Raw genomic sequence first — 56,241 nt, 5'->3', positions numbered from 1 at the left:
GACCGCCTTCGACCACGCCGAACGACACGCCTTCGCCTGTGGAGAACCTCGCTATACGCACCCGACAAGGCTATCGCCGCCGCCGGAGGAGTCCGCCCATCTGCGGTTCCGCCACCAGGCAGAGGCCAGGATTCGCCGTCGAATACCCCAAAAATCCGTTTTGACGGGTATCCGTCGTGCGCTGGGGGTTAGCTGCTCCTGATAGCGACACATCGGAGGGTGACGAGATGGACACGATGTCCAACACAGAGACGGGCGCGGTGCCACGGGCACGAACGCCGGAGGGTGGCCCGGCCACCTCGCTGGTCACCGACAAGGGCACCACGAGCATCGACGACGGCGTGGTCGCCAAGATCGCGGGTCTGGCGGCGCGCGAGGTGTCCGGCGTGCACGCCATGGGCGCGGGCGCGGCACGGGCCCTCGGCAGCATCAAGGGCGTCGTCGGCGGGGACACGAGCGTCTCCCAGGGCGTGTCGGTCGAGGTGGGCGAGCGGCAGGCCGCCGTGGACATGGACCTGGTCGCCGAGTACGGCACCGCGATCCCCGACCTGGCCGCGGCCGTACGGCGCAACGTCATCGCGGCGATCGAACGGATGTGCGGGCTGGAGGTGACCGAGGTCAACATCCGCGTCGACGACGTACACCTGCCCGGCCAGGAGCGGGGCAAGGACCGGGACACGGGCGACCAACGGGACGCGGAGCAGGAACCCAGGGTCCAATGACCACACCGGAGGACGAAAGACCGGGCTTCGTGACCACGTCAGGCCCCGGTGACGACCGTGCCGACGCCGCGCCCGGAGACCCCGGGGACAAGGCCCCGACCGGCGCCCCGACCGGCGCCGAGCCTGAACGCGGAGACACGGCCGGACGCGGAGACACGGCCGCCGCAGAGCCCGGACGCGGGGACACGGCCGGACACGGAAACGCGGCCGGGCGCGGGGAGGCGGCCGGCGACGGAGCGGGGGACGGCGCGGCGCGGGTGATCGCCGAGCGGGTGCGGGCGTGTCCTGGGGTGGCCGGGCTGTCCGGGGGGCCGTTCGGGACGGTGGCCACGTACATGCCGGGCGAGCGGCTCCTGGGGGTGGCGGTGAACGAGCGCGAGGTGCGGATCGCCGTCGTCGCCAGGATGGACCGCCCGCTGCCGGACACCGCCGACGAGGTACGGCGGGCCGTGACGGACCTCGCGGGCGACCGCCGGGTCGACGTGCGCATCGACGACATCGTGGAGGGACCATGAACAACGCCCACTGGCCGACGCTGATCGGCCTGGCCGTCGGCATCATCCTCGGTCTCACGGCGGCGTTCGGCGGGCTGACCGCGTTCCTGCTCGTCCTCGTGCTGGGCGCGGCCGGCTTCGTCGTCGGGCGGATCGTCGAGACGGGCGAGGTGAACCTGTCGAGCCTGTCCACGAGGCGGAGATGACCGACGTCACGCCCGCCGAGGGCGCGGCCACCGTGACGGTGCCCGCGCAGCGCCGCCCTCCGCGGCCGCCGCCGGAGGGGCGGGGCCGTACCGAGGTGGCGGACCAGGTGGTGCTGAAGGTCGCGTGTGTCGCGGCCGAGGAGCTTCCCGAGGTGCACGAGGTACGGGTCAGGTCCGCGCCGTGGAACCGCTCACCGGGTGCGGGGTCGCGGGGCCGTACGTCCGGCGGCCTGGCCCCGGGCCGTTCGTCGGGCGCTGAGGTCCGGGGCGGCAGGGCCACCATCCGCCTGCACGTCGTCGTCGCCTATCCCGCGCCACTGCGCGCCGTGGCGGCCCGGCTGCGCGAGCACGTGAGCCGCCGCGTCGCCGGCCAGACCGGGCTGGAGGTCACCCGCCTCGACGTGATCGTGACGGGCCTCGGCGGCGGTGGGCCCCGATGAGGACCACGCACAACGACGGACCTGGGCGGTGAGCCGGGATGAGCACGCAGGAGATGTGCACCGTACCTCCCGATGACGAGGGAGGCGCGCACCGGGCCGCACCACCGCAGCAGGCCCGCACAGCCGACAGAGCAGCAAACAGGGCCGCCGACAGGGCGGCGGTGCGGGCGTTCCGGCCGCGGCGCAGGATTCCCGCCGTCGTGGCGGGAATCCTGCTCACGGTGCTCGGCCTGCTCGTCGCCGCAGAGACGATCTCCGGGCTGGCCGGCCGTCCGCTGCACCTCGTGCCGTACGACGGGATGCTCGCGTGGGCGTCGGCGACGCTGTGGTCGAACCCGCTGTTCCTGCTCTCCTCGGCCGTGGTGACGGTGCTCGGGCTGGCCCTGCTGGTCACGGCGCTGGTGCCGGGGCGGCCGAGCATGGTGCCCGCGCGCAGCGGCTACCCCGGGCTGATCATCGGGTTGCGGACCAGGACCGTCACCAGGGCCCTCGCGCACGCCGCCGAGGAGGTGCCGGGCGTGCACGCGGCGCGCGCCAGGATGCGCGGGAGCACGGTCGTCGTCACGGCGGCCACGTCCGGGTGGGACCAGGAACGGTTCGGCACGGAGGTGCGCGACGCCGTGCTGACCCGGCTCGCGGCGATGGAGCCCGTGGAGCCGTACCGGGTGGTCGTGAACGTCAAGGAGACCAGGTGAGCGAGAAGATCGGCCGGGGCAACCGGTGGGGGCTGGCGCTGGTGGGGCTGGTGCTGACGGTGCTGGGCGGTCTCGCGCTGGCCCGTGGCCTGGGCGCGTTCGGACCGGCCGGCGAGCCGGTCGTGGACGGCGGCGTGCGCGACTTCTTCGTCCGTACCGGTCCGTGGATCTGGTGGGTGGTCGCGCTCGTGGCGCTCGCCGTCGCGCTGGTGGGGCTGTGGTGGCTGCTCGCGCAGGCGCGCGCGCAGCCGCGCGGCCCGCTGCGCGTCGAGTCGGGGCCGAACGGAGTGACCGAGGTGGCGCCCGGCGCGATGGCGCAGGCGGTGGCCGACGACGTCGCGTCGGGCCCGGCCGTGCTGAGCGCCCACGCCGACGTCGTGGACGAGCGCGACGGCCCCTCCGTACGGCTGCGCGTGGTCGCCGACGAGTCGGCCCCGCTGCGCGACCTCAGCCGGCACCTGTCCACGGTCGTGCTGCGGCACGTACGCGACGCGCTGGAGCGGGATCAGGTGCCGGCGATCGCCCGCGTTAGCCTTGAGCCCTCACCTTCGCCGCACCGGGTGGTGCGCTGACGAGAGGGGTTCTGTGGTGTCCGTCGTGAAGATCAACGTGCTGACCGTGCCCGCCGACATGCGCGCCGAGCTGGAGCAGCGGTTCTCGAAGCGGGCCGGGATGGTGGAGTCGGCCGACGGGTTCGAGTGGTTCGAGCTGCTCAGGCCGGTGGAGGGCACCGAACGTTACCTCGTCTACACCCGCTGGCGCAGCGAGGAGGACTTCCAGAACTGGCAGCAGAGCCAGGCGTTCCAGCGCGGCCACGCCCAGGCGGCGCAGGGGCACGGCCACGGCCAGGGCACCGCGGCGACCGGGTCGGAAGTGTGGTCGTTCGAGGTGGCGGAGAGCACCGGCCCCAAAGGCTGAACGCTCAGGTGTCGAGCGGGTTGCGCGCGATGCGGTCGACGATGCCGTCGCGCACGAACCCGCCGGCGAAGCTCGACGGCTTGCGCGCGCCCTGGTCGGCGATGCACGCGCTGAACTCCTTGGCGATCTCCAGCCGCGGATGGCGTTCGAGCGCCTCGGCGCGCACCCCTTCGGGGATCTCGTCGGTACGCCTGCCCGAGATGTCCATGCCGGTCGAGAGCTCCAGCAGATGCCCCTCGGGGTCGTCCTCCACCGGCACCTCGGCCCACATGTGCCGGATGATCACCTCGGCCGCGCGTTCCCTGCGCTCCGGCGACCAGCCGGCTCCGGCGCAGAAGGCCCAGGCGACGTGCCCGCCCGCCTCCTCGTACGGCACCGTGTGGCTGTCGTACTCGGCGACCAGGCCGATGTCGTGCAGCATGGCCGCCACGTAGAGCAGCTCAGCGTCGAAGGCGATGGAATGCGCCTGCCCGTAGGCGGCGGCGAACAGGTAGGCCCGGATGGAGTGGTTGAGCAGCGAGGGCGTGTGGTAGCGGGTGGCCACTTCGAGCGCGCCACGGCAGGCGGGCGTGTCGGGGATCATCAGGTCGTCGATTCTCACGGCACCAGCATCCCCTGCCCCGGGCCCGGCTCGCCAGCCGGGGCACCGGCGCCACATCGAGCGGCTAACGAATCGGACACTCGGCTTGACCCGGTGATCGACGGAGCGAAAGCATGTGCCGCCCTCGTTGTTATGTCCCGAAAGGACCTGGCGTGCGCCGGTTTGCGTTACCTCTTGCCCTCATGCTCACGGTCAGCGGGTTGACCGGCCCCGCCCGGGCCGCCGACTCCAGCGCCGACTCCAGCGCCGACTCCAGCGCCGACTCCAGCGCCGACTCCAGGGCCGACAAAGTGGCTCGCACGGCCGAGTGCCAAGGCGACTGGCTGCCCGGCACCCCCACGGCCGGCGACGTCATGAAGGGCGAGATCTCGCTGGTCGGCCTGCCGCCGTACAAGCTCGGCAAGAAGATCAACTGGTCGGCCAGCCCGTACCGGAACCGCTCGTGGGAGTACGTGTTCCAGTCGCTGCGCTGGATGGGGACGCTGGTCGTCGAGTACGAGAACACCGGCGAGCGGCACTACCTGGACCGTGCCACCGAGATCACCAAGGACTGGGTGGCGAAGAACAAACGAGGGGCGCGCGGCACGAAGCCGTACGTGTGGAAGGACCACCCGGTCTCCCTGCGCACGCAGCCGCTGCTCTGCCTCAGCCGGCACGTCAGCGCCCGCTGGCTGAAGGACAGCCTGACCGAGCACGCCAAGCTCCTGTCCGACCCCCGGCTGTACAAGAAAGGCCACAACCACGGCATCGACCAGGACATCGCGCTCCTGGGGATCGGCTGCAGGTACGGCCGTACGGACTGGGCGAACCTGGCCTCCCGCCGGCTGACCGGCACCGTGAAGCTCGACGTCGACAGCCAGGGCGCGCTCATGGAGCAGGCCCCCCGCTACGCCGTCTACGTGTACGGCAGGCTGCAGGTCGCGATGACCGGCATGAAGGACTGCAAGCGCAAGGTGCCCGGTGAGATCACCCGGCGGGCCGAGGCGCTGAAGGACTTCATCGCCCACTCGACCATGCCCAACGGCTACATGGTCCCCATCGGCGACGGCAGCGCCGACACCGAGCCGAAGATGGACGCGGGCACGCCGAAGCAGGAGGTGCGGACCTACCGCGCCGGCTACGTGTTCGGCCGCACGGCCTGGGGCGAGAAGGAGTCGGCGTACTACTCGATCCGGTTCGGTCCGGGCATGAAGTTCCACGGCCACGAGGACCACCTGGGCGTGACGTACTACGCGAAGGGGCGCGACATCCTGGTGGACGGCGGCTTCCACTCCTACGAGAAGAGCGCCTACCGCTACTGGACCCTCTCCCCCGAGGCGCACAACGTGCCCACGGTGGCCGGCGGCAAGTTCCGGCCGCGCACGCCGAGCAAGCTCGTCAAGACGTCGTACGGCAAGGGCCGGCAGGCGTTCAGGCTGACCGACAAGGCGTACGGCGCCAGCCGCACCAGGTCGGTGCTCGTGAACCACGGCGATGACCTGATGGCGGTGCTCGACACCGCCTCCGGCGGCAAGAAGGTCAGGAACGTGTGGCGTTTCGACCCGTCGCTGAAGCTGGTCTCGAAGGGCGGCGGCAAGGTGGTGCTGGGCGACGGCGACTTCAAGGTCACGCTGCTGCAGTTGTCGTCGTGCGGCCGGGTCGGCGGGCAGAAGGTGCAGCGTGGGGGCAAGCTGGGCTGGGTGTCGCCGACGTACCTGTCGAAGAAGCGCACGAACGTCGTCGTGTCGCCGTCGGCCAGATCGCTGCTGACGGTGATCGTGCCGGGCACCGACTCGCCGAAGGTGTCGTGTTCCGGCGGCAAGGTCACGGTCGAGGGCGTGTCGTTCCGCTCCGGCCTGCTCTAGCGGCTCGCGCAGGGGGCTTGGCGGCCCCCTACGCCCGTCAGGCCGTCAGCTCGGTCAGCCCGTCAGCTCTCAGGAGGCTTCCCTGCCCGCGCGGAGCAGGCCGTACGTCACCGCCTGCTCCAGTGCCTGCCACGAGGCGTCGATGATGTTCTCCGCCACTCCGACCGTGGCCCACTCGGAGGTCTCGTCGCTGGAGGTGATGAGGACCCGGGTGATGGCGTCGGTGCCGTGGGTGCCTTCGAGGATGCGGACCTTGTAGTCGACCAGCTCCAGCTTCGCCAGCTCGGGGTAGAGCTGCTCCAGGCCCAGGCGCACCGCCTTGTCGAGGGCGTTGACGGGGCCGTTGCCCTCGCCGGTGGCGACGATGCGCTCGCCCTTGGCGTGCAGCTTGACGGTGGCCTCGCTGACCAGCTCGCCGCCCTTCGTGCGCTCGACGATGACGCGCCAGGACTCGACCTCGAAGTGCCGCCTGCGCGAGCCGTGCAGGGTGTCGCGCAGCAGCAGCTCGAACGAGGCGTCGGCGGCCTCGAACGTGAAGCCCTGGGACTCGAGCTCCTTGACCCGTTCGACGAGCGTCTTGGTGGTGTCGGGGGTCAGCTCGTAGCCCAGCTCCCTGCCCTTGAGCTCGACCGAGGCCCGGCCCGCCATGTCGGAGACGAGCATGCGCATGTCGTTGCCGACGGCGGCGGGATCGATGTGCTGGTAGAGGTTGGGGTCGACCTTGATGGCGCTGGCGTGCAGGCCGGCCTTGTGGGCGAAGGCGGACATGCCGACGTAGGGGGCGTGGGAGTTGGGTGTGACGTTGGTGACCTCGGTGATCGCGTGGGCGATGCGGGTCATGTCGGCCAGCGCCTCCCGCGGCACCAGGTCGAAGCCGCGTTTGAGCTGGAGGTTGGCCACCACCGTGAAGAGGTTGGCGTTGCCGGAGCGTTCGCCGTAGCCGTTGGCGCAGCCCTGCACGTGGGTGGCTCCGGCCTTGACCGCGGCCAGGGTGTTGGCGACGGCGCAGCCCGTGTCGTCGTGGCAGTGGATGCCGACGCGGGCGCTGGTCTGGACGGCGTCGTGGACGATCTCGGCCAGCTCGTCGGGGAGCATGCCGCCGTTGGTGTCGCACAGGGCGATGACGTCGGCCCCGGCCTCGGCGGCGGTCCTGATGACCTCCAGCGCGTAGGCTGGATTGGACGTGTAACCGTCGAAAAAGTGCTCGGCGTCGAGGAAGACTCGCTGTCCCTCCGCACGAAGGTGAGAGACCGTGTCGCGGATCATCGCGAGGTTCTCCTGGAGAGTCGTGCGGAGGGCCAGCTCCACGTGCCGGTCGTGGCTCTTGGCGACAAGGGTCACGACCGGCGCGGCGGATTCGCGCAAAGCGGCCACCAAAGGGTCGTCGGCTGCCTTCACACCGGCCCGGCGGGTCGCGCCGAACGCGGCGAGTTGCGCGTGCTTCAGGTCGAGCTCTGTTCGAGCCTGCCTGAAGAACTCTGTGTCCTTGGGGTTGGCGCCCGGCCAGCCCCCTTCGATGAAGCCCACGCCCAGGCCGTCCAGGTGCCGCGCGACGGCGATCTTGTCGGCGACGGTGAGGTTGAGCCCCTCCTGTTGCGCGCCGTCACGCAGCGTCGTGTCGTATACGTGGAAGCGGTCGTCGGCCATGGGTGTTCTCTTCTCTCCGGAAGGCTCGCGCTGGGATGTGGTCTTTCTGGAAAACAAAAAGACCCCTCACGGACGTGAGAGGTCTGCGCGCTGGCGGTGTCCTTAGTCAGCCAGCGCGCCTGCCGATAATGAGCAGACCGTAGAACATGATGCTCACCAGTCTGCCATACGCATTCACCATCCGGCACGCGGGTCTCACCGACTGGACACCCCGTGTCGCTCGGAGGGTCGCTCGGAGGGTCGCTCGGAGGGTCGCTCGGAGGGTCGCTCGGAGGGTCGCTCGGAGGGTCGCTCGGAGGGTCGCTCGGAGGGTCACACGACGACGCCGTCACCGCCGGTGATGGCCCGTTCGAGCGCGGTCGCGTCGAACACCTCGTCGCCCAGCATCCGCCCGTCGAGCAGCACGGTCGGCGTGCCCTGGATGCGCGTTCGCGCCGTCTGCTCCAGGTGTGCCTGCGCGTACGCCTGCGACGTGACGCACTCGTCCACCGCCGCACCCGCCTTCCTGGCCGCCCCGGCCAGTTCCTTGACGGTGAACCCCGAGGCCACGCCGTGCGGCGCGGGCTGCATGGCGTACAGCCGGTTTCTGAAGGCCAGCCAGTTCTCCTCCGGGACGCAGCGAGCGGCCGCGGCGGCGCGGAGGGAGTTGGAGCGCATGGGCTCGTCCCTGAAGATCGTCACCGCATGAAAGACGATCTTCACCTTGCCCTCCCTCGCCAGGCGCTGCAGCGTGCCGTCCACGGCGTCGTGCATCCTCTTGCACACGGGGCAGTCGAAGTCCTCGTACACGTCCAGCACGGGCGCCTGGCTCGACCGGTCCGCCAGCACCATCGACCCGTCCGCCTGCCGCGTCAGCCGTACCTCTCCGGACGACACGCCCGGCTCGGCGAACGCCAGCACCGAGATAACGGCGATCACCGCGCACGCGACCGCCACTGCCACCCATCGCTTCACCATCAGCCACTCCACCTCGTTGATCGCGCAGACCCTACCGGAAACCGAAACAATGGCCGCATGAAGGCATACCTCCTTGACCCTGTTATCGCGCGATACGCATTCGAGCACAGCACGCCGCCCGATCCGCTGCTGGAGAGGCTGGAGAAGGAGTCGGCCGAGGCGACCGGCGAGGACGCGGCGAAGCAGATCTCGCCCGACCAGGGCGGCTTCCTCACCATGATCACTCAGATCGTGGCGCCCACGGTGGCCGTCGAGGTGGGGACGTTCACGGGCTACTCGTCGGTGTGCATCGCCCGCGGGTTGTCCGGCGGGCGGCTGCACTGCTTCGACGTGAGCGAGGAATGGACGTCCATGGCCCGCCGCTACTGGCAGGAGGCCGGCGTCGCCGACCGGGTGACGCTCACCCTCGGGCCCGCCCTGGAGACGCTCGCCGCCTTCGACGAGACGATCGACCTGGCCTTCCTCGACGCCGACAAGGAGAACTACCCGGGCTACTACGATCTGCTCGTCAGCCGCATGCGGCCCGGCGGGCTGCTCATCGCGGACAACACGCTGCGCCGGGGGCACGTCGCCGACCCCGCGCACGACGAGGCCACGACCGTGCACATCCGCCGGTTCAACGACCTGGTGGTCAAGGACCCTCGGGTGACGGTGCACATGCTGCCGGTCGCGGACGGCATGACCATGATCAGGAAGAGATAGCCGTACCACGGAATCGCCGCCCGGCGGGAGCGCCAGGCCTTACGCTTGGTGATCCCGTGACTACAAGAGGACGGCGGCATGGTCAGGCCACTCGACGAGCGTTTCCGTACGGCCCGCGACTTGTTTCCCGAGTGCCGGGTGGAGACGGTCCAGGACCGCATCGTGGTGAACGAGCCCGGCACCTGGCAGCACAACACGATCCTCTTCCGGCTGCTGCTGCAGCTCGTCGGCGCGGCGGCCAGGCGGGGCTGGGAGATCTGGCCCAACATCACCGTCCACCTCGGCGAGCACGCCGACCGGTACGTCCCCGACCTGGCCGTGGTGCCGGCCTCGCCGAGGATGCACGAGGAGCACGCCGTGCACGGCGACGCGACGCTGCTGCTGGCCGACGTCGTCTCGCTCGGCAGCGGCTACGACGACTACTACGTCAAGCCCTGCGGCTACGCCCCCGCGGGGGTGCCGCTCTACCTGCTGATCGACCCCTTCCAGCGCTCGCTCAAGCTCTTCTGCGACCCCTCGCGCGGCGGCTACGCCAGGGAGGTCGTGGTCGCCGCGGGAGAGCCGCTGCCGCTGCCCGCGCCGTGGGGGTTCGCCGTCGACACCGCCCGGCTGATGTGACCCCGGGTGCGCGGCGCCCGGGGGCTCATCCGGTCAGACGATCTTGTGCACCCAGTGGTGGGAGTCGGGGCGGGAGCCGTACTGGATGCCGACCAGCTCGTCGCGCACCCGCAGCGTGACGGGCCCGGGGGCGCCGTCGGCCACCGTCCAGGAGCGGTCGGCGCCCTTGACGGTGCCGACCGGCGTCACCACGGCCGCGGTCCCGCACGCGAACACCTCCGTGAGCTCGCCCGACTCGCAGCCCGCCTGCCACTCGTCGACCGAGACGAGCCGCTCCTCGGTCTCCAGGCCGAGGTCGCCGGCCAGCTGCAGGATCGAGTCACGGGTGATGCCGGGCAGCAGGGTGCCGGTCAGCGCGGGGGTGACGAGCTTGCCGCCGAGGACGAAGAACAGGTTCATCCCGCCCATCTCCTCGACGTACCGGTGCTCGTGGGCGTCGAGCCACACCACCTGGTCGCAGCCGTTCTCCACCGCCTGCCGCTGGGCCACGAACGCGGCCGCGTAGTTGCCGCCGCACTTGGCGAAGCCGGTGCCGCCGGGGGCGGCGCGGGTGTACTCGGTCGAGAGCCAGACCGAGACGGGCTTGAGCCCGCCGGTGAAGTAGGAGGCCGCGGGCGAGGCGATGACCATGTACTTGTAGGTCTTGGACGGGTAGTTGACGCCCAGCCCCGCCTGCGTGGCGATCATGAAGGGCCGCAGGTAGAGGCTGTGCCCCTCGGTCGTCGGCACCCACTCTCTGTCGGTCTGGACGAGCAGCTCCAGCGACTCGACGAACGTCTCCTCGGGCAGCTCGGGCATGGCCATGCGGACCGCGGAGCGGTTGAAGCGGGCCGCGTTCTCGTGGGGGCGGAAGGTCACGATCGAGCCCGTGGCCTGCCGGTAGGCCTTGAGCCCCTCGAACAGCTCCTGGGCGTAGTGGAAGACCGACGTCGCCGGATCGAGGGAGAGCGGCCCGTACGGCATGAGCCGGGCGTCGTGCCAGCCCTGGCCGTCGGTGTAGTCGATGGAGATCATGTGGTCGGTGAAGGTCTGCCCGAAACCGGGGTTCGCCAGTACCTGCTCCCGCTCGGCCGCGGTGCGAGCGTGGTCGGATAGCTGCACGTCGAAGCTGAGCTTCTGAGCGATGGTCATGACGGCGGTCCTTCTCTCTGCGGATCTACGAAACGTGCTGGTGACCGCGGACGGCCGGGGGTGGCCGCGCAGGTGCGGTGTCGAGCGGAGCCGCCCGCGAAGGGGCAGCCCGTACTTCCTATTGTCTCGCCATATGGGATGGCAAGCGGCCGATGGGGTGGTCGGGCCGTTGGCGCACGAAAAAGCGCCTGGCGTTCCGTGTCGGATCGCCAGGCGCTCGCGGGGCTAGGCGGTCCTAGCCGGATACTCGCGCGGTGATGTCGTCGCCGATCTCGTGGGTGCTTCGGCCGCTGCGCCGCTCGGCGATGTCGGCGGCGACCGCCTGCTCGACCCTGGCCGACTCGGCGTGCAGGCCAAGGTGGTCGAGGAGCATGGCGACGGACAGGATGGTCGCCGTCGGGTCGGCCTTGCCCTGCCCGGCGATGTCGGGGGCGCTGCCGTGCACCGGCTCGAACATGCTGGGCGCGGTGCGCTCGGGATTGATGTTGCCGCTGGCCGCCAGGCCGATGCCGCCGGCGATGGCCGCGCCGAGGTCGGTGATGATGTCGCCGAACAGGTTGTCGGTGACGACCACGTCGAACCGCTCGGGCTGGCTGACGAAGAACATAGAGGCCGCGTCGATGTGGGTGTAGTCGGTGGTGACCTCGGGGAACTCTCCGGCCACGCGGTCGACCGTGCGCTGCCACAGGTCGCCGGCGTAGGTGAGCACGTTGGTCTTGTGGACCAGGGTGAGCTTCTTGCGCGGCCGTGACCGCGCCTTCTCGAACGCGTAGCGCACCACGCGCTCGACGCCGTGTGCGGTGTTGAGCGACTCCTGCGTGGCGATCTCGTGGGGCGTGCCGCGGCGCATGACGCCGCCGGTGCCGGCGTAGAGGCCCTCGGTGCCCTCCCGGACGACGATCATGTCGATGTCGTCGGCCGACGAGCCGGCCAGCGGCGTCGGAACCCCCGGGAACAGCTTGACCGGGCGGAGGTTGACGTAGTGGTCGAAGGTGAAGCGCAGGCGCAGCAGCAGGTCGCGCTCGAGGACGCCGGGCGGGACGCTGGGGTCGCCGACCGCGCCGAGCAGGATCGCGTCGTAGCCGCGCAACTCCTCCAGCACCGCGTCGGGCAGGGTCTCACCGGTGCGGTGGTAGCGGGCCGCACCCAGGTCGTAGTGGGTGGGCTCGAGCTTCGTGCCCACGGCCTCCAGGACCTTGAGCCCCTCGGCCACGACCTCGGTGCCGATGCCGTCACCCGGGATGACGGCCAAGCGGATGTTACGCGAGTCCATGGGTGGTCACCTTACCGGCTCGTCTCGACTGACGAACACATCATCTCAGCTTGCGGACGTTTCGACGGCCTGGGGCACGCCGGGGGGACGTCGTGCCCCTGGCCACATCCGGCGCTAGCGGGTGGAACCCTGCGGGGCGCCGCCGTTGTCCCTGCGGTCCAGCGCGGTCTGCAGGGCCTCGGCGGCCTCGTTGTCGTGCTCCTCGGCGCCATTCCAGGCATACATCTCGTACATGTGACTCAACTCACTTCGCGGATACGTTGCGATGGAAAGCCGGACTCCGGTCACGAATCCGGGCGGGTCTGCTCTCGTGGTCCGGGGTGACGGACCGGAGGAAAGGGTCTTAACGGCCGACGCAGCGCCACTCACCGCGGCGAGTCGTCGACCTGCCCTAACAGGCCCCGCCGCGGCAGGTAATAAGTACGAGCACCTGGCGCATCTCCGCCACAGTACCTCAGCCGTCTCGTTGGACGTCCTAGTATCTTGCATGCTGAGACGCGAAAGGCCGCCGCCCCAGCGGGGGGACGGCGGCCTCGTACGAGCGGGGAGTGTCAGTCCTCCAGGTCGACCGAGCGGCCGCTCTCGGCGCCGATTTCGGCGATGATCTGGTCGACCACGTCGGCCGGGATCGCGGTGTCGACGGTCAGCGCGATGAGCGCCTTGCCGCCCTTGACGGACCTGGCGACCTGCATCGAGGCGATGTTGATGCCGTGCTCGCCGAGGAGCCGGCCGACCACGCCCACGATGCCGGGACGGTCGGTGTAGGTGAAGAACGACAGGTGGGCCGTCGGCTCGATCTCCATCTCGTAGCCGTTGACCTCGACGATCTTCGTGATCTGGCGAGGGCCGGAGAGCGTGCCCGACACCGAGACGTGACGGCCGTCGGCCAGCACGCCCCGCACGGTCACCACGTTGCGCCAGTCGGGGCTCTCGGAGCTGGTCACCAGCTCGACGGTCATGCCGCGGTCCTTGGCCAGCAGCGGCGCGTTGACGTAGGTGACCTGCTCCTCGATGACGTCGGAGAACACGCCCTTCAGCGCGGCCAGCTCGATCACGCGCACGTCCTGGGCGGCGATCTCGCCGCGCACCTCGACGTCGAGCTTGGTGGCGACCTCGCCGGCCAGCGCAGTGAACACCCGGCCCAGCTTCTCGGCCAGCGGCAGGCCGGGCTTGACGTCCTCGGCCACGACGCCGCCCTGGACGTTGACGGCGTCGGGCACGAACTCGCCCGCCAGCGCCAGCTTCACGCTCCGCGCGACCTGGGTGCCGGCCTTCTCCTGGGCCTCGTGCGTGGAGGCGCCGAGGTGCGGCGTGGCGACGACCTGGTCGAGCTCGAACAGCGGGCTGTCGGTGCACGGCTCCTTGGCGTACACGTCGAGGCCCGCTCCCGCGACCCGCCCCTCCTTGATGGCCGAGTAGAGGGCGGCCTCGTCGACGATGCCGCCCCGGGCGACGTTGACGATGCGCACGTTGGGCTTGACCTTGTGCAGCTCCTCGTCGCCGATGAGCCCGACCGTCTCCTTCGACTTCGGCAGGTGCACGGTGATGAAGTCGGCCTGCTCGAGCACGTCGTCGAGGGGCAGCAGCTTGACGCCCATCTGCGCGGCCCTGGCCGGCGGCAGGTAGGGGTCGTAGGCGATCAGCTCGACGCCGAACGGCTGCAGGCGCTGGGCCACGAGCTGGCCGATCTTGCCGAGGCCGAGGATGCCGACGACCTTCTCGTCGAGTTCGACACCGGTGTACTTCGACCGCTTCCACTCGCCGTTCTTCAGCGCGGCGTGCGCCTGGGCCGTGTTGCGGGCGCTGGCGAGGATGAGCGCGATGGTCTGCTCGGCGGCGCTGGTGATGTTGGAGGTCGGCGCGTTGACGACCATGACACCGGCCTTGGTGGCCGCCTCGACGTCGACGTTGTCGAGGCCGACGCCGGCGCGGGCGACCACGCGCAGCTTGGGGGCCGCGGCGATGGCCTCGGCGTCGACCTGGGTGGCGGAGCGGACGATCAGCGCGTCCACGCCGGCGAGTGCGGGCAGCAACTGGGAACGGTCGGCGCCGTCGGTGTGGCGGACCTCGAAATCAGCGCCGAGTACGGCGAGGCCGGCCTCGGACAGCTCCTCTGCGACCAGAACGACGGGCTTGTTCACGGGTGTGGATCCTCCGGGACGGGCGGGCTTCGGGGGACTCGTCACACGTCCGGCCCCCGACGGTCCCACAGAGTCTAACGGTCGCTTGTGAACGCGTTCACGAGAGCCCCAGGATGTGGGACAGGGGCGGCCGTACCCACCGAGCGCCAAACTCATCCATATCGCGGCCGTCTTTGTCTTGATCGGGAGATTTATTCGCCATTAGCCTGATAAGCCGTGGCCGACTACCTATGGTTCGTCATATGAGCATCGGGAATCCTGCGCTTGCCGACGTGCTCGCCCAGCATGGCACCCCCCATCGCCTGCTGGGCGCTCTCGCCGACGGTGGAGTCCTGGTGGCGGTACGAACAGATCGCTCGGTCGTCCTGGGGACGACCCAGGCCGGTGACCGGGTCCTGCTCGGTTACACCGGCCCCGCCACCTATGCCAGGCACCGCGGCAGTCATTCCCTGTCGGCGTGTGACGCCGACACGATCCTGGACATCCAGCGCGTCACCGGCGTGCGGGAGATCGTCATCGACGCGGCCGGACCAGCCGCCGCGGCCGTGCCCATCGACGATCTCCAGCGTTTCCTCACCTCGACGCGGAGCGGACCGACGCCCGTGCTGTCGGGGGCGGCGCCCGCCGCCTACGCGACGGGCGCCATGGCCACCGTCTCGCGCGGTGCCGCGCTGGCCCAGGTCGCGCCCCCCTCCCCCCAGGCGCCCTCGTTCCCGTGGGTGCCCGCGCCCAGACCGCACCTGTCGGGGCCCATGCAGCAGGTGGACCCCGGTTACCGGCGGTGCGCGCATCCGATCCTGCCCGCCCTGCGGCAGGCGATCGCGCAACTGCTGATGGACTTCCCGCTCGTGCACCACGTCTGGATCTCCGAGGCGCGCACCGCGTCCGGCGCCCCCGGCATCATGCTGCACGTGAAGGTGCACATGTCCGCCGCGGAGGACGTCGTACGCGACCTGCACCGCCTGGTGCGGGCCCGGCTGCCGCAGTTCGCGGCGTCCGGCGCGCCGATCCTCATGGCCAGGGTGGCCGACACGCGCAGCGAACGCCGGATGATCGAGATCGGCGCCCACGTGGTGTGCGCCGACGTCCGCGACTGACCTCCCCCGGGCGACGGGCCCGCGCGGGCCCGTCGCGCCAGGTTCGGACCGGGCCTACCGAACAACGCTCGGTTCGGCTTCAATGAGGGCATGATCGCACAGGAGGCGAGCGCCTCCACGGTCCCCCGGAGCGTGCGCGTCGGCTACGGGGTGGGCTCGTTCTGCACCGCCACGGTGGGCGCCGTTCCCGGGCTGCTCCTGCTCTACTACATGACGAACTTCCTGGCCGTACCCGCGTGGCTGGCCGGGGTGGTCGTGACCGCGCCCAAGGTCTGGGACCTCGTGCTCAACCCGCTGGTCGGCCGCTGGTCCGACCGGACCAGGTCCCGGCTCGGCCCGCGCAGGCCCTGGATGCTCACCGGCGCCTGCACGCTGCCCGTCGCGTTCTTCCTCGTCTTCGCCGGGCCGCCGCTGACCGGTGTCCCCGCCGCGCTGTACGTCGGGGTGTGCTTCCTGGCCACGGCGACGGCGTACGCGCTGTTCGAGGTGCCGTACAAGGCGATGCCGGGCGAGATGACGCACGACTACCACGAGCGCACCTCGCTGCTCCAGTGGCGGATGATCTTCATCGGGGCGGGCACCGCCATCAGCGGCGTACTGGCCCCCGCCATCGTCACCGGCCAGGGCGAGAACGGCACGCTCGGCAGCTACCGGCTGATGGGCCTCACGATCGCGGCCATCCTGCTGGTCTCGATGCTGGGCTCGTTCTTCGGCACCGCCCGCGCCCCGATGACCGGCGCCCCCGAGCCCGACGGGGGCGGATGGCGCGAGCAGTTCGCCGCGGTCAAGGGCAACGCGCCGTTCCTGTGGATCACGGCGCTGGCCTGCACCCAGATGCTGGCCGTCAGCATGATGCTGGCCGCGGCGCCGTACTTCGCCACCTACACCATCGGCACGCCGGACGCCACGCAGACGTTGTTCGCGGCGCTGGTGGGCCCGATGCTGCTGACGATGCCGCTGTGGGTGCGGCTGTCCAGGCGCTACGACAAGCGCGGCGCGATGGTGCTGGCCGCGCTGATGTTCGGGGGCGGCACCGCGGCGGCCATGGCAACCCCCGTCTTCGGCTCCCTGTACGCGCACGTGATGATCCTCCTCGTCGGCGTGGGCATCGCGGGCGTGCAACTGCTGCTGTTCTCGATGCTGGCGGACGTGATCGCGGTGGACGCGGCGAGGACCGGCAAGCGCAGGGCGGGCGTGCTGACCGGGTTGTGGACGGCCATCGAGAGCGGGGTCAGCTCGTTCGGCGCGCTCATCTTCGGCGTCATCCTGTCGCTCGGCGGCTTCATCGAGTCCGAGCCGAGCAGGCCGGTCGAGCAGCCGGACAGCGCGGTGACGGCGGTGCTCGTGGGGCAGACCACGGTCCCCGCGCTGATCATCCTGGCGTCGGTGGTGGTGACGCTGAGATACCGCCTCACGCCACCCGGCGCGCCGGAGCCGGACGCGCCCGCGTGAACGACCCGGCCGCTGGGCGACGCCGGTGCGCCCGGTCGATGTGGACGGCAGGCATGCGCGCGCAGGACGGTCATCGTCATCGATCCGCGTATTCTGGACACGAGGCGAGGTTCAGGAAGATACTCGCTACATGAGCTCCACGCTTCCACCCTTCCGTGCCTCGGATGGGGAACGCGACCGTGCGATCGACGAGCTCAGAGATCGCGCCGTAGAGGGCCGCATTTCCCACGACACGTTCGTGGGCCGGGTCGACCAGGTGCTCAGGGCGCGCAACCGCGACGAACTCGACGAAGTGGTGGCCGACCTGCCCCGGCGGGCGACGCTGCGCCAGCGGCTGACCGACGCGGTGGCGGCGGTGTCGGAGTTCACCTCCAGGGTGCAGTCGGCGTGGCGGCGGCCCCGGCTGCCCCGGCTGGCGCTGCCCGACGACGAACGGCTGCGTTACGTGGTGGGCAGGGGCTCGGCCTGCGACCTCGTGCTGTCGGACCTGACGGTCTCCCGGGTGCACGCCGAGCTGCGGCGCGAGAGCGACGGGTGGATGCTGGTCGACCTCGGCTCGCTCAACGGCACCCGGCTCAACGGGTGGCGGCTGGTGGGCCCGGCCCGGGTCAGGTCGGGCGACGAGATCGCCTTCGGCGACTGCGGTTTCCTGCTCACGTCCGGCCAGCCGTCCGCCTGACTTCTCCAATCTCCGATAAATACGGAGATTTGCGGATTACAGGTCGGCGGTCCTGCTCCATGCTGCAGGCGATCCCCCAGTCATTTGGAGACCGCATGCGGCGCACCTCAGCATCCCTCGTCGCGGGCACGCTCGTCGCGGCCCTCGCGTGGGCGTCCAGCCCCTCCACCCCGGCCGTCGCGCTCGACCCCTCGGTGGGCGTGGCCGACCTGACCCAGGACCTCAACCAGATCCTCAGCGACTCACGGCTCACGATCGCCAGGGCGGGCGTCGTCGTCAAGAGCGCCGAGAGCGGCGAGGAACTGTACGCCACCGACGCCGGCAAGCTGCTGATCCCGGCGTCCAACACCAAGCTGTTCACCTCGGCCGCCGCGGCCGAGACGCTCGGGCTCGACTACCGCTTCGCCACGAGCGTGCTGAGCACCGGGCGCAAGGCGGGCAAGGTGCTGACCGGCGACCTCGTGCTGCGCGGCACCGGCGACCCGACCATGCTGGCCGAGGACTACGACGCGCTGGCCGCCAAGGTCGCCCGCGCCGGCGTCAAGGTCGTCACCGGCAAGCTCGTGGCCGACGACACCTGGTTCGACGCGCGGCGGCTCGGCAACGACTGGGCCTGGGACGACGAGACCGCCTACTATGCAGCCCCGATCTCGGCCCTGACCGCCTCCCCCGACAAGGACTACGACGCCGGCTCGGTGATCGTCGCGGTGGCGGCGGAGAACGGCAAGGTCAAGGTGACCACGACGCCGGACACCGGCTACCTGAAGATCGTCAACAGGGCGACGGCCGGCTCGGAGACCGACGTGCTCATCGAGCGGCAGCACGGCACCCGCACCGTCGAGATCACCGGCACGGTCGCGGACCCGTACCAGGAGTGGGTGGCCGTCGACGACCCGACCGCCTACGCCTCGTCGTTGTTCCGGGAGTCGCTGACCAGGCACGGGGTCAAGGTGCTCGGCCGTACGGTGACCGGCGCGGCCCCCGAGGGCGCCAGAGAGCTGGCCGCGCACGAGTCGATGACGCTGGGCGAGCTGCTGGTGCCGTTCATGAAGCTGAGCAACAACATCCACGCCGAGATCCTCACCAAGGCCATGGGCCGCAAGGCGGCGGACCAGGGCACGTGGGCGGCCGGGCTGAAGGTCACCACCGACTTCGCCAAGGCCAACGGGGCGCAGGTGATCAACATGCGGGACGGCTCGGGGTTGTCGCGCCGCGACGGCTTCTCCCCTGGCTCGATCGTGCAGTTCCTGTCGGCCGTACGCGGCAAGCCGTGGTTCGACACCTGGTACAAGTCGCTGCCCATCGCGGGCGAGTCCGAGCGTTTCGTCGGCGGCACCCTGCGCAGCCGGATGGCGGGCACCCCCGCCGCGGGCAACGTGCACGCCAAGACGGGCTCGCTGACCGGGGTGACCGCGTTGTCCGGCTATGTCACCAGCGCCGACGGCGAGCCGCTGATCTTCTCGATCATGCTGAACCAGTACCTGTCGGGCTCGCCGAAGGACATCGAGGACAAGATCGCCGTACGGCTCGCCCAGTTCTCGCGTACGAAGGCGAGCGTCGAGCCGGTCGAGCTGCGCGCGACGGACCCGGGACCGGCGGGCGACCTGGAGTGCTCGTGGTTGAAGCCCGCGCAGTGCTGATCGCCGTATGACGGAGGCGGCTCCCTGACGCACAGGGGGCCGCTGCGGTTTACCCGGATACGGGCATTGGATCACGATTCAGCCACTTGGAGCGGTCTTTTCGGGACAAAGCAGACCTTGGAGCGCCAGAATGCGGTTCGACCTTGTGTGCACGGCCGACCCGGAGGAGAGAATGCGCGGACAGCTCAAGGCATGGGCCTGCCTAGGGAGCCTGGTGGCGCTGACCTTCCCCGCACCGGCCGCGCAGGCGGCCACCGGCGCGCAGGCCTGCCGGGTGACCGCGGCCAAGCCGACGGTCTCCAACGGCTTCGTCCGCGGCACGGCCACCAGGTCAGGCTGTTCCGGCAAGGCCCTGCTCCGCGTGCGCGTCGCGGTCGCCGTCTCCGGCCCCGACCAGGTGCTCAAGAGCGGCTCCAAGACCGTCAGGACCGGCTCGATCACCGCGAGAGTGCGCTGCACCAATACCCCGCGCACCTACTACGTGGTCGCGCTCGACGCCAAGGGCCACACGGCTAAGTCACGCACGGCCCGGCTGACCTGCGGCAAGTTCGCATCGGCCGGCGAGGAGGCCCTGGTCAAGCTGACCAACAAGGCGCGGGCCGGCAGCGACTGCAAGCCCCTCACCCACGACCCCAGGCTGCACCTGGCGGCCGAACGCCACTCGGCGGACATGGGAGCCAAGGGGCGGCTCGAGCACACCTCAGGCGGGCGGACGTTCGCCGAGCGCATCAAGGCCGTCAACTTCCCCTACAGCCTGATCGCCGAGAACGTCGCGATGGGCTACCCCGCCGCCGCCACCGTGCTCAAGGACTGGCTGAAGAGCCCAGGCCACCGCAAGAACATCCTCAACTGCTCGTTCACCCACATCGGCGTCGCATACAGCACCAAGGGACAGGCCTGGACCCAGATCTTCGCCACCCGCTGAGGCCACGGGAGCGTCGGGCTTCACCGGCCTCACCCGCCGGTTCCCCACCGCACGCCCACACGCTCCCTTCCGGGCGGGCCCGGCCGCGTCTCCCCCGCACGAAGGACAGCGGCCGGGCCCGCGTCACCCTCCGGTGCCGGGCCGGTCGGAGAAACGGGCCAGCACCAGCGACTCGACGACGCCGACGACCGCGTACGCGAGGATGGACACGGTCGTGACCACCACGATGTCCGCCCACACCTCGTCGTAGCGGAACCCGCCGATCGCCCGCAGGATCTCCGCGCCGATCCCCTCGCCGGTGGCCAGCCACTCGGCGATGAGCGCGCCGATGATCGAGGCCGGCACCGAGATCCTGGCCGAGGCGAAGACCGAGGGCATCGCGGTCGGCACGGCCACCTTGCGCAGGACGGTCATGCGGGTGCCGCCGTAGGCCAGGACCAGGTCGGTGGCCTGTGGCGAGGCGGACCTCAGCCCGAAGACGATGTTCACCAGCGCCGGGAAGAACACCACGATGCCGCCGATGACGGCGACGCCCGGCAGGTCCCTGCCGAAGACCAGCGTGATCAGCGGCGTCATCACCACGAGCGGCACCGAGCGCAGCAACATCGCGACCGGCATGAACGTCTGCTCGACGGTCCTGAACAACACGAACGTCACCGCGACGGCCATCGCCGCGACCATCCCCGAGGTGAAGCCGATGGCGGCGTCCCTGACGGTGATGCCGAGCGCGCCGAAGACGGCCTCGCGGTGTTCCTGCGACGACGTCAGGTATTCCCACACCTGGGGCGGGCGCTTGCCCACGAGCGGGCTGATGCCGAACGCCTCCAGCGCCAGCCACCACGCGGCCACGACGATGACCACACAGGGCGCGAGGGGCCCGACGACCCGCAGGATGGTACGGCCGATCACTGCGCCTCGCCTCTCGACCAGGGGGTGACCACGCGGGCGACGAGCGCGACGGCGGCGTACCCGAGGCCCGCGACCAGCCCGGCGACGAGCGCCAGCCCCCAGGTCCGCGGCACCTGGAACTGCTGCTGGGAGATCATCAGGGAGACGCCGAGCCCCTGGTCGTTGCTGCCTAGGTATTCGCCGATGATCGCGCCGAGCAGCGCGGAGGGCGCGGAGATCTTCAGCCCGGCGAACGTGCTGGGCAGGGCCGAGATGATCTGCACGTACCGCAGCCTGGCCAGGCGGCCGCCGCCGTAGACGGTGACGAGGTCGAGGCCGGCCCTGTCGGCGGAGCGCAGCCCGAGCAGGGCGCCGATGAGCGTGGTGAAGAAGACGGAGATGGCGGCGAGGAACACCACGGTGGCCTCGCCGCCGAAGACCACCAGCACGATGGGGCCGATCGCGAGCAGCGGCACGCAGTAGCTGATCACGGCGAGCTGGGTGGCGACGGCTTCGAGCCGGGGTACGAGCAGCACCAGCAGCGCCACGCCGATGGCCAGCCCGTTGCCCCACAGGAAGCCCTGCGCGGCGGCGGACACGGTGGTGGTGACGTTGGGCCCGTAGAAGGCCCAGCCGTCGTCGCCCATCGAGGCCAGCACCGCCCACGGCGTGGGCACCGCGCCGCCACCGGCGAACACCGTCACGGCCAGCAGCCACCACAACACGACGAGGGCGAGGACGCCGGCCAGCCCCTGCGCCCTTCTCATGAGGCGTGCCCGAACAGCAGGTCGCTGAGGTGGTCATGGAGGGCGTGGAACTCCGGCGTACGCATCATGCCGGGCGTGCGCGGGCGCGGCAGGCCGATCTCCACCAGCTCGACGATGCGGCCGGGACGCGGGCTCATGACGGCGACCACGTCCGACAGGAAGATCGCCTCGCCGATGCCGTGGGTGACCATCAGCGTGGTGGCGGGCTTCTCCGTCCAGATGCGCAGCAGTTCCAGGTTGAGCCGCTGCCTGGTCATGTCGTCCAGGGCGCCGAACGGCTCGTCGAGCAGCAGCACGCTGGGTTTGACGACGAGCGCGCGGGCGATGGAGACGCGCTGGCGCATGCCGCCCGACAACTCGGCGGGCCTGGCCTTCTCGAACCCTTCGAGGCCGACCAGTTTGATCAGGTCGTCGATGACACCGGGCTCGGGCCTGATCCCGGCGACCTCAAGCGGCAGCCGGATGTTCGCGGCGACACTGCGCCAGGCCAGCAGGGCCGCGTCCTGGAAGGCGATGCCGAGGTGGTGGCTCCTGCGCAGCTCCGCGGGGGTCTCGCCGTTCACCCGGATCTCGCCGCCGGTGGGCTCCTCCAGGCCGGCGAGCATGCGCAGCACCGTCGACTTGCCGCACCCGGACGGGCCGAGCAGCGACAGGAACGAGCCTTTCGGCGTACGCAGGTCCACGCCGTCGACGGCGGTCACGCCCTTGCCGAACGTCTTGCTCAGCCCGGTGACGCTGATGCCGGTGCCGGGTCCCTCGACGGGCTCGCTCATGAGAGCTTCTTCAGGCTCGGGTCGGCCTGGTAGACCTCGTCGAGCACGGTCAGGTCGAACAGTTGCTCGGCCTTGATGGTCAGGCCGGCCTTGGCCAGTGATGTGATGTTCTGCTCGATCAGCTCCGGCGTCATCGTGAACAGCCCGTTGGCCTTGACGTCGGGGGTGACGACGAGCTCGTTCTGCATCTTGGCCTCCTCGGTCTGCTCCTTGACGTCGAGGTTCTGGTCCTTGCCGTAGACGGTGGCGGCCAGCTCGGCCGACCTGGCCGGGTCGGCGACGGCGTCCCTCCACCCTTTGATCTCGGCCGTCAGGAACGCCTTGAGCTTGTCGCGCTCGTTGTCGATGGTCTCCTGGGTGACCGTGAACGTCTCGGCGACCAGCGGCAGGCCGGCGTCGGCGAGCAGCAGGTGGGTGGCGTCGTGGCCCTCCATCCTCAGGCGTACGGGGCCGCTGGTGACGAAGCCGACGTAGCCGTCCAGCTGCCCGGAGGTCAGCATCGAGGGGTCGGACTGGAACGGCACCCGCGTCACGCTGCCCTCGTCGATGCCGTTGGCCTTGAGCAGCGCGTTCCAGACCAGCTCGTTGGAGTCCTGGACGCCGATCTTCTTGCCGGGCAGGTCCTTGGCGCTCTCGATCGGGTTCTTGCTCAGGGAGATGATGGCGAACGGGTTCTTCTGGAAGGTCGCGCCGACGATCTTCAGCGGGGCGCCCTGCAGCACGGCGGGAGCGGTGATGGTGGGCGCGGACAGACCCGCCCAGCAGCGCCCGGTGGCCAGTCCCGACTCGACCGAGGTGCCGGATCCGCCGCCCGACAGCAGCTCGACCTGGGAGAACCCGGCCGCCTTGTAGTAGCCCTCGCTGTCGGCGAAGTATTCGCCGGCGAACTCGACGTTCTTCTTCCAGGAGAGCTGGAGCTTGACCGGGCCCAGCCCGTCGCCGGAGGAGGAGCCGGCGGACGAGCCGCCCTCGCCGCAGGCGGCCAGACCGAGCGCCAGACCGGCCAGACCTGTCGTCCGCAGGAACGCGCGACGGTCGAAGGTAGCCATGATTCTCCTTGAGCGGCCGTGAAGGTGCAGGTCAGAGACGTTATCTACCGATTATTACCATCAAGTGACGGTATTTTCGGACTTCTCGGTTGATGGACGGCCGTCGCCCGGCATGGGCGGGAAAACCGCTGGCGGCCCCTGTAGGTCCCTACGAGAGCACGGGATGAGGACCGTAGATCCCTCCAGCGGGCCAGGAGCTCCGGTAGCGTCGGGCGTGAAATGAGACTTGACGGAATCCCCCTTTGGGACGGTACCGAACTTCGCGGCCCTGTCGACCTGAGCTGGGAGCCCGACCGCGTCATCGACGTGAGCCCCGCCGCGCCCCGCCACGACGACCTGTGCGTCATCCCCGGCCTGGTGGACACGCACGTGCACCTGATCGGCCACGCCGGCCCCGGCGACCCGCCCGACTTCGCCACCTGGCCGCTGGTCACCACGCGCGACGAGCAGGTGCTGCACGGCGTGGCCCACGCCCAGCGGGCCATGCGGCACGGCGTCACGACCCTGCGCGACCTGGCCGGCGACGAGGCCCAGGTCGCGCTGCGCCGGGCCTTCGACGCCGGCGTGCTGCAGGGGCCGCGCGTCCAGGTGCACGGCGTCGTGGGCATGACCGCGGGACACAACGACCTGTTCGTGCCGCCCGCCTCACCGCTGCGCAAGCCCACGGCCGACGGGCCCGACGAATGCCGCAAGCTCGTACGCACCTGGGCCAGGGCCGGCATGGACGGCATCAAGCTCACCACCAGCGGCGGCGTGTTGTCGATCGGCGACAGGAACGCCTGGCGCAACTACACCCGCGACGAGATCAGAGCCGTCGTGGACGAGGCCCACGCGCTGGGCATGCCGGTCGCCTCCCACGCCCACTCCGAGGAGGGCATCCGGGTGGCCGTCGAGGAGGGCGTCGACTCGATCGAGCACGGCACCCTCATGAGCACCGACCTGGCCGAGGTCCTGGCCGCCCGCCGCACCCCCGTGGCGCCGACTTTGCTCATCAACGAGGCCATCGCCGAAGGCCGGGTCCCGGTCACCCCGGAGGCCATGGCCAAGGCCGCCGAGTTGGTCGCCGCCCGCGACGTGCTGCTCGCCCAGGCGGCCGCGCTCGGCGTACGGTTCGTGCTGGGCACCGACGCGAACGGCCACCACGTGCAGTTCGGCGACCAGCTCGCCGAGGTCCGTCACATGGCGCGCATCCTCGGCATGGACGCGGCGTCGGCGCTGCGCGCGGCCACCTCCGACGCGGCCGACTCGATCGGCATGCCCGTGGGCCGGATCGCACCCGGGCTGGGCGCCGACCTCATCGTGCTGCGCGGCCGGCCGTGGGAGCGCATCGACGACCTGGCCTCCGGCAACATCGTGGCCGTCGTGTCACGAGGCGCCGTCGTCGCGGGCGCGCTGCCCTGACCGCAGCGCGAGATAGAGGTCCGTACGGTCGCGCATCGACGACATGCGCCGCCCGGTCAGCTCCTCGATCCGCTGCATCCGGTAACGCAGCGTGTTGACGTGCACGTACAGCTCGTCGGCCGTGCGCTGCCACGACCCGCAGGTCTCCAGGAACAGGTCGAGCGTGCGCAGCAGCTCGGAGCCGTGCCGCGCGTCGTAGTCCTCGACGGGCGCGAGCAGGCGGTCGCGGAACGAGCGGCGCACGCCGGCCGGCAGGGAGGCCAGCAGCAGCTCGAAACTGTCGATGTCGGCCACCGACATGATCGACACCGGGCCGGGGCCGCCCCTGGCGGACTCCATGCCACGCCTGGCCGTCTCCAGCGCCTCACCGAGCTGTGACACGCTGGCCACCATCTCGCTGATCCCGGCCGCGATGCTGATCCCGGGGCTCGTTGCCGTGCGCGCACCCGGGCCCAGGACCGTCCCCTGGCTCGTCCCCGTCCGCGCCGCGACCAGGTCGCGCAGCTCGTCGGCCAGGCTCTTGCGTGAGGCCCGGCCGTTGACCAGCACGATCGCCTCACGCGGCGTGCCTCCGACGACCAGATGCCGTCCTTTCCTCGCCAGCCCCTCGTGCAGCAGCTCCGGCAGGTCGTGCTCGGGGCCGCCGGTCCGCGTGACCACCATGGCCGCCGTCGGCAGACCGGGGTCGGCGCCGAGCAGCCGCAGGTGCGCCGAGACCTCGCCGGGCGGGATCTGGCCGAGGACGTCGAGCAGCGTCTGTGCCCTGACCCGCTCGGCCCTGCGCTGTTCGGCGGCGAACCCCTCGACCGTCACCACCTCGGTGATCGCGCCGAACGACTGGTCGGGAGCCGCCAGCAGCAGCGGCAGCCGGCGCAGCTCACACGCCTTGACCAGCTCCCGCGGCAGCTCGCCGAGCACGATGAGGCCCACGACCAGGCCGGCGGCGTCGCTCGCCCACAGCGCGTCGGCGAAGCGCTCGCAGTCGGACGGTTCGGAATACCACACCCCGCTGGTCAGCACGAGGTCGCCGGACCGCAGGTAGCGGCGGGGATCGGGCAGGTCGGTCGGGTAGGCGCGGCGGATCTCGCGGTCGAGTGCGTCCTCGCCTGCCACCAGCCTCAACCGCAGGTCGTCGCGTGCGAGCAGATCCGCCAGCCTCATGAAATCCGATGGTATGCCAGGCCGCACGGACGGCCGGCCTGGGTCTGTACCACGGACGGGAGCGCGGCGGCTCGTCCAGGCAGGGGTTTCCGCACGGAAATGCCCGTGACAGTTCAGAGGTTCGCACGATATCTGCCGGGCCGGGTGGTCCGGTTTACTCGGTGCCATGCGTCCCAAGGCGGAACTCCACCTGCACATCGAAGGCACCCTTGAGCCCGAGCTCGTCGTCGAGCTGGCCAGGCGTAACCGGATCGAGCTGCCGGCTTTCGACGTGTCCGACGTGGAGGCTGTCCGCGCCCGCAACGACTTCGCCGACCTGCGCTCGTTCCTCGACGTCTACTACGACAACCTGGCGGTCCTGCGTACCGAGGAGGACTTCTACGACCTGGCCGCCGCCTACCTGCGGCGGGCCGCCGCACAGGGGGTGCGGCACGCGGAGATCTTCTTCGATCCGCAGGCGCACACGACCCGCGGCGTGGCGCTGGAGGCGGTGTTCGGCGGGTTGTCGGCGGCCCTGCGCGACGGCGAGGTGCCGGCCGCGCTCATCCTGTGTTTCCTGCGCGACCGGGGCGCGGAGGAGGCCGAGCGCACGCTGCGGGCGGCGCTGCCGTTCCGCGAGCAGTTCATCGGGGTGGGCCTGGACTCCGCGGAGGTGGGATATCCGCCGTCGTTGTTCCGGCGGGTCTTCGACATCGCCGCCGCCGAGGGTCTGCACCGGGTGGCGCACGCGGGTGAGGAGGGCGGGCCCGACTACGTGTGGGAGGCGCTCGACGTGCTGGGCGTGGAACGGGTCGACCACGGCATCAGGGCGATGGAGGACCCGCAGCTCGTGGCCAGGTTGCGGGAGGAACGCATCCCGCTGACGGTGTGCCCGCTGTCGAACGTGCGGCTAGGGGTGGTGCCGTCCCTGCGGGACCACATCCTGCCCGCGATGCTGGACGAGGGGCTGGTCGTGACGGTCAACTCCGACGATCCGGCCTACTTCGGCGGCTACGTCGAGGACAACTACGAAGCGTTGCGGCGGGAGCTGGGGTTGACGGGCGAGCAGCTCGACCGGATCGCCGCCGACTCGTTCGCCGCGGCGTTCGCGTACGAGCCGCGGCACGGTGAAGGGGCCCACCCCGCGGGCAGGCCCCTTGGCTTTTAGCCGTTCAGGACCGACGTCAGCTGGTCGAAGCCGAGCATTTGATGTCGTCGCCGCTGCCCCGGCCGAGGATCCCGCTCAGGATGTCGCCGGTGTTGAGGACGAGCAGACCGGTCTGGTCGGCGGAGGACTCGCGGGCGATCGTGTTGTCGTCACCGCAGAAGAAGAAGACGCGCGAGTTGTTGTCGCCGTCGTCGTTCATGGGCATCTGAACCTGGGTCGTCGCCGCGAGCGCGGAGCCGCCGGACAGGAGCAGCCCTCCGACGAGCCCGGCCAGGATGAGCCCTGATCTGTACATGTCTTATCCCCTCTGATACCGATTGACTACTCTCTGTAGCTACCGGGGTGAGATCTGCCCTGCCGCTCTCGGCGACAAACTCCGCCATCTGCGCTCTTGACCGGCACGACACCGGCGCCTGGCGAAGTCAGGCCGGAGATCATCCACCTTGACGATCAGATGTGTTCCAGCGAGAAACCGCCGATGATCTCTTGACCGTTTCAGGACCATGGCGCGCGGCCTCACGGAGCCCCAGACTGGTTGCGTGTCACGGGAGGCGGTCATGACCACAAGCACCGGGTCCGCCACGGCCTCGACCGGCCGGCGTACCGAACTCGACGCCATGCGCGCCCTCGTGGTGGTCGGGCTGGTGTTCTTCCACGCGTCGCTGGTGTTCGACTCGCGCGACGACTTCTACGTCAAGAACGCGGAGACGACCGACATCACGTTTGTCATCGCGGCGCTCTGCGTGATCTGGGCGATGCCGCTGCTCTTCCTGATCGCCGGGCTGGGGGCCTGGCACTCCCTGCGCCGCCGGGGGCCCGGCGGGTTCGCCGTGGAGCGCTTGACCCGGCTGGGCGTGCCGCTGCTGTTCGCCCTGGTCACGATGTTGCCGGTACCGCAGTGGTTGCGGCTGCGGGCCGATCCCGGCTACCACGAGTCCTATCTGGAGTTCCTGCCGAAGTTCTTCGCCGTGCGGCCGGATCCGGGCGACTTCCCGTTCGTCGTCGAGGGGGCGTACTTCGAGACCGGGCATCTGTGGTTCGTGGTGCTGCTGCTGACGTTCTCGCTCGTGCTCGCGCCGCTGGCGCGGTGGGCGCCGCGCGGACGGCTCGTCGCGCTCGCGCGGCCGCGCGGCGCGATCCTGCTGCTCGGCCTGCCGATCGCGGCGATCTGCGCGTTCGCCGGCCTCGATGAGGGGTTCGGGGGCTGGGACCGCTGGGCGTACCTGGTGTTCTTCCTGTACGGCTTCCTGCTCGTGACCGATCCCGGCTTCCGCGCGGCGATGCGGCGCAACCGGTGGATCGCGGCCGTCGCGGGCGCCGTGCTGATGCTGGTGGGGGTGCCGGGGTTCATCGTCGCGGGCGAAGCCCCGGGCGCGGACGCGTTCACGGACCCGACCCCGCTCGCGATCACGATGCGCGCGTTGTACGGCCTGGCCGGATGGTGCTGGGTGGTCGCGATCCTCGGCGCCCTCGACCGCCCGCGCCCCGCCCCGGCCGATCCCACCTCGCCCCCGGACGGACGGGGCAACCGGCTCTCGGCCTACCTGGCGCCCGCCGTGCTGCCGCTCTACATCCTGCACCAGCCGATCGTCGTGGCCGTGGCCTTCCACGTGACCGGCTGGCGGGCGCCGATCCTGGTCGAGTACGTGGTGATCGTGGCCCTGTCGCTGGTGCTGACGGTGGCGGCCTACGACCTGCTGGTACGCAGGACGCGGGTGACGAGGTTCCTGTTCGGGATGCGGGAGCCTACGGGACGGTGAGGACGACCGGGCCGTCGTCGGTGATGGCGACGGTGTGCTCGACGTGCACGCTCCGGCTGCCGTCGCCCGAGCACACCGACCACCCGTCGTCGGCCATGGTGTAGCCGTCGCCGCCGCCGGCCATCAGGCTCGGCTCGATCGCGATGACCAGGCCGGTACGCAGCCGCAGGCCGCGACCACCGCGCGCCTCGTTGGGCACGAACGGCGACTCGTGCATGGCCCGCCCGATGCCGTGGCCGCCGAAGTCGTTCTGCATGCCGTAGCCCGCTCCGCGGCCGACCGTGGACATGGCGTGCCCGATGTCGCCCATCCTGCCGCCGGGCACGGCCGCCTCGATGCCCACGGCCAGCGTCTCCTCGGCCACCCTGATCAGCTTGAGGTCCTCGTCGCGGGGGTGGCCCACGGTGAAGCTGACGGTGCCGTCGGCGTGCCAGCCGTCGACGTACGCCCCGCAGTCGATGCTGATCAGGTCGCCGTCACGCAGCCGGTACGGGGTCGGCAGGCCGTGCAGCATCACGCCGTTGACGGAGGTGCAGATCACTCCGGGATAGGGCGTCGCGCCGAAGGAGGGGTGATAACCGAGGAACGACGCTCCCGCGCCGGCCTCCTCGATGACGGTCCTCGCCACCTCGTCGAGCTGTTTCAGCGTCACCCCGATGCCGGCCCGCTCGCGCACCGCCGCGTGCACGGCGGCCACCACCTTGCCCGCCTCCCGCATCGCGGCTATCTCACCGGCTGACTTGAGCTCGATCACGGCGCCTCCTCATCGATAACTATACCGGTATTATTATCACACCGGGCTGAGGGGTGGCGCCGCGTTGCCCGCGTCAGATCGTGATGACGACCTTTCCCCTGGCGTGCCCTTGTTCGAGATAGCCGACGGCCTCGGGGACGTCACTCAGCGGATAGGTCCGGTCGATGACGGGGGCGATGTCCCGGGATTCGAGCATCCGGCCCAGCAGGACCAGGTCGCCGGCGTTCTCCTTCGTCATGAGCGAGACGAGCTTCTGGCGTACGAACAGAGACGTCACGAGCAGCCTGATGATCCGCCCCAGGACTCCGAACCAGGGGCCGCCGCCGACACCGCTGTTGTGCACGAAGGTGCCGCGCGGGGCAAGCACACGCCTGCAGGCGGCTAACGAACGATTGGCAATGTTGTCGAGTATGAGGTCATATTTCTGCGCGCTTCGGGTGAAATCCTCTTTGGTGTAGTCGATGACGCGGTCCGCGCCGATCGACCGGACCAGCTCGGCGTTCCGCCCGCTGCACACGGCCGTCACCTCGGCGCCGAAGACCTTGGCCAGCTGCACGGCGAACGTCCCCACCCCGCCGGAGGCGCCGTTCACGAGCACCCTGCGCCCGCCGACCTGAGCCTTGTCGCGGACGCCCTGCAGGGCGGTCAGCCCGGCCGTGGGCACCGCCGCCGCCTCCTCGTACGTCAGCCCGGCGGGCTTGCGCGCCACCGGCCCGCCCTCGGGCACCGTGACGTATTCGGCGAACGCCCCCTTGCACACGCCGTAGACCTCGTCGCCGGGCTGGAACCTGGTGACGTCCTTGCCCACCGCCTCGACCTGCCCGGCCAGGTCGAAGCCGAGCACGTGCGCCTTGGGCCGGGTCATCCCGGCCATGGCGCGGAAGATGTACGGCGAGCCGCGCATGAGATGCCAGTCGCCAGGGTTGACCGAGGCCGCGTGCACCCGGATGAGCACCTCATCGTCGCCCACCTCCGGCTTGCCGACCTCCTGCAGCTCAAGCACGTCGGGCGGGCCGTAGGCACGGTAGCGGATGGCCTTCATGGGTCTCCTGTCATGTGTAAGGATTTTCTTACATATGAAAAGACGGTAACATCCGCTTGGCTCGCGGACAAGGCACGCGCCCGTCTTGTTCAGCCGGCCGCTGACTCAGCGCAGAATTCCACCGGGCAGGGTGGCGAGCAGGTCGCCGACCGGGCCGGCCCCAAGGTGAAGCAGGGCCCGGCGCCGCGCTGGTGCCGGACGAACATCCCGTTCGTCCGCCGCCTCACCCAGGCACGTCACTCGTCCGGATCACCCGAGGCCGTGGCCCGGTGGTAGCGGCCGGCGAGTTCACGCACGAGTTCGACGAGTTCCGCCGGCTCCGTCACGGTGAAGTCGACGCCGAGCAGGCCGAGGTGAACGGCGAGTGCCTCGATGCTGTCCGCGCCGGTGTCCAGCAGGCAACGGGTGTCGTCGACCGGCGTGATCACCCCAATGGCGGCGTTGATCCGCTCGGCGAGCCGTTCGGCCGGCACGTGCACGACGACCCGGGCCCGGTGTCGCCAGGCGGCTGACGACACGCCCCGGCGTACCTGGTCGACGGCTTCCTCGGGCAGTTCGCGTGGAGCGAACCGGGGACCCGTCGGGGTGCGCGGTCTGAGCCGATCGACCCGGAACGTACGCCAATCGGCCCTCGCGACGTCGAACGCGACGAGATACCACCGCCGTCCCCAGTTGACCAGCCGGTACGGTTCCACCTCGCGCCGACTCGCCGAGTCGTCGTGGCTTCGGTAGTCGAATCGCAGGCGCTCGTGGCCGCGGCAGGCGGCGGCGAGGACGCTCAGCGTGTCCGCGTCCACCCGTGGGCCCTGGTCGTCCCGGGGTACCGAGACGGCGTACCGCTGGAGGGTGTTGACGCGGTAGCGGAGACGGGCCGGCAGCACCTGCTCCAGTTTCGCCAGCGCGCGCAGCGAGGTCTCCTCGACTCCGGTGATCGTGCCTCCGGCGGCCGTGCGGAGCCCGATCGCCACCGCGACCGCCTCCTCGTCATCGAGCAACAGGGGCGGCAGCGCGGCCCCGGCGCCGAGCCGGTAGCCGCCGACGGCGCCTCGCGTGCCGTGCACCGGGTAGCCGAGGTTTCGCAGGCGTTCCACGTCGTTGCGGACGGTCCGGGTGCTGACCGACAGCCGCTCGGCCAGTTCGGCGCCGGTCCAGTCACGGGGTGTCTGCAGGAGCGAGAGCAGGCGCAGCAGCCGCGCCGAGGTTTCCAACATTTTTCGAGCCTGGACTTTTATTAGGAACGGAGCTTGCCTATTGGGATCCTAGGTTAGGGCCATGACGAACGACAGCACGATCACCCCGTTCCGGATCGAGATCCCCCAGGCCGACCTCGACGATCTCCAGCAGCGGCTGGCCCGGACCCGGTGGGCCGAGGAACTGCCCGCCGGCGAGCCGGCACCGGCCGGCCCGGTGCCGCCCGGCTGGGAGTACGGCGTCCCGGTGGGCTACGTCAAGCAGTTGGTCGAGCGGTGGCGCACGGGGTACGACTGGCGTGTCTGGGAGGCCAAGCTGAACGCGTACCCGCAGTTCACCACAGAGATCGACGGCCAGAACATTCACTTCCTGCACGTGCGGTCGCCGGAGCCGGACGCGACACCGCTGATCCTGACCCACGGCTGGCCGACCTCGGCGGTCGAATGGCTGGCCGTGATCGGCCCGCTCACCGACCCGAAGACCCATGGCGGCGACCCGGCGGACGCGTTCCACCTCGTCATTCCGTCGGTGCCGGGCTTCGCCTTCTCCGGGCCGACCCTGGAACGCGGCTGGGACCGGTACCGGGTGGCCCGGGCCTGGGCCGAGCTGATGCGCCGGCTCGGGTACGACCGCTACGGCGCGGCCGGCAACGACGGCGGATCGCTGATTTCGCCGGAGGTGGGCCGCGCCGACCCTGAGCACGTCTGCGGCGTGCACGTGACGCAGGTCTTCTCATTCCCCTCGGGCGACCCCGCCGAGCTGGACGAGCTCAACGAGGAGGAGCGCGGCAAGCTCGCGTTCGCCGAGTGGTTCACCCAGAACCGGGGCGCCTACGACAAGCTCCACTCCACCGAGCCGCAGAGTCTGGCGCACGCCCTGGCCGACTCCCCGGCCGGCCTCCTGGGCTGGCACGCCCAGCTCCTCGGTGCTTCGCTCGACCCGGACTTCGTGCTCACCAACGTGATGATGTACTGGCTGACCAACACCGCCGCCTCCGCCGCCCGGTTCTACTACGAGGACGCGGCGACGACCCCCGCTCGGCAGAAGTCCAACGGCAGGGGAACGACCGTGCCCGAGCCGACCACCGTGCCTCTCGGACTGGCCAATTTCGCCTGGGACTACCAGTCGATCCGGACGTTCGCCGACCGCGACCACAAGAACATCATTTCCTGGAACGCCTACGACCGGGGCAGCCACTTCGCCGCGCACGACGCGCCCGACCTCCTCGTCGGCGACCTCCGGCAGTTCTTCCGCAAGGTGCGCTGACACCTCAGCCAACCCACCGCCCTCCTACGAAAGAAACCCCTTATGTATCTCGTCATCGGTGCCACCGCCCACTTCGGACGTCAGACGGTGGAGGAACTGGTCGCCGCGAACGCGCCGGTGCGGGCTCTCACCCGCACTCCGGAGCGGGCCGGACTCCCCGCGCAGGCCGAGGTCGTCCGGGGCGATCTGACCAAGCCCGAGACCCTGCCCAGCGCGCTGGCCGGCGTCGAGACCGTCTTCCTGGTTCCGCAGTACGGGCTGGACTTCGCTCCTCTGCTGGAGGCCGCGGCCCAGGCCGGGGTACGACGGCTGGTGCTGCTGTCCTCAGGTGCGGTCGTCCCGGGCGCGGAGCGGCAGCCCGACGTGATCGCCCAGTATCACCGCGACGTCGAGCGCGCCGTCGAGGCGTCCGGGATCGAGTGGACGTTCCTGCGGCTGCTGTTCCCCGCCATCAATTCGTTGACGTTCGCGATGCAACTCCAGGGCGGTGACGTCATCCGCGCGCCGTACATGGAAGCCGCCTTCAGCGCCGTGCACGAGAGGGACGTGGCCGAGGTGGCCGCGCGGATCCTGGTCGACGGCGGGCACGCGGGACAGGCATACGACCTGACCGGTCCCGAGTCGCTCACCCAGGCGCAACAGGTCCGCATCCTCAGCGAGACGCTGGAGCGTCCGCTCACCGTCGAGGACGTCGACCCGGAACCCGTGCTGCAGCAGATGAGCCGGTTCATGGACCACGAGTTCCTGGCGGCGCTGTTCGGTCTCATGGCGCAGGCGGTCGGCAAGCCCGCGCCGGTCAACGACGTCATCGAACAGGTCACCGGGCACCCCGCGCGCACCTACGCCCAGTGGGCCGCGGACCACCGGACCGACTTCACCACCTGACCTTCTCCCGTCAACGGGGGGCGAGGGCCATGGGACGCGGATGGCCGAAGCGCATGGAGGTTTCGCGGAGCTGACCCGGCCGGCGGGCGGACGTCTCACCCGCCCGCCGGCTCCGGCGAACGTCAGGCCTTCAGCCAGCTCATCATCGGGCGGAGCTTGGCGCCGGTCTTCTCGATCGGGTTCTCGGCCAGCTCGTCGCGCTTGCGGTGGAACTCCTTCTGGCCGCCGTCGAACTCCTCGACGAGCTGGCGGGTGAAGGTGCCGTCCTGGACCTCGGCGAGGATCTGGCGCATCGCCTGGCGGGACTCCTCACCGATGACGCGCGGGCCGCGGGTGTAGCCACCGTATTCGGCGGTGTCGGACACCGACCAGTACATCTTCGACAGGCCGCCCTCGTACATGAGGTCGACGATCAGCTTCATCTCGTGCAGGCACTCGAAGTAGGCGACCTCGGGCTGGTAGCCGGCCTCGATGAGCGTCTCGAAGCCCGCCTTGATCAGCTCGGACACGCCACCGCACAGGACGACCTGCTCGCCGAACAGGTCGGTCTCGGTCTCCTCCTTGAACGTCGTGCGCAGCGCGCCGGCGCGCGTGCCGCCGATGCCCTTGGCATACGACAGCGCGAGGTCGAGCGCCTTGCCGGAGGCGTCCTTCTCCACGGCCACGAGGACCGGCACGCCGCGGCCGGCCTCGAACTGGCGGCGCACGAGGTGGCCGGGGCCCTTGGGCGCGACCATGCAGACGTCGACGCCCTCGGGGGCCTCGATGAGGCCGTAGCGGATGTTCAGGCCGTGCCCGAAGAACAGCGCGTCGCCCTCGACGAGGTTGGGAGCCACGTGGTCGGCGTACAGCTGGCGCTGGATGTGGTCGGGGGCCAGGATCATCGTGAGGTTGGCCTCTTCGACCGCCTCGGACGGCGTGACGACGCGCAGACCGTCGTTCTCCGCCTTCTCGCGGCTCTTGGAGCCCTCGGGCAGGCCGACGCGCACGTCGACGCCGGAGTCACGCAGGGAGAGCGCGTGGGCGTGGCCCTGGCTGCCGTACCCCAGCACGGCCACGTGGCGCCCCTGGATGATCGACAGGTCGGCCTGGTCGTCGTAGTAGATCTCGGTCACGTGCTCAAAACCTTTCAGGCGGTACGGTCCAGTGCCCTGAGGGACCGGTCGGTGATGGAACGGGCGCCGCGGCCGATGGCCACCATGCCCGACTGTACGAGTTCTTTGATGCCGAACGGCTCGAGAACCTTCACGAACGCCTCGAGCTTGTCGGGAGTGCCGGTGACCTCGATGGTCACGGCGTCGGACGCCACGTCGATGCAGCGGGCCCGGAAGAGCTGGACGAGCTCCAGCACGTGGGAGCGGCTCTCGGCGTCGGCCTTGACCTTGATCAGCGTCAGCTCGCGCTGCACGGACTGCGCCGGGTCGAGCTCGACGATCTTGAGCACGTTCACCAGCTTGTTGAGCTGTTTGGTGACCTGCTCGAGAGGCAGCTCCTCGACGTTGACCACGATCGTCATCCGCGAGATGTCGTCGTGCTCGGTCGGCCCGACGGCCAGCGAGTCGATGTTGAAGCCCCGGCGGCTGAACAGCGCCGACACCCGCGCGAGCACGCCCGGCTTGTTCTCGACGAGCACGGAGAGGGTGTGTCTACTCATCCTCGTTCTCCCACTTCGGCGCCATGTCACGGGCGATCTTGATGTCGTCGTTGCTGGTGCCCGCCGCGACCATGGGCCAGACCATGGCGTCCTGGTGGACGACGAAGTCGACCACGACGGGAACGTCGTTGATCTCCATGGCCTTCTCGATCGTCGCGTCGACGTCTTCTGGACGCTCGCAACGCAGACCCACACAACCATAGGCCTCGGCCAGCTTGACGAAGTCCGGGATGCGGCGCGTCGTCTGCAGGTCGGTGTTGGAGTAACGCTCGTCGTAGAACAGCGTCTGCCACTGGCGGACCATGCCGAGATTACCGTTGTTGATGACCGCGATCTTGACCGGCACGCCTTCGAGGGCGCAGGTGGCGAGCTCCTGGTTGGTCATCTGGAAGCAGCCGTCGCCGTCGATGGCCCACACCGTGGCGTCGGGGCGGCCCATCTTCGCGCCCATCGCGGCCGGCACGGCGAAGCCCATGGTGCCGAGACCGCCGGAGTTGATGAACGTGCCCGGCTTCTCGTAGCCGATGAACTGCGAGGCCCACATCTGGTGCTGCCCCACCCCGGCCACGTAGTAGGTGTCGGGGCCGGCGATGGCGCCGAGCCGTTCCATCACGTACTGCGGGGCCAGCGAGCCGTCCTCGAACGTGTCGTAGCCCAGCGGGTAGGTGGCCTTGTAGCCGTCGAGCACCGTCCACCAGTCGGCGTAGTCGCCGCGCTCCTCCGACGCCTGGATCGTGGCGACGAGGTCGCTGATGACCTCCTTGCAGTCGCCCACGATCGGGACGTCGGCGTGGCGGTTCTTCGAGATCTCCGCCGGGTCGATGTCGGCGTGCACGACCTTCGCGCGCGGCGCGAAGGACGACAGCTTGCCGGTCACCCGGTCGTCGAAGCGCACGCCCAGGCCGACGATCAGGTCGGACTGCTGGAGCGCGCCGACGGCCGCGACGCTGCCGTGCATCCCCGGCATCCCCATGTGCTGGGGGTGGCTGTCGGGGAAGGTGCCCCTGGCCATCAGGGTGGTGATGACCGGGATGTTGGTCAGCTCGGCCAGCTGGAGCAGCTCGGCCGACGCGCCCGCCTTGTGCACGCCGCCGCCGACGTACAGCACCGGGCGCCTGGCCTCGGCGATCAGCTTGGCGGCCTCGCGGATCTGCTTGGAGTGGGGCCTGGTGACGGGGCGGTAGCCGGGCAGCTGCATGGCCGGCGGCCAGCTGAAGGTGGTCTCGGCCTGCAGCGCGTCCTTCGAGATGTCGACGAGCACCGGCCCCGGACGGCCGGTCGAGGCGATGTGGAAGGCCTCCATGATCGTACGCGGGATGTCCGCGGGATCGGTGATCAGGAAGTTGTGCTTCGTGATCGGCATGGTGATGCCGGAGATGTCGGCTTCCTGGAACGCGTCGGTGCCGATGGCCGCGCTCGCCACCTGCCCGGTGATCGCCACGATGGGCACCGAGTCCATGTACGCGTCGGCGATCGGCGTCACCAGGTTGGTGGCGCCGGGTCCGCTGGTCGCCATGCAGACCCCGACCCGGCCCGTCGCCTGCGCGTAGCCCTCGGCGGCATGACCGGCGCCCTGCTCGTGGCGTACGAGGACGTGCCGGACCTTGGTCGAGTCGTAGAGAGGATCGTAGGCCGGCAGAATGGCGCCGCCTGGGATCCCGAACACTGTGTCGACTTCCATGTGCTCCAGCGCCCTCACCAGGGACTGCGCACCTGTCATGCGTTCGGTCATCGGCTCGTTCCTTGCGTGGCTACTCGCTTAAGGACATAAAAAAGGCCCCGTCCCACCGAAGGGGTGGGGCTGGGGCGGCGCGCAGGTCGTCGTGCTTCGCTATCGGCCTGCGCGCCAGCGAAGTACTACGAGAATCTCACTGCGAAGCATGGCTTACACGATAGCCGCTCCGAACGCCCCAGTGTCAACTTGGTGGACACATGTCTCAAACGGTGAGACTCGTCCGCATCAGGGAGTCGACGCCCCTGGCCGCCATGGGCCTGGCCACCAGGAAGCCCTGCCCCCGCGTGCAGCCCATCTCCTTCAGCAGCTCCAGCTGCCCGGGACGCTCGATGCCCTCGGCCACCACGATGAGCCCGAGGTCGTGGCCGAGCCGCACGATCGTCCGCGTGAGCAGCGTCAGCGTGTCGTCCTTGCCCAGCCCCGACACGAACGACGGGTCGATCTTGATCATGTCGACGGGCAACTGCCGGAGGAAGGCCAGCGACGCGTAGCCGGTGCCGAAGTCGTCGATGGCCAGGCGCACGCCGAGCGCCCGCAGCTCGGACAGCCGCTTGATGGTCTCCTCGGCGTCCTCGACCAGCATCTCCTCGATCACCTCGAGGGTGAGCGCGGAGGCCGGCAGCCCGCTCTCGGCCAGCGCCTCCTCCACGGTCTCGACGAACCGGGGCGCGGTGATCTGGCGGGCCGACAGGTTGAGCGACAGGCCGATGTCCCACGACTCGGCCCGCCAGGCGGCCACCTCGCGGCACGACTCGCGCAGGATCCACTCGCCCAGCGGCACGATCAGGCCGGTGTCCTCGGCCGGGCCGAGGAACTGCTCGGGCGGCACGAACACCGACCCGCGCCACCACCGCACCAGCGCCTCGACCGCGGTCACCCGCGACGTCGCGAGGTCGACCACCGGCTGGTATTCGATGGCGAACTGCTGCTCGATCAGCGCCCGCTGCAGGTCCGCGGCCAGTTCCAGGCGGCGTACGACGTCGGCGTGCATCTGCGCGGCGAACACCTCGACCCGCCGCCCGCCGAGCTCTTTGGCGCGTGCCATGGCGACGTCGGCGTTGCGGATGAGGTCGCCGGCGGGCATGTCGTCCTCGGTGAAGGCCACGCCCACGCTGGCGGTCAGGGCCACGTCGCGGTCGGCGACGCGGAACGGCTCCTGTGAGACCGCGCGGACCAGCCGCTCGGCCAGGTCGACCGCGAGCTGCGCCTCGCCGCCGGTCTCCACGAGCACCGCGAACTCGTCGCCGCCCCACCGGGCGAGCGTGTCGTCGGCCCGCACGGCGCCGCGCAGCCGCCTGGCGGCCTGGCCGAGGAGGTAGTCGCCGCTGGCGTGACCGACGGAGTCGTTGACCGAGGTGAACCCGTCGAGGTCGAGGAAGATCACCGCGACGTTGGCCCCACCGGTGCCCGGCGTGCGGCCCGAGAGCACCTCACGGGTGCGCTCCTCGAAGTAGGCGCGATTGGGCAGCCCGGTGATGCCGTCGTGGAAGGTGAGGTGGGCGACCTGGTTGCGCAGGGCCTCCTCGTCGCTGACGTCTCTGGTGGTCACCAGCATCAGCTCGTCGCCGCGTACGTGGCGGGTGGCCACCGACTCGGTGGGACGCCAGGTGCCGTCGGCGGCCCGCACCCGGCACGCGATCAGGCAGGCGCCCGGCGAGGCGCCCTCCTCGTCGAGGTGCATGGCCCGCATCGCGACCTGGATGCCGGGCACGTCCTCCGGGTGGATGTAGTCGAAGATCGACCCGCCCACCAGCTGGCCGGGGCGGTAGCCGTAGGTGGCCTCGACCCCGGCGCCGATCTCACGCACCACGCCCTCGTAGTCGCAGAGCAGCACCACGTCGCCGGTGCTCTCCGCCAGCTCCCTGAGCTGCCGCTCGCCGAGCTTGACCAGGCCGCGCAGGCGCAGGTTGGTCGCCGACACCACGAACAGGCGTACGAGCAGGAGCAGCACGACGGAGACCGCGACCACCACGACGCCGGTGATCGGCGGCCCTTTCGGCCCGCCGGCCAGGTGCGCGAGCAGCGTGCAGGCCGCGACGGCGACCAGTGCCAGCGGCACCACGCCGATGACGCCGGCCACGGCGGAACCGCCCGCCTGCCTGCCCTGCGGCCCCCACGGGACGGCGGCCAGCAGCAGGAAGGCGACCGGCGCGAGCATGACGCTCCACAGCGGCGCCTCGCCGCCGTCGAGCCGCGCGATCCCGACCGCGAGGCCGGCCACCGTCATGGCGGCGAGCACGCCGACGCCGGCCAGCCCGAGCAGCCATGAGCCGGCCTTGCTGGTGAGCACGGACGGGATCACGGCGAACGTGACCAGCAGCGCGATCATCGGCGGCAACATCACGAAGGTGAAGGCCGCGGGGTCGGCGGCGTTGGCGTAGACATGCCGGAGCGCCACCACCCAGCCGATGAGGAAAAGCGAGGCGGCGCACAGGTAGGCATCGGTGACCTGCCGCAAAACGGCCCTGGCCGGGAACGTGCGGTCGGCGGCGATCAGGGCGCCACCGGCCGTGACTCCGGCGCCGAGCAGCACGAACATGTCGGCGAAGCTGACCACGAAGCTTTCGGCGAAGGGACGCAGCGCCACGCCGGCGGCCCAGATGACGGCACCGCCGCCCATCCAGCGCGCGCCCATCGCCATGGGCCGCGGCACGGCCGGCTTCACCGAGGCCATCAGCAGGGCGCCGGCGGCGGCGAGCGCCGCGAGCCCTCCCGCGACCGCGCCGGTGAGCAAGGCCTGACCGCCTGCGAGGAGCGCGGCGGCGAACGCCACCACACCGACCGCCGCCGCCGCGGTCAGCGGCACCCTTGGATCACGCCAGCGGATCACAGTCGTTGCCCATCCCGTCTCGTGCTCTGCACCCATGACCGCCGAAGCCCGGCGGACACTTCGCCAGTGTGTGCGGTTGTGAGTGCGCGGGTGGTGACAACGCCGATGTCGTCACCGATCTGATAACCACACGGACCGATTGCTGCCAAGAGCGCCTTGACAGTGAGTCAGGAACTCTCTGCAAACGTAACGGTACGCACCCCAGGTCACGGACCAGCCACGTTCCGGAATCCTCTCAGTACGTGTCGGTTATGACATTGACCAGCGGTTCACCTGCGAGATAGTGCTCCAGCTGGGCCCGGATGAGCCGGAGCACGCGCCGCTCCGACGCGGGAGTGCTGCCCGCGACGTGCGGGGTGATCAGCACGCCTGGCGCGCTCCAAAGAGGATGACCCTCCGGCAGCGGCTCCGGCGCCGTCACGTCGAGAGCGGCGCGCAGCCTGCCCGTCTTCAGCTCGGCGATCAGGGCATCGGTGTCCACGATCCCGCCGCGGGCGGCGTTGACGAGCACGGCGCCGTCCTTCATGCCGGCCAGGAACGCGGCGTCCACCATGCCGGCCGTGTCTGCCGTGGCGGGCACGAGCAGCACCACGACGTCCGCCGCCGGCAGCAGCGCGGGCAGGTCGGCCATGCCGTGCACGCCGTCGCGGGCGGTCCTCGCCACGCGTACGACCTCCACCTCGAACCCGGCGAGCCGCCGCTCCAGCGCCGCCCCGATGGAGCCGTAACCGACGATGAGCACGGTCGAGTCGGCGAGGACGCCGGTGTGGCGGTAGGTCCACTCGCCCCTGCGCTGCGCGTCCACGAACGCGGGGAACTCCCGCAGCACCGCCACCATCGCCCCGACCGCCCACTCCGCGGTGCCCGCGTCGTGCACACCGCGCGCGTTGCACAACGTCACGCCCTCGGGGATGTGCGGACGGTACGGCTCCACCCCCGCGGTCACGGTCTGCACGAGCCGCAACGAGGTCATCCGCGCCATCGTCCCCCGCACGTCGGGCACGGTCACCAGCGGCGGGATCCAGACCTCGACCTCCTCGACGCCCTGCGGCATCGGGGTCGTGCTGTTGTACACCGCGCAGTCGACCCCTGGCAGGTCGGAAAGGACATCAGCCGCCGATTCGGACGGAACCCAGGTCTTCATGCGCAGAACCTTACGACTCCCGGGGAAGTATGGAGCACATGAGGATGCACATGAGGAAGCTCTGCGCGGTCCTGGCGCTGTCCGTGCTGCCGGCGGGACTGGCCGGCTGCTCCACCGCCGGGGGCGAGGTGCGGCCGACGGCCGCGGTGTCGGCGGCGGGGCCGGCCGCGGACCCGACGGACGTGGCCACGGGGCTGGCCGTGCCGTGGGCGATCGCGTTCCTGCCCGGCGGCGGTGCCCTGGTCACCGAGCGCGACACCGCGAGGCTGCTGCGGGTCGCCCAGAACGGCCAGGTGAGCGAGCTCGCCACGATCGAGGGCGTGGTGCCGGACGGCGAGGGCGGCCTGATGGGCGTCGCGGTCAAGGACCAGCACGTCTTCCTCTACTACACCGCCGCCGAGGACAACCGGATCGTCCGCTACCGGCTGGCCGGCGACACGCTCGGCGACCGGCGGGTGATCGTCGAGGGCATCCCCAAGGGCAGCAACCACAACGGCGGCAGGCTGGCGTTCGGCCCCGACGGCCACCTGTACGCCTCCACCGGCGAGACCGGCGACCGCGACCTGGCCCAGCAGCGCGACTCCCTGGCGGGCAAGATCCTGCGCATGACCGCGGACGGCGTGCCCGCCCCCGGCAACCCGTTCGGCACGCTCGTCTACAGCTACGGCCACCGCAACGTCCAAGGTCTGGCGTGGGACGACTCGGGCCGCCTGTACGCCTCCGAGTTCGGCGCCAACACCTACGACGAGATCAACCTGATCGAGCCGGGCGCCAACTACGGCTGGCCGGAGGTCGAGGGCAGGGGCGACGACGAGCGGTTCGTGAACCCGATCGTCACCTGGTCCACCGACGAGGCCTCACCCTCCGGCCTGGCGTACGCCGGGGGCTCGCTCTGGGCGGGAGCCCTGCGCGGGCAGCGCCTGTGGCAGGTGCCGCTCGGCTCCGACGGCGCCGCGGGCCGCCCGGTCGCGCACTTCGCCGACCGCTACGGCCGCCTCCGCGCGGTCACCGCCGCCCCTGACGGGACCCTGTGGGTGGGCACCAGCAACAAGGACGGCAGGGGCTCACCCAGGGAGGGCGACGATCGCATCCTGTCCGTGCCCACCTCGTGACCGGTTCAGGAGGCGGTGCACGTGGTCTGGGGCTGCGGACGGTACTTGGTGGTCAGCTTGTCGTCCTTCTTGACCACGCGGCCGTCCTTGTGGAACACCCGCATGACGTCGATGGTGAACCCCTGGGCGCCCGTCGTCGGCAGGCAGCCGGGCGCGTTGCTGGTCTCCCGGCGGAACTGGGTGAAGTCCCGCCGCTCCGACTCGACCGCCTCGATCTTGTCGTACCGCTTGACGCCCCAGAGCGCCACCGTCACCGACGTCTGCGTGGACGCGGTCTTGATCAGCACGCCGTTGTCCGAGTCGTTGCGCCACTTCAGGTCGGTCTCGGGGTAGAGCAGCGCGACGTCGCGCCCGGCCGGGAACTGGTCGGTGTAGTAGTCCATCGGCTTGTGCTCGACGTCCTCCAGCCCGCTGAAGTACGCCGCGTTGTACATCGTCGTGGCGAACTGCGAGACCCCGCCGCCGACGATGTTGACCAGGCGCCCGCCGACGGTCTCCGCGGCCTCGGCGTAGCCGTCCTCGACGGTGCGCTCGCCCACCACGTCGTTGATCGAGAAGGTCTCCCCCGGCTTGACGATGTGGCCGTCGAGCTCCTCCGCCATCCGCTGGATGTTCTTGGCGCGCGGCTGGCAGCAGGCGAAGTTCGTGGTGAAGGTGGCCAGGGTCTCCTTGATGCCGAGGCCGCGGATCTCCGAGGTCGCGACCTCGGGGGCGACCGTGCCCAGGCGGACGGGGATCGTGCGCTCGCCGCCCTCGGCGAACACCTTCTCGGCGTCCCTGGCCAGCAGCTTGTCGTTCACGCCTCGGCCGGTGCGGGCGGGCACCAGGACCGCTTTGCCGTTCACGATCTCGTACGTGGCGTCGCGCGGCTGCTGGGCGGCGGAGACCAGGTCGCTCTCCACGTCGGCGAGCACCGCCTTGGCGTCGAACTGCGGCGCGAGCCCGCCGCTGCCGTCGGAGGCGAAGGACAGGTTGGCCGCGATCGCGGCGGGCGGGACCTGCGCCTGCTTGCCGTCGAGGGTGAGCGTGATGGGAGCGGCGACGGCCCGCTTGGCTTTCGTCAGGGCTGCCCTGACGGCCCCAGGGGTGGTGACGGGCTTGGACGGCCGCAGAGTGAGCACGACGGCGCCGCCGCCCCGCAGGAAGGCGTCGCCGATCCGCTTCACGGCGTCGTCCCTGTCGAGCAGCACGCCGTCCTCCGGCTGGCGGGCCCTCGGCGTCAGCCCGGAGAAGGCCACCCGGCCCTCCTGAGCGCGCTTGTCGACGGACTCGGCCAGGCCCTCGACGGTCCTGGTGAGCTGCGAGGTGTCGATGTTGATCTTCGGTTCGAGGTCGGTGGTGCCGGTCAGGCCGCGCCACACCTCCTGCGGGCTGGGAAAGCCGCTGGGCGCCTGGCCGATCGTGCCGACCACGTCGAGCTCCAGCCCGGCCTCGTCGGGCTGGATGGTGTCCTTCTTGCCGCCGATGTCGGCGATGACCGGCTTGCTCAGCTGGGTGGCGAGCTCGGTGCGCAGCTTGTCGGCCGCCTGGGTGACGGTCAGCCCGCCGATGTCGACCCCCGACACGCGGGTGCCGCGCAGCACGCTGCCGGACATGAGCACGGCGGGCACGACGTACGACAGCACGCCGATCACCAGGAGGAGCGTGAGCAGGCCGGGCAGGAGCCGCCGCCGTCGCGGTTCGGGCTCGAAGGCGGGCGGGCTCTCGCGCGGGCTCTGGCCGCCGAACGCGGGAGCGGGCGAGCCTGAGTCCTTGCCCGCCATCGGCCACGGCTGCGCCGGTGGCGGCGCCGGGGGCAGTGCGCCGTTCGAAGGACCGCCCGCGGCGCTCGGGGCTTGGGCCGGCCGGGACTCCTGACGTTCCGGCGGTCCGAAGATGTCCCGGGAGACTCCCGGGGGCAGGCCTTCGATCCGCGGCTTCTTGGAGACGCTCGACGTGGGCAGTGGCACCGAGGCGAACGGGTCGGTCGGTGATTCGATCGGTCCGGCGTTTCGCACGCCTCAATCTCCTCCCGGTCCGCAGCCAAGTCTCAGGCAACAGTAAGGCACGCGGATCGGCATATGTCACGGGAAATGACTACGGAAGTGTGTCAACCTAGCCACCGGTAGCGATGTTCCGGACGACCGGCCGTGCCGTAACGCGGCCGGAGTTCGGTCTTCCCCGCCGCGCACAGGTATTCGAGATAGCGGCGGGCACTCACCCGTGACAGGCCCGTGAGCTGGGCGGCCTCGGTCGCCGACAGGTCGCGGCCGGCCTCCCGCAGGCTGTCGGCGACCAGCGCGCACGTCGCCGGGGACAGCCCCTTCGGCATGGGGGCCGTCGTCATGGGGGTGCCGAAGAGCCGGTCGACGTCGTCCTGGCGCGCTTGCGGGCCGATGGCGGTGATGCGGCTGCGGGTGTCGGCGTACTGCTGGAGGCGCTCGGTCAGCGCGGCGGCGGTGAACGGCTTGATCAGATAGTTGACCGCGCCGCCGCGCATCGCCTCCTTGACCGTGGGCACGTCACGGGCCGCGCTGATCATGAGGACGTCCACGTCGTTGAGCACCTTGAGCACCTCAAGCCCGGACATGTCGGGCAGGTAGATGTCGAGCAGCACCAGATCGGGCCGGAGCTCCGCCGCCGCGGCCAGCGCGCCGGCCCCGGTGTGGGCCACGGAGACCACGCTGAACCCCGGTACGCGGGAGACGTAGCCGCTGTGGATCCGCGCGACCATGAAGTCGTCGTCCACCACGAGCACCCTGATGTCGTTCACGACCCGACCCTCGCCCGCTCCGCCACCGGAAGGAGGGCGGTGAAGACGGCGCCGCCCGAGTTGCCCACCCGCACCCAGCCTCCTCTGCGCAGGCACGCCTGCCGGGTCAGCGCCAGGCCGAGGCCGCGCGGCCCCGACCGGGCGGCCTTGGTCGTGAAGCCCTCCCTGAAGACCTCCTCCACCAGGTCGGGGGCGATGCCAGGGCCGGAGTCGCCGACGCGCACCCGCAGACCGGCGTGATCGGCCTGCACCGACACCTCGATCGTGCCCCCGGCGCCGTCGAGGGCGTCGATGGCGTTGGCGACCAGGTTGCCCACCACCAGCACCGCGTCCTGCGGGTCGCCGATCAGGCCGGCCGGCACGGACGAGTCGTCCGACAACACCAGCGTGGCGCCCCGCTCGGCCGCCGCCGCGGACTTGGCCAGCAACAGTGCGGCCAGGGTCGGGTCCTGGACGCGCTCGCGCAGGTCGGCCGCGTAGGCGCCGCCGGTGGTGCGGGTGATGAAGCCGATCGCCGCGTCGAACTCGCCCAGCTCCAGCAGGCCGACGACGGTGTGCATGCGGTTGGCGAACTCGTGCGCCTGCGCCCGCAGCGCCTCCGTCGCGCTGCTGGCGTCGTCGAGCTCGCGCGCCAGATGGACGAGCTCGGTGCGGTCGCGCAGGGTCACCACCCAGCCGCTGTGCCGGCCGCGTACGGACACCGGGGTGCGGTTGAGCACCAGCACGCGCTCGCCGTGCAGCACGACGCGGTCCTCGCCCGGGTCGGCGCCCCCGAGCACGTCGCGCATGCGCTCGGAGACCGGCATCTCGGTCAGGTCGGCGCCCACGTCGCCCAGCAGTTCGCGGGCGGCGTCGTTGACCAGCGTGACGCGCCCGTCGAGGTCGAGCGCCAGCACGCCCTCCTTGACGCCGTGCAGCACGCCCTCGCGCTGCTCCAGCAGGGTGGCGATCTCCCGCGGCTCCAGGCCGAACGTCTGCCGGCGCACCCGCGCGGTGATCAGCGCCGCCAGCGCGAGCCCGGCCAGCAGTACGGCGAGCGCCGTCCAGACCAGCGGCGGGAGCGCGTCGACGACCTCGCTGATGACCGTGGTCTCCAGCACGCCGACCGAGACCAGGCCGATGATTTCGCCGTATTCGTCACGGATGGGCGTCTTGCCCCTGACCGTGGTGCCGATCGTGCCGGTCTCCTTGCCGACCCAGCTGCGGCCCGTCCTGAGCACCGTGCTGCCGTCGGTGGACAGCTGCTTGCCGATCAACGAGGCGTTGGGATGGGCGTAACGTTTCTGGTCGGTGTTGGCGATCACCACGTAGTCGGCGCCGGTCTCCTGCTGGACGCTCATCGCCAGCGGCTGCAGCACCGCCTCCGGGTCGCTGCGCCCGAACGCCTCCCGGACCTGCGGAAGCGCGGCCACCGACTGCGCGATCGCCAGTGCCCGCTGCTGGTGGAGCGAGGCCAGTTGGTCACGCGTGTGCTCGGCCCACACGCCCGCGGTGCCTCCGACGGCGAGCAGCACGATCACCATCTGGAGCACGAACAGCTGGGTCCCGAGTGAGGCCTCACGAACCCGTCTCACGGGCACATGGAAACAAATCGAGGTCACGGCCAGGTCGCGGGGACGCCGCGGGAACCCGCGACCAATACGACCACTATGACGGCAACCGCGCAAAGGCTCGACTCCGCAGGGTAGGGGCTTCACGATCCGGGTTTCGTAACCGTGCAAACCCTTTCCTGGAGTGATCATGCGCTTGCGCGTATTCGCCGCCCTCGCGGCACTCTCCCTAGGTGCGCTGACCGGCTGTGGCGAGACGACGGGCACCTCGGCCGCCTCGCCGCTGCGGATCATGGCCCCGGCCGCGCCCGGCGGTGGCTGGGACCAGACCTCCCGCATCGCCGAACAGGCCATCAAGGCCGCCGACCCGCAGCGCAAGGTCGAGGTGTACAACGTTCCCGGCGCCGGAGGCACGATCGGCCTGGCCCAGCTCGCCGGCGAGAAGGGCAACGGCAACCTGCTGATGACCATGGGCCTGGTCATGGTGGGCGCCATCGAGCAGAACAAGTCGAAGGTCACGCTGGCGGAGACCACGCCCATCGCCAAGCTGACCGAGGAGTACGAGATCGTCGTCGTGCCCGCCGCGTCGCCGTTCAAGACGCTGGACGACATGGTGGCGGCCTGGAAGGCCGACCCCGCGAAGGTGTCCATCTCCGGCGGGTCCGCCGGCGGCACCGACCACATCGTGGCCGGCCTGATGGCCAAGGCCGCCGGCATCGACCCCAAGCAGGTCAACTACATCGCCCACTCGGGCGGCGGCGAGGCGCTCAACGAACTCCTCGGCAACAAGGTGAGCGCGGGCATCTCGGGCGTGGCCGAGTTCGCCGAGCACGTGAAGTCGGGCAAGCTGCGCGCGCTGGGCGTCACCTCGGGCGAGCGGCTGCCGGGCCTCGACGCGCCCACCCTGAAGGAGGCCGGGCTCGACGTCGAGCTGGCCAACTGGCGCGGCTTCGTCGCCCCCGCCGGGCTCTCCGACGCCGACACGAAGGCGCTGACCGACCTGGTCACCAAGATGCACGACGCGCAGCCGTGGAAGGACGCGGTGGCCAAGAACGGCTGGATCGACTCGTTCCAGACCGGGCAGCAGTTCGCCGACTACCTGGCCGCCGAGCAGACCAGGGTCAAGGCGATCATCGCCGAGATGGGGCTCGTCTCCTGATGGCCCGCTGGTGGCGGCCCGAGCTCGGGCTGGCGCTCGTCGTGCTGGTGCTGGGCGTGCTCGTCGTGGTCGGTACGCTCGACGTCTCCGCGGCGGCCTCCCAGCTCGGCCTCGGGCCGCGCTTCTTCCCCATGCTGGTGGGGGGAGCCATGGTGCTCATCGGCCTGTTCTACGTCGCCGACGTCCTGCGCGGCGGGCGTGGCGACCCCGAGGAGAGCGAGGACATCGACGCCGACGCGCCCGCCGACTGGCGCAGCGTCGGCCTGGTCAGCGGGATCTTCCTTGCGTTCAGCGCGCTGCTGAACGTGCTCGGCTGGATCATCGCGGCGAGCCTGCTCTTCTTCGGGCTCGCCGTGGTGCTCGGCGCCGAGCACAAGCCGCGCGCCGCCGTGATCGCCGTCGTCATGGGCATCGCCACGTACCTGCTGTTCGTCAAGGGGCTCGGCGTGTCGCTGCCCGGCGGGCCGCTGACGGGGGTGATCTAGGTGGATTCGCTGCAGCTCCTGCTCGACGGTTTCACCGCCGCACTCACCCCGGTCAACCTCATGTACGCGCTCATCGGCGTCACGCTCGGCACGCTCGTCGGCGTACTGCCCGGCATCGGGCCCGCGATGACGGTGGCGCTGCTGCTGCCCGTGACCTTCACGGTGCCGCCCGCCAGCGCGTTCATCATGTTCGCCGGCATCTACTACGGCGGCATGTACGGCGGCTCCACCACCTCCATCCTGCTCAACACGCCGGGCGAGTCCGCCTCCATGATCACGGCGCTGGAGGGCAACAAGATGGCCAGGCGGGGCCGGGCCGCCCAGGCGCTGGCCACGGCGGCCATCGGCTCGTTCGTGGCCGGGACGATCGCCACCGCGCTGCTGGTCGTGGCGGCGCCCGCCGTGGTGAGCTTCGCCATCTCGTTCGGTCCGGAGGACTACTTCGCGCTGGCCGTGCTCGCGTTCACCGCCGTGTCGTCCGTGTTGTCCCGCTCTGTCGTACGCGGCCTGGCTTCCCTCGGGCTCGGCCTCGTGATCGGGCTGATCGGCATCGACCAGCAGACCGGCCAGGCCCGGCTCACGCTGGGCATCCCGCAACTGCTCGACGGCATCGACGTGGTCATCGTGGCGGTCGGCCTATTCGCGCTCGGCGAGTCCCTCTACGTCGCCTCGCGGCTGCGCCACGCCATGCCCGAGGTGGTGCCCGTCGGCCGGGCGTGGATGGGCCGCTCCGACTGGGGCCGGTCGTGGCGGCCCTGGCTGCGCGGCACCGCGCTGGGCTTCCCCTTCGGCGCGCTGCCCGGCGGCGGCGCCGAGATCCCCACGTTCCTGTCGTACGCGGCCGAGAAGCGCCTGGCGCGCGGCGTGGCCCGCGAGGAATACGGCCACGGCGCGATCGAGGGCGTCGCCGGACCGGAGGCCGCCAACAACGCCTCCGCCGCCGGCACCCTCGTCCCGCTGCTGACGCTGGGCCTGCCCACGTCGGCCACGGCCGCGATTCTGCTGGCCGCCTTCCAGCAGTACGGGCTGCAGCCCGGGCCGCAACTGTTCGACCACAACCCCGCGCTGGTGTGGGGCATGATCGCCTCACTGTTCATCGGCAACACGATGCTGCTGGTGCTCAACCTGCCCATGGCGCCGCTGTGGGCGCGCGTGTTGCGGGTCCCCCGCCCGTACCTGTACGCCGGGATCATCCTGTTCGCCGCGCTCGGGGTCTACACCGTGAACGGCACCGTGGTGGACCTGTTCGTGCTCTATGTGCTCGGCCTGCTCGGCTACGCCATGCGGCGCTTCGGCCTGCCGGTCGCCCCGGCGGTGATCGGCATGATCCTGGGCCCGATGGCGGAGATCCAGCTCCGCAGGGCGCTGGCCATCGGCGCGGGCGACGTGAGCGTACTGGTGCGCAGCCCGATCGCGGTCGTGCTACTGGTGCTGGCGTTGCTCGCGCTGCTCACGCCGCTGCTCAGAAGGATGCTGACCCGCCGCACCGCGGACGCGGTCCCGCCCTCCCGGAACGAGTGACCGCGCGCTGACGCCGCCGCCCGCTCCTGGCGGGCGACCGCCCGCTTGTTCCGGGACGAGACGACCGTACGGCGTGGGAAGAGGCGCCGGGCCCCGCCGTTATAGCGGCGGGGCCCGGCAGCCGTGAGAGGCCGGTTCTACTCGGAGACGCCGAGCTTCTCCAGGATCAGCTGACGGGCACGGGCCGCGTCGGCCTTACCCTTGCTGGCCCGCATGACGCCGCCCACCAGCGCACCGGCCGCGGCGATCTTGCCGGAGCGCACCTTGTCGGCCGCGTCGGCGTTGTCGGCCAGCACCTGGTCGATGATCGCCGACAGCTCGCCCTCGTCGTTGACGATCCGCAGCCCGCGCTTCTCGACCACCTCGTCGGGCGTGCCCTCGCCGGCCATGACGCCTTCGAGCACCTCGCGCGCCAGCTTGTCGTTGAGCGCCCCCGAGGTGACCAGCTTGGTCACCCTGGCGATGTCGTCCGGGGTGATGGGCAGGTCGGCCAGCGGGGTGGCGGTCTCGTTGGCCCGCCGCGCCAGCTCGCCCATCCACCACTTGCGCGCGTCGGCGGGCGGCGCCCCCGCCGCGACCGTGGCCTCGACCAGGTCGATCGCGTCGGCGTTGCGCATGGCCTGCATGTCGAGGTCGGACAGCCCCCACTCGGCCTGCAGCCGCTTGCGCCTGACCGACGGCAGCTCGGGCAGCGCCGTCTTCAGCTCGCTCACCCAGGCCGGGTCGGGCGCGATCGGCACCAGGTCGGGCTCGGGGAAGTAGCGGTAGTCCTGCGCCTCCTCCTTGGACCTGCCGGACGTGGTGGTGCCGGTGTCCTCGTGGAAGTGCCGGGTCTCCTGGACGATCTTCCCGCCGCCGGCGAGGACGCCCGCCTGCCGCTCGATCTCGCTGCGGACGGCCCGCTCGACGCTGCGCAGCGAGTTGACGTTCTTCGTCTCGGTGCGGGTGCCCCACTCGGACGCGCCGCGCGGCATGAGGGAGACGTTGACGTCGCAGCGCAGCGAGCCCTCCTCCATGCGTACGTCGGAGACGCCCAGCGAGCGCATGATCTCGCGCAGCTCGGTGACGTAGGCCCTGGCCACCTCCGGCGCGAGCCGGTCGGTGCCCGGGATGGGCTTGGTCACGATCTCGACGAGCGGGATGCCGGCCCGGTTGTAGTCGACGATCGAGTAGTCGGCCCCGTGGATGCGCCCGGTGGCGCCGCCCACGTGGGTGGACTTGCCGGTGTCCTCCTCCAGGTGCACCCGCTCGATCTCGATGCGCACGGTCTTGCCGTCGACCTCGACGTCGACGTAGCCGTCGAAGCAGAGCGGCTCGTCGTACTGGGAGATCTGGTAGTTCTTCGGCATGTCCGGATAAAAGTAGTTTTTCCGGGCGAAGCGGCACCATTCGGCGATCGAGCAGTTCAGCGCCAGGCCGATGCGGATCGTCGACTCGATGGCCATGGCGTTGGCCGTCGGCAGCGCACCCGGCAGCGCCAGGCAGGTCGGGCAGACCTGCGTGTTGGGCGGGGCGCCGAACGCCGTCCTGCAGCCGCAGAACATCTTCGACGCGGTGCCCAGCTCGACGTGCGTCTCCAGCCCGAGCACCGGCTCGAACGCGTCGAGCGCTTCGTCATAGACCATGGTCATAGCGACGGGGCCTCCTTCAGCAACGGGCCGCCCCAGCGGCTCTCCAGGGCCTGCTCCACGGCGGCGCCGACGCGGTAGCAGCGGTCGTCGGCCAGCACGGGCGCCATGATCTGCAGGCCCACCGGCAGGCCGTCCTCGTCGGCCAGCCCGCACGGCACCGAGATGGCCGCGTTGCCGGCCATGTTGGACGGGATGGTGCACAGGTCGGCGAGGTACATCGCCATCGGGTCGTCGACCCGCTCGCCGATCGCGAACGCCGTGGTCGGCGTGGTCGGCGACACCAGCACGTCGGCCTGCTCGTAGGCGGCCTCGAACTCGCGGGAGATGACCGTGCGCACCTTCTGCGCCTGGCCGTAGTAAGCGTCGTAGTAGCCGCTCGACAGCGCGTACGTGCCCAGCATGATGCGCCGCTTGACCTCGGGGCCGAACCCGGCGGCCCTGGTCAGCGCCATGACCTCCTCGGCGCTGCGGGTGCCGTCGTCGCCGACGCGCAGGCCGTAGCGCATCGCGTCGAAGCGCGCCAGGTTGGACGAGCACTCAGAAGGCGCGACCAGGTAGTAGGCGTAGAGGGCGGTGGTGAACGACGGGCACGAGACCTCGACGACCTTGGCCCCGAGCGACTCGAGAAGCTGCACGGCCTCGTGGTAGCGGGCCAGCACACCCGGCTGGTAGCCGTCGCCCGCCAGCTCCTTGACCACGCCGATCCGCATGCCGGCGACGTCGGCGTGCCTGGCCGCCTCGACCACCGAGGGCACGGGCGCGTCGATGGAGGTCGAGTCCATCGGGTCGTGCCCCGAGAACGCCTCCTGCAGCAGCGCCGCGTCGAGCACGGTGCGGGCGAACGGCCCAGGCGTGTCGAGCGAGCTCGCGAACGCGATCAGCCCGTAACGGGAGGAACCACCGTAGGTCGGCTTCATCCCCACGATGCCGGTGACCGAGGCCGGCTGCCGGATCGAACCACCCGTGTCAGTGCCCGTGGACAGCGGCGCCTCGTAGGACGCCACGGCCGCGCTCGACCCGCCGGACGAACCACCCGGCACCTTCGTCAGGTCCCACGGGTTGCGCGTCGTGTGGTACGCGGAGTTCTCCGTGGAAGAGCCCATGGCGAACTCGTCGAGGTTGGTCTTGCCGAGGATGACCAGCCCCGCCTCGCGCAGCCGCCTGGTGACGGTCGCGTCGTAGGGCGGCTTCCAGCCTTCGAGGATCTTGGACGCGGCCGTCGTCGGCATGTCGCGCGTGGTGAAGATGTCCTTGTGCGCGATCGGCACCCCGGCCAGCGGCCCCAGCTTCTCCCCGGCCCTCAGCCTCTCGTCGACGGCCCGCGCCTGCTCGACCGTCGTCTCGCGATCGACGTGGAGGAACGCCTGGACCTTGGGCTCCACCTCGGCCATGCGGTCGAGATGCGCCTCGGCCACCTCGACCGACGACACCTCACCCGCGGCGATCATCGAGCCCAGCTCGGCGGCGGTCTTGCGGATGAGACTCATGCCTCCTCCCCGAGGATGCGCGGCACCCGGAATCGGTCGTCCTCGACGGCGGGAGCACCGGCCAGCGCCTGCTCGGGCGTCAGGGACTGTCGCACCTCGTCGGCACGGTAGACATTGGTCAGCGGAAGCGCGTGCGACGATGGCGGCACATCTTCGGCGGCGACCTCGGCCACCTTCGCGACCGCCTCGATGATGGCATCGAGTTGGGTGGCGTAGTGGTCGAGCTCGTCACCGGTGAGCGCCAGCCTGGACAACCGGGCCAGGTGTGCGACCTCGTCGCGGGTTATGGCGGACATGAGTCGTTGAACCCGTTTCGTGGATGGAGTCTTCGGACACTGCCATCCTAGAGGGCTTGACGAACCACGCCCGAACGGTTAACTCCCTGGCAACACGGCCGCGCGACGGACGGACTCATCCGTACAACTCCTCCAGCCCGACCCTGCGCACGTCGCCGTCCTCGCGCGCTCACCAGGCATAGCGCGGCATCACGCACCTCCGCTTCCTCAAGGAGGTCCGGGTTTCCCTGAACAGCGGCGGCCAAAGGGCGAGCACAGTGCGCTGCACCCAGTCGTCGAACGATCACGCCGTTCTCAACGGAGCGACGTACAGCTTCAGGTCTCTCCTGTGCAGGAGCGTGCTTGGCAGAAGTGAACTCCTGTATCGATATGACTACCCAACCTTACGCCGTGCGGGTGATCTCCGGCGTGTAGCCGAAACCGACCTTCGGCACCGCCTCGGCGTGGTCACGCAGCCAGGCCGCGGCGTCCGCGGCCGGCATGGGTTCGCAGAACAGCCACCCCTGCCCCACGTCGCACCCCATGTCCGCCAGGCGGATGGCCACCTCGTCGGACTCGACGCCCTCCGCGACCGAACGCAGGCCCAGCGAGCGCACCAGATCGACGATCGAGCGCACGATCCTCTCGTCGTCCTCCGACTCGCCGATCCTGCTCACGAACGACGCGTCGATCTTGACCTCCGACACCGCCAGGCGCTGGAGCCTGATCAGCGAGGAATAGCCGGTGCCGAAGTCGTCGATGGCCAGCGGAACACCGAGCGTGGCCAGCGCCTTGATCGTCTCCTGGGTGTAGGCCTGGTCGCCCGTCAGGATGCGCTCGGTGACCTCCAGCTGAATGGCCGCGGGCGGCAGCCCGTATTTCGCCAGCCCGACCTCCAGCCGTTCCGGCAGCGCGGAGTCGAGCAGGTCGCGGGCCGAGATGTTGACCGAGATCTGCACCCGGAGCCCCGTGTGCCACCAGCGGGCGGCCTGCTCCAGCGCCTCGTCGATGACGTACGCGGTCAACTGGCGCATCAGGTAGGACTGCTCGGCCAGCGGGACGAAATCGGACGGCGGGATCGGCCCGTTCGCCGGATGGCGCCAGCGCAGCAGCGCCTCCACCCCCTGCACCGTTCCCGTGCCGAGGCTGACCTTGGGCTGGTAGTGCAGGCGCAGCTCGCGGTTGTCGATGGCGCGGCGCAGGTCGCCGAGCAGGCTCAGGCGTTCCGGCGAGTTCCTGTCCTTGTCGGGCTGGTAGAGCTCCACGCCCGTACGGCCCTCCTTGGCGAGGTACATCGCCACGTCGGCGCGCTGGAGCAGCAGCTCGAAGTCGGGGGCGTGATCCGGATAGAGCGCGATGCCGACGGAACCGTCCACGTCGAAGGTCATGCCCTCCAGGCGCACCGGCTCGGTCAGCGCCGCACGCAGCCTGGCCGCGACCTCCCTGGCCGCGTGGGTGTCCCTGATCGAGGGCAGCAGCACGGCGAACTCGTCGCCGCCCAGCCGGGCCACGACGTCTCCAGGGCGTACGGAATGGGTGAGGCGATGTGCGACCATCTGCAGCAGGCGGTCACCCACCGGATGGCCCATCGTGTCGTTGACCTCCTTGAACCGGTCGAGGTCCAGCAGGAACAGTCCGACCCGCTCGTCCTGCCTGGCCTCGGCGAGCGCCTCCTCCGTGCTGACGATGAGCAGCTTGCGGTTGGGCAGGCCGGTCAGCTCGTCGTGCATCGCCTGATGGTCACGGCGCATGGACAGCGTGGCGGTGAAATAGACGGCGGCCAGAGGCGCGACGAAGAGCGGCACCAGGCCAGGCGAATGGCTCATGACCACGACGACCAGCGGCGCCAGGCCGAGCAGGCCGGCGTAGACGAGGCTCTGCGGGCCGACGGTCGCCTTCAGCACGCGGCTGAGCGAACGCCGCTCGTGCAGCGCGACCGCACTGCACACGAGGGTCGCCCTCGTCGCGAAGTACGCGATCCCTGCCAGCCCGATCGCCAGCAGGTTTCCGCCGCCGGGCACCCATGGCAGGGCGGGACTCGGCACGATGCCGAACGTCCCCAGCACCACGCCCGCGGCGGTGAGCGCGAGGGTCGACTGCGCGATGTTGAACATGACCCGATGCCACGACTTGCGCGTCACCACGCCGTTCATGGCCACCGCGACCCCCTGCATGAGCACCGCGCAGGGCAGCCCGAAGTGCAGGAGCACGGCGAAGGTGAACATGGTGGAGGGGTAGGTGCCGCCCACTGCCGCCGCTGATGACACCATGACGGGCCTGAGCTCGCCCAGGATCACCAGCACGGCCAGCACCCAGAACAGCGGCGTGCGGCCGAGTTCCACCAGCTCGGAGATGTCGAGCCTGAGCATGGCCACCACGAGTGCGGTGAACCCGATCACGGTGATGCCCGCGAGAAACGCCCACAACGGCGTGCCGACGCGTGGGCCGGTATCGCGGGTGTCGGTTGGGTCAGTCATCGGTAACAGAACCCCCATTAGGTCACTATGGGAGGGTACGACCTTCACCCCACTTCGCGAAACCAAGCGCGTACGTTCCGTCACTTCTCCTTTCCGACATATACCCAGAAAACACCCTCCGTAGCCCACCATGCACGCTGCGACCCCCACCCCACCCGCGCAC

General features: G+C 70.5%; 52 protein-coding genes (1 of these 52 only partly in view). 24 read left to right on the top strand and 28 right to left on the bottom strand.

Annotation, left to right across the window (positions count from 1 at the left end):
* Window positions 1–61: the 5' end (the start) of a fumarylacetoacetate hydrolase family protein gene (locus E1295_RS02705; protein ID WP_132628038.1), read on the bottom strand. The gene continues 716 nt to the left of window position 1, outside the view; the window shows 61 of its 777 coding nt (coding positions 1–61); the start codon lies at window positions 59–61; its stop codon lies off the left edge, out of view.
* A 175-nt stretch (window positions 62–236) separates the two neighbouring features.
* Here E1295_RS02705 and E1295_RS02700 point away from each other — a divergent pair, with 175 nt between their 5' ends.
* Genes E1295_RS02700 through E1295_RS02670 form a run of 7 tightly spaced genes read left to right on the top strand, consistent with a single transcriptional unit; the run spans window position 237 to window position 3,475 of the window.
* Window positions 237–722 (top strand): Asp23/Gls24 family envelope stress response protein, encoded by a 486-nt coding sequence (locus E1295_RS02700; protein ID WP_132628037.1) that lies wholly within the window; start codon window positions 237–239, stop codon window positions 720–722.
* A gap of 29 nt (window positions 723–751) precedes the next feature.
* The gene (locus E1295_RS51735; RefSeq protein ID WP_281284711.1) at window positions 752–1,237 is read left to right on the top strand and encodes an Asp23/Gls24 family envelope stress response protein; all 486 of its coding nucleotides are present in this window, start codon (window positions 752–754) and stop codon (window positions 1,235–1,237) included.
* Window positions 1,234–1,422 carry a DUF2273 domain-containing protein gene (locus E1295_RS02690; protein WP_132628036.1) on the top strand — a complete coding sequence of 63 codons (189 nt, stop codon included), beginning with the start codon at window positions 1,234–1,236 and terminating at the stop codon, window positions 1,420–1,422. Before E1295_RS51735 ends, E1295_RS02690 begins: the two co-directional genes overlap by 4 nt.
* Window positions 1,419–1,862 (top strand): Asp23/Gls24 family envelope stress response protein, encoded by a 444-nt coding sequence (locus tag E1295_RS02685; RefSeq protein WP_132628035.1) that lies wholly within the window; start codon window positions 1,419–1,421, stop codon window positions 1,860–1,862. Before E1295_RS02690 ends, E1295_RS02685 begins: the two co-directional genes overlap by 4 nt.
* A 38-nt stretch (window positions 1,863–1,900) precedes the next feature.
* Window positions 1,901–2,557 (top strand): DUF6286 domain-containing protein, encoded by a 657-nt coding sequence (locus E1295_RS02680; protein ID WP_132628034.1) that lies wholly within the window; start codon window positions 1,901–1,903, stop codon window positions 2,555–2,557.
* On the top strand, window positions 2,554–3,129 hold the full coding sequence (locus tag E1295_RS02675; protein WP_132628033.1) for a hypothetical protein: 576 nt from the start codon (window positions 2,554–2,556) through the stop codon (window positions 3,127–3,129). Before E1295_RS02680 ends, E1295_RS02675 begins: the two co-directional genes overlap by 4 nt.
* A 16-nt stretch (window positions 3,130–3,145) precedes the next feature.
* Window positions 3,146–3,475, top strand: a complete 330-nt coding sequence (locus E1295_RS02670) for an antibiotic biosynthesis monooxygenase family protein (RefSeq protein WP_132628032.1) — start codon at window positions 3,146–3,148, stop codon at window positions 3,473–3,475.
* A gap of 4 nt (window positions 3,476–3,479) precedes the next feature.
* Here the strand turns inward: E1295_RS02670 and E1295_RS02665 are convergent, their stop codons facing one another.
* Window positions 3,480–4,076 carry an HD domain-containing protein gene (locus E1295_RS02665; protein ID WP_166427045.1) on the bottom strand — a complete coding sequence of 199 codons (597 nt, stop codon included), beginning with the start codon at window positions 4,074–4,076 and terminating at the stop codon, window positions 3,480–3,482.
* Window positions 4,077–4,228: 152 nt separating this feature from the next.
* On the opposite strand from E1295_RS02665, the gene E1295_RS02660 reads away from it, so the two are divergent.
* Window positions 4,229–5,920 carry a heparinase II/III family protein gene (locus tag E1295_RS02660; RefSeq protein ID WP_246079793.1) on the top strand — a complete coding sequence of 564 codons (1,692 nt, stop codon included), beginning with the start codon at window positions 4,229–4,231 and terminating at the stop codon, window positions 5,918–5,920.
* Window positions 5,921–5,989: 69 nt separating this feature from the next.
* Here the strand turns inward: E1295_RS02660 and cimA are convergent, their stop codons facing one another.
* Together cimA and E1295_RS02645 are read right to left on the bottom strand one after the other, a co-directional pair.
* A complete protein-coding gene (cimA, locus tag E1295_RS02655; protein ID WP_132628031.1) occupies window positions 5,990–7,567 on the bottom strand; it encodes a citramalate synthase in 1,578 nt (525 codons plus the stop codon).
* Window positions 7,568–7,879: 312 nt separating this feature from the next.
* Complete coding sequence (locus E1295_RS02645) at window positions 7,880–8,524, bottom strand: DsbA family protein (RefSeq protein WP_132628030.1); 645 nt, start codon at window positions 8,522–8,524, stop codon at window positions 7,880–7,882.
* A gap of 57 nt (window positions 8,525–8,581) precedes the next feature.
* Between E1295_RS02645 and E1295_RS02640 the strand changes: the two genes are divergently transcribed.
* Together E1295_RS02640 and E1295_RS02635 are read left to right on the top strand one after the other, a co-directional pair.
* A complete protein-coding gene (locus tag E1295_RS02640) occupies window positions 8,582–9,226 on the top strand; it encodes an O-methyltransferase (RefSeq protein ID WP_132628029.1) in 645 nt (214 codons plus the stop codon).
* Window positions 9,227–9,304: 78 nt separating this feature from the next.
* Window positions 9,305–9,844, top strand: a complete 540-nt coding sequence (locus tag E1295_RS02635; RefSeq protein ID WP_132628028.1) for a Uma2 family endonuclease — start codon at window positions 9,305–9,307, stop codon at window positions 9,842–9,844.
* A gap of 33 nt (window positions 9,845–9,877) precedes the next feature.
* Here the strand turns inward: E1295_RS02635 and E1295_RS02630 are convergent, their stop codons facing one another.
* The 3 genes from E1295_RS02630 to serA all read right to left on the bottom strand — a co-directional run bounded on the left by E1295_RS02630 (window position 9,878) and on the right by serA (window position 14,389).
* Window positions 9,878–10,975 (bottom strand): branched-chain amino acid aminotransferase, encoded by a 1,098-nt coding sequence (locus tag E1295_RS02630; protein WP_132628027.1) that lies wholly within the window; start codon window positions 10,973–10,975, stop codon window positions 9,878–9,880.
* Between the two features lie 235 nt (window positions 10,976–11,210).
* Entirely contained in the window at window positions 11,211–12,248 is a 1,038-nt protein-coding gene (locus E1295_RS02625) for a 3-isopropylmalate dehydrogenase (protein WP_132628026.1), read from the bottom strand.
* Between the two features lie 551 nt (window positions 12,249–12,799).
* A complete protein-coding gene (gene serA, locus E1295_RS02620) occupies window positions 12,800–14,389 on the bottom strand; it encodes a phosphoglycerate dehydrogenase (protein WP_132628025.1) in 1,590 nt (529 codons plus the stop codon).
* Between the two features lie 242 nt (window positions 14,390–14,631).
* On the opposite strand from serA, the gene E1295_RS02615 reads away from it, so the two are divergent.
* The 5 genes from E1295_RS02615 to E1295_RS02595 all read left to right on the top strand — a co-directional run bounded on the left by E1295_RS02615 (window position 14,632) and on the right by E1295_RS02595 (window position 20,182).
* Window positions 14,632–15,486 carry a hypothetical protein gene (locus E1295_RS02615; RefSeq protein WP_132628024.1) on the top strand — a complete coding sequence of 285 codons (855 nt, stop codon included), beginning with the start codon at window positions 14,632–14,634 and terminating at the stop codon, window positions 15,484–15,486.
* Between the two features lie 90 nt (window positions 15,487–15,576).
* Window positions 15,577–16,938 carry an MFS transporter gene (locus tag E1295_RS02610; RefSeq protein ID WP_132628023.1) on the top strand — a complete coding sequence of 454 codons (1,362 nt, stop codon included), beginning with the start codon at window positions 15,577–15,579 and terminating at the stop codon, window positions 16,936–16,938.
* A 130-nt stretch (window positions 16,939–17,068) separates the two neighbouring features.
* Window positions 17,069–17,617 carry an FHA domain-containing protein gene (locus E1295_RS02605; protein ID WP_132628022.1) on the top strand — a complete coding sequence of 183 codons (549 nt, stop codon included), beginning with the start codon at window positions 17,069–17,071 and terminating at the stop codon, window positions 17,615–17,617.
* A 95-nt stretch (window positions 17,618–17,712) separates the two neighbouring features.
* On the top strand, window positions 17,713–19,257 hold the full coding sequence (gene dacB / locus E1295_RS02600; RefSeq protein WP_132628021.1) for a D-alanyl-D-alanine carboxypeptidase/D-alanyl-D-alanine endopeptidase: 1,545 nt from the start codon (window positions 17,713–17,715) through the stop codon (window positions 19,255–19,257).
* Window positions 19,258–19,387: 130 nt separating this feature from the next.
* Complete coding sequence (locus tag E1295_RS02595; RefSeq protein WP_132628020.1) at window positions 19,388–20,182, top strand: CAP domain-containing protein; 795 nt, start codon at window positions 19,388–19,390, stop codon at window positions 20,180–20,182.
* A gap of 123 nt (window positions 20,183–20,305) precedes the next feature.
* Here the strand turns inward: E1295_RS02595 and E1295_RS02590 are convergent, their stop codons facing one another.
* The 4 genes from E1295_RS02590 to E1295_RS02575 are packed head-to-tail and all read right to left on the bottom strand — an operon-like array spanning window position 20,306 to window position 23,659.
* Entirely contained in the window at window positions 20,306–21,091 is a 786-nt protein-coding gene (locus E1295_RS02590; protein WP_132628019.1) for an ABC transporter permease, read from the bottom strand.
* Window positions 21,088–21,837: an ABC transporter permease gene (locus tag E1295_RS02585; protein ID WP_132628018.1), complete on the bottom strand. Its 750-nt coding sequence runs from the start codon at window positions 21,835–21,837 to the stop codon at window positions 21,088–21,090. Before E1295_RS02585 ends, E1295_RS02590 begins: the two co-directional genes overlap by 4 nt.
* Complete coding sequence (locus tag E1295_RS02580) at window positions 21,834–22,610, bottom strand: ABC transporter ATP-binding protein (protein ID WP_132628017.1); 777 nt, start codon at window positions 22,608–22,610, stop codon at window positions 21,834–21,836. Before E1295_RS02580 ends, E1295_RS02585 begins: the two co-directional genes overlap by 4 nt.
* Window positions 22,607–23,659 (bottom strand): ABC transporter substrate-binding protein, encoded by a 1,053-nt coding sequence (locus E1295_RS02575; protein ID WP_132628016.1) that lies wholly within the window; start codon window positions 23,657–23,659, stop codon window positions 22,607–22,609. Before E1295_RS02575 ends, E1295_RS02580 begins: the two co-directional genes overlap by 4 nt.
* Before the next feature lie 219 nt (window positions 23,660–23,878).
* Here E1295_RS02575 and E1295_RS02570 point away from each other — a divergent pair, with 219 nt between their 5' ends.
* Complete coding sequence (locus tag E1295_RS02570) at window positions 23,879–25,060, top strand: metal-dependent hydrolase family protein (RefSeq protein ID WP_132628015.1); 1,182 nt, start codon at window positions 23,879–23,881, stop codon at window positions 25,058–25,060.
* On the opposite strand, the gene E1295_RS02565 is transcribed toward E1295_RS02570, so the two are convergent.
* Window positions 25,025–26,221: a PucR family transcriptional regulator gene (locus tag E1295_RS02565; RefSeq protein WP_166427044.1), complete on the bottom strand. Its 1,197-nt coding sequence runs from the start codon at window positions 26,219–26,221 to the stop codon at window positions 25,025–25,027. The genes E1295_RS02570 and E1295_RS02565 overlap by 36 nt on opposite strands.
* Window positions 26,222–26,387: 166 nt before the next feature.
* On the opposite strand from E1295_RS02565, the gene E1295_RS02560 reads away from it, so the two are divergent.
* Window positions 26,388–27,368 (top strand): adenosine deaminase, encoded by a 981-nt coding sequence (locus E1295_RS02560; protein ID WP_132628013.1) that lies wholly within the window; start codon window positions 26,388–26,390, stop codon window positions 27,366–27,368.
* A 16-nt stretch (window positions 27,369–27,384) separates the two neighbouring features.
* On the opposite strand, the gene E1295_RS02555 is transcribed toward E1295_RS02560, so the two are convergent.
* On the bottom strand, window positions 27,385–27,663 hold the full coding sequence (locus E1295_RS02555) for a hypothetical protein (RefSeq protein ID WP_132628012.1): 279 nt from the start codon (window positions 27,661–27,663) through the stop codon (window positions 27,385–27,387).
* Between the two features lie 262 nt (window positions 27,664–27,925).
* Between E1295_RS02555 and E1295_RS02550 the strand changes: the two genes are divergently transcribed.
* The gene (locus E1295_RS02550) at window positions 27,926–29,128 is read left to right on the top strand and encodes an acyltransferase family protein (RefSeq protein ID WP_132628011.1); all 1,203 of its coding nucleotides are present in this window, start codon (window positions 27,926–27,928) and stop codon (window positions 29,126–29,128) included.
* On the opposite strand, the gene map is transcribed toward E1295_RS02550, so the two are convergent.
* The 3 genes from map to E1295_RS02535 form a co-directional block, all read right to left on the bottom strand.
* Complete coding sequence (map, locus tag E1295_RS02545; RefSeq protein ID WP_132628010.1) at window positions 29,115–29,882, bottom strand: type I methionyl aminopeptidase; 768 nt, start codon at window positions 29,880–29,882, stop codon at window positions 29,115–29,117. The genes E1295_RS02550 and map overlap by 14 nt on opposite strands.
* 73 nt (window positions 29,883–29,955) lie before the next feature.
* Entirely contained in the window at window positions 29,956–30,924 is a 969-nt protein-coding gene (locus E1295_RS02540; RefSeq protein ID WP_132628009.1) for an NAD(P)-dependent alcohol dehydrogenase, read from the bottom strand.
* Between the two features lie 236 nt (window positions 30,925–31,160).
* Complete coding sequence (locus E1295_RS02535) at window positions 31,161–32,135, bottom strand: helix-turn-helix transcriptional regulator (protein WP_132628008.1); 975 nt, start codon at window positions 32,133–32,135, stop codon at window positions 31,161–31,163.
* A 61-nt stretch (window positions 32,136–32,196) separates the two neighbouring features.
* Between E1295_RS02535 and E1295_RS02530 the strand changes: the two genes are divergently transcribed.
* Together E1295_RS02530 and E1295_RS02525 are read left to right on the top strand one after the other, a co-directional pair.
* A complete protein-coding gene (locus tag E1295_RS02530; RefSeq protein ID WP_132628007.1) occupies window positions 32,197–33,381 on the top strand; it encodes an epoxide hydrolase family protein in 1,185 nt (394 codons plus the stop codon).
* Between the two features lie 42 nt (window positions 33,382–33,423).
* The gene (locus tag E1295_RS02525) at window positions 33,424–34,266 is read left to right on the top strand and encodes an NAD(P)H-binding protein (protein ID WP_132628006.1); all 843 of its coding nucleotides are present in this window, start codon (window positions 33,424–33,426) and stop codon (window positions 34,264–34,266) included.
* Window positions 34,267–34,388: 122 nt separating this feature from the next.
* Here E1295_RS02525 and ilvC read toward each other — a convergent pair whose 3' ends face one another.
* The 5 genes from ilvC to E1295_RS02500 all read right to left on the bottom strand — a co-directional run bounded on the left by ilvC (window position 34,389) and on the right by E1295_RS02500 (window position 41,629).
* Window positions 34,389–35,372, bottom strand: a complete 984-nt coding sequence (gene ilvC, locus E1295_RS02520) for a ketol-acid reductoisomerase (protein WP_132628096.1) — start codon at window positions 35,370–35,372, stop codon at window positions 34,389–34,391.
* A gap of 23 nt (window positions 35,373–35,395) precedes the next feature.
* Window positions 35,396–35,920, bottom strand: coding sequence for an acetolactate synthase small subunit (ilvN, locus tag E1295_RS02515; protein ID WP_132628005.1), 525 nt, complete (start codon window positions 35,918–35,920; stop codon window positions 35,396–35,398).
* Window positions 35,913–37,652 carry an acetolactate synthase large subunit gene (locus E1295_RS02510; RefSeq protein ID WP_132628004.1) on the bottom strand — a complete coding sequence of 580 codons (1,740 nt, stop codon included), beginning with the start codon at window positions 37,650–37,652 and terminating at the stop codon, window positions 35,913–35,915. The genes ilvN and E1295_RS02510 overlap by 8 nt, the downstream gene beginning before the upstream one ends.
* Before the next feature lie 205 nt (window positions 37,653–37,857).
* Window positions 37,858–40,461: a putative bifunctional diguanylate cyclase/phosphodiesterase gene (locus E1295_RS02505; RefSeq protein ID WP_342775825.1), complete on the bottom strand. Its 2,604-nt coding sequence runs from the start codon at window positions 40,459–40,461 to the stop codon at window positions 37,858–37,860.
* Between the two features lie 259 nt (window positions 40,462–40,720).
* Complete coding sequence (locus E1295_RS02500; RefSeq protein ID WP_132628003.1) at window positions 40,721–41,629, bottom strand: 2-hydroxyacid dehydrogenase; 909 nt, start codon at window positions 41,627–41,629, stop codon at window positions 40,721–40,723.
* A gap of 38 nt (window positions 41,630–41,667) precedes the next feature.
* Between E1295_RS02500 and E1295_RS02495 the strand changes: the two genes are divergently transcribed.
* On the top strand, window positions 41,668–42,741 hold the full coding sequence (locus E1295_RS02495) for a PQQ-dependent sugar dehydrogenase (RefSeq protein ID WP_132628002.1): 1,074 nt from the start codon (window positions 41,668–41,670) through the stop codon (window positions 42,739–42,741).
* Window positions 42,742–42,746: 5 nt separating this feature from the next.
* On the opposite strand, the gene E1295_RS02490 is transcribed toward E1295_RS02495, so the two are convergent.
* The 3 genes from E1295_RS02490 to E1295_RS02480 all read right to left on the bottom strand — a co-directional run bounded on the left by E1295_RS02490 (window position 42,747) and on the right by E1295_RS02480 (window position 47,067).
* Window positions 42,747–44,738: a VanW family protein gene (locus E1295_RS02490; RefSeq protein ID WP_132628001.1), complete on the bottom strand. Its 1,992-nt coding sequence runs from the start codon at window positions 44,736–44,738 to the stop codon at window positions 42,747–42,749.
* Between the two features lie 92 nt (window positions 44,739–44,830).
* Window positions 44,831–45,493 carry a response regulator gene (locus tag E1295_RS02485; RefSeq protein WP_181957945.1) on the bottom strand — a complete coding sequence of 221 codons (663 nt, stop codon included), beginning with the start codon at window positions 45,491–45,493 and terminating at the stop codon, window positions 44,831–44,833.
* Window positions 45,490–47,067 (bottom strand): ATP-binding protein, encoded by a 1,578-nt coding sequence (locus E1295_RS02480; protein WP_246079792.1) that lies wholly within the window; start codon window positions 47,065–47,067, stop codon window positions 45,490–45,492. Before E1295_RS02480 ends, E1295_RS02485 begins: the two co-directional genes overlap by 4 nt.
* 166 nt (window positions 47,068–47,233) lie before the next feature.
* Here E1295_RS02480 and E1295_RS02475 point away from each other — a divergent pair, with 166 nt between their 5' ends.
* The 3 genes from E1295_RS02475 to E1295_RS02465 are packed head-to-tail and all read left to right on the top strand — an operon-like array spanning window position 47,234 to window position 50,208.
* Window positions 47,234–48,202, top strand: coding sequence for a tripartite tricarboxylate transporter substrate binding protein (locus E1295_RS02475; RefSeq protein ID WP_132628000.1), 969 nt, complete (start codon window positions 47,234–47,236; stop codon window positions 48,200–48,202).
* The gene (locus tag E1295_RS02470) at window positions 48,202–48,687 is read left to right on the top strand and encodes a tripartite tricarboxylate transporter TctB family protein (protein ID WP_132627999.1); all 486 of its coding nucleotides are present in this window, start codon (window positions 48,202–48,204) and stop codon (window positions 48,685–48,687) included. Before E1295_RS02475 ends, E1295_RS02470 begins: the two co-directional genes overlap by 1 nt.
* Window positions 48,688–50,208, top strand: a complete 1,521-nt coding sequence (locus E1295_RS02465) for a tripartite tricarboxylate transporter permease (protein WP_132627998.1) — start codon at window positions 48,688–48,690, stop codon at window positions 50,206–50,208.
* Window positions 50,209–50,345: 137 nt separating this feature from the next.
* Here E1295_RS02465 and gatB read toward each other — a convergent pair whose 3' ends face one another.
* The 4 genes from gatB to E1295_RS02445 form a co-directional block, all read right to left on the bottom strand.
* Entirely contained in the window at window positions 50,346–51,833 is a 1,488-nt protein-coding gene (gatB, locus tag E1295_RS02460; RefSeq protein ID WP_132628092.1) for an Asp-tRNA(Asn)/Glu-tRNA(Gln) amidotransferase subunit GatB, read from the bottom strand.
* Window positions 51,834–51,835: 2 nt separating this feature from the next.
* On the bottom strand, window positions 51,836–53,326 hold the full coding sequence (gene gatA / locus E1295_RS02455) for an Asp-tRNA(Asn)/Glu-tRNA(Gln) amidotransferase subunit GatA (RefSeq protein ID WP_132627997.1): 1,491 nt from the start codon (window positions 53,324–53,326) through the stop codon (window positions 51,836–51,838).
* Window positions 53,323–53,622: an Asp-tRNA(Asn)/Glu-tRNA(Gln) amidotransferase subunit GatC gene (gene gatC, locus E1295_RS02450; RefSeq protein WP_132627996.1), complete on the bottom strand. Its 300-nt coding sequence runs from the start codon at window positions 53,620–53,622 to the stop codon at window positions 53,323–53,325. Before gatC ends, gatA begins: the two co-directional genes overlap by 4 nt.
* A gap of 383 nt (window positions 53,623–54,005) precedes the next feature.
* Window positions 54,006–56,078 (bottom strand): putative bifunctional diguanylate cyclase/phosphodiesterase, encoded by a 2,073-nt coding sequence (locus E1295_RS02445; protein WP_132627995.1) that lies wholly within the window; start codon window positions 56,076–56,078, stop codon window positions 54,006–54,008.
* Between the last annotated feature and the right edge of the window lie 163 nt (window positions 56,079–56,241).

The organism is Nonomuraea mesophila, from assembly GCF_004352805.1.
Classification (GTDB): Bacteria; Actinomycetota; Actinomycetes; order Streptosporangiales; family Streptosporangiaceae; genus Nonomuraea; species Nonomuraea longispora.
Note: the sequence above shows the minus strand (reverse complement) of the source record. Positions and strands in the feature narration are given on the sequence as shown.

Bases quoted from the DNA above. Each gene is read 5' to 3' on its own strand.
- dacB (WP_132628021.1), top strand. From the start codon at position 17,713: ATGCGGCGCACCTCAGCATCCCTCGTCGCGGGCACGCTCGTCGCGGCC.
- E1295_RS02550 (WP_132628011.1), top strand. From the start codon at position 27,926: ATGACCACAAGCACCGGGTCCGCCACGGCCTCGACCGGCCGGCGTACC.
- E1295_RS02495 (WP_132628002.1), top strand. From the start codon at position 41,668: ATGAGGATGCACATGAGGAAGCTCTGCGCGGTCCTGGCGCTGTCCGTG.
- E1295_RS02700 (WP_132628037.1), top strand. From the start codon at position 237: ATGTCCAACACAGAGACGGGCGCGGTGCCACGGGCACGAACGCCGGAG.
- ilvN (WP_132628005.1), bottom strand. From the start codon at position 35,920: ATGAGTAGACACACCCTCTCCGTGCTCGTCGAGAACAAGCCGGGCGTG.
- E1295_RS02595 (WP_132628020.1), top strand. From the start codon at position 19,388: ATGCGGTTCGACCTTGTGTGCACGGCCGACCCGGAGGAGAGAATGCGC.
- E1295_RS02470 (WP_132627999.1), top strand. From the start codon at position 48,202: ATGGCCCGCTGGTGGCGGCCCGAGCTCGGGCTGGCGCTCGTCGTGCTG.
- E1295_RS02560 (WP_132628013.1), top strand. From the start codon at position 26,388: ATGCGTCCCAAGGCGGAACTCCACCTGCACATCGAAGGCACCCTTGAG.
- E1295_RS02625 (WP_132628026.1), bottom strand. From the start codon at position 12,248: ATGGACTCGCGTAACATCCGCTTGGCCGTCATCCCGGGTGACGGCATC.
- E1295_RS02510 (WP_132628004.1), bottom strand. From the start codon at position 37,652: ATGACCGAACGCATGACAGGTGCGCAGTCCCTGGTGAGGGCGCTGGAG.
- E1295_RS02635 (WP_132628028.1), top strand. From the start codon at position 9,305: ATGGTCAGGCCACTCGACGAGCGTTTCCGTACGGCCCGCGACTTGTTT.
- E1295_RS02585 (WP_132628018.1), bottom strand. From the start codon at position 21,837: ATGAGAAGGGCGCAGGGGCTGGCCGGCGTCCTCGCCCTCGTCGTGTTG.
- E1295_RS02475 (WP_132628000.1), top strand. From the start codon at position 47,234: ATGCGCTTGCGCGTATTCGCCGCCCTCGCGGCACTCTCCCTAGGTGCG.
- E1295_RS02445 (WP_132627995.1), bottom strand. From the start codon at position 56,078: ATGACTGACCCAACCGACACCCGCGATACCGGCCCACGCGTCGGCACG.
- cimA (WP_132628031.1), bottom strand. From the start codon at position 7,567: ATGGCCGACGACCGCTTCCACGTATACGACACGACGCTGCGTGACGGC.
- E1295_RS02565 (WP_166427044.1), bottom strand. From the start codon at position 26,221: ATGAGGCTGGCGGATCTGCTCGCACGCGACGACCTGCGGTTGAGGCTG.
- gatC (WP_132627996.1), bottom strand. From the start codon at position 53,622: ATGTCCGCCATAACCCGCGACGAGGTCGCACACCTGGCCCGGTTGTCC.
- E1295_RS02605 (WP_132628022.1), top strand. From the start codon at position 17,069: ATGAGCTCCACGCTTCCACCCTTCCGTGCCTCGGATGGGGAACGCGAC.
- E1295_RS02530 (WP_132628007.1), top strand. From the start codon at position 32,197: ATGACGAACGACAGCACGATCACCCCGTTCCGGATCGAGATCCCCCAG.
- E1295_RS02555 (WP_132628012.1), bottom strand. From the start codon at position 27,663: ATGTACAGATCAGGGCTCATCCTGGCCGGGCTCGTCGGAGGGCTGCTC.
- E1295_RS02615 (WP_132628024.1), top strand. From the start codon at position 14,632: ATGAGCATCGGGAATCCTGCGCTTGCCGACGTGCTCGCCCAGCATGGC.
- E1295_RS02685 (WP_132628035.1), top strand. From the start codon at position 1,419: ATGACCGACGTCACGCCCGCCGAGGGCGCGGCCACCGTGACGGTGCCC.
- E1295_RS02525 (WP_132628006.1), top strand. From the start codon at position 33,424: ATGTATCTCGTCATCGGTGCCACCGCCCACTTCGGACGTCAGACGGTG.
- E1295_RS02500 (WP_132628003.1), bottom strand. From the start codon at position 41,629: ATGAAGACCTGGGTTCCGTCCGAATCGGCGGCTGATGTCCTTTCCGAC.
- E1295_RS02640 (WP_132628029.1), top strand. From the start codon at position 8,582: ATGAAGGCATACCTCCTTGACCCTGTTATCGCGCGATACGCATTCGAG.
- gatA (WP_132627997.1), bottom strand. From the start codon at position 53,326: ATGAGTCTCATCCGCAAGACCGCCGCCGAGCTGGGCTCGATGATCGCC.
- E1295_RS02645 (WP_132628030.1), bottom strand. From the start codon at position 8,524: ATGGTGAAGCGATGGGTGGCAGTGGCGGTCGCGTGCGCGGTGATCGCC.
- E1295_RS02575 (WP_132628016.1), bottom strand. From the start codon at position 23,659: ATGGCTACCTTCGACCGTCGCGCGTTCCTGCGGACGACAGGTCTGGCC.
- gatB (WP_132628092.1), bottom strand. From the start codon at position 51,833: ATGGTCTATGACGAAGCGCTCGACGCGTTCGAGCCGGTGCTCGGGCTG.
- E1295_RS02570 (WP_132628015.1), top strand. From the start codon at position 23,879: ATGAGACTTGACGGAATCCCCCTTTGGGACGGTACCGAACTTCGCGGC.
- E1295_RS02540 (WP_132628009.1), bottom strand. From the start codon at position 30,924: ATGAAGGCCATCCGCTACCGTGCCTACGGCCCGCCCGACGTGCTTGAG.
- E1295_RS02630 (WP_132628027.1), bottom strand. From the start codon at position 10,975: ATGACCATCGCTCAGAAGCTCAGCTTCGACGTGCAGCTATCCGACCAC.
- E1295_RS02580 (WP_132628017.1), bottom strand. From the start codon at position 22,610: ATGAGCGAGCCCGTCGAGGGACCCGGCACCGGCATCAGCGTCACCGGG.
- E1295_RS02680 (WP_132628034.1), top strand. From the start codon at position 1,901: ATGAGCACGCAGGAGATGTGCACCGTACCTCCCGATGACGAGGGAGGC.
- E1295_RS02690 (WP_132628036.1), top strand. From the start codon at position 1,234: ATGAACAACGCCCACTGGCCGACGCTGATCGGCCTGGCCGTCGGCATC.
- E1295_RS02535 (WP_132628008.1), bottom strand. From the start codon at position 32,135: ATGTTGGAAACCTCGGCGCGGCTGCTGCGCCTGCTCTCGCTCCTGCAG.
- E1295_RS02610 (WP_132628023.1), top strand. From the start codon at position 15,577: ATGATCGCACAGGAGGCGAGCGCCTCCACGGTCCCCCGGAGCGTGCGC.